Source organism: Arthrobacter sp. ERGS1:01 (assembly GCF_001281315.1).
Taxonomy (GTDB): domain Bacteria; phylum Actinomycetota; class Actinomycetes; order Actinomycetales; family Micrococcaceae; genus Specibacter.
The window spans coordinates 574,227-631,897 of sequence record NZ_CP012479.1 but is presented as its reverse complement, the minus strand read 5'-3'; the positions used below and the strand labels follow the sequence as shown (position 1 = coordinate 631,897).

Annotated in this window: 35 protein-coding genes and 1 pseudogene (1 of these 36 only partly in view); 6 read left to right on the top strand and 30 right to left on the bottom strand. The window is 68.4% G+C overall.

The genetic code is table 11. The features are described from left to right. Positions 1-80: 80 nt before the first annotated feature. Together AL755_RS06695 and AL755_RS06690 are read left to right on the top strand one after the other, a co-directional pair. Positions 81-1,028 (top strand): LysR family transcriptional regulator, encoded by a 948-nt coding sequence (locus tag AL755_RS06695; protein WP_054010342.1) that lies wholly within the window; start codon positions 81-83, stop codon positions 1,026-1,028. 61 nt (positions 1,029-1,089) lie between these two features. Beyond that, positions 1,090-2,439 (top strand): C1 family peptidase, encoded by a 1,350-nt coding sequence (locus tag AL755_RS06690; RefSeq protein WP_054010341.1) that lies wholly within the window; start codon positions 1,090-1,092, stop codon positions 2,437-2,439. A gap of 73 nt (positions 2,440-2,512) precedes the next feature. Here AL755_RS06690 and AL755_RS06685 read toward each other — a convergent pair whose 3' ends face one another. The 6 genes from AL755_RS06685 to AL755_RS06660 form a co-directional block, all read right to left on the bottom strand. Then, on the bottom strand, positions 2,513-4,789 hold the full coding sequence (locus AL755_RS06685) for a glycosyl hydrolase family 95 catalytic domain-containing protein (RefSeq protein WP_054010340.1): 2,277 nt from the start codon (positions 4,787-4,789) through the stop codon (positions 2,513-2,515). Positions 4,790-4,930: 141 nt separating this feature from the next. Further along, positions 4,931-6,106, bottom strand: coding sequence for a Gfo/Idh/MocA family protein (locus AL755_RS06680; protein WP_082369528.1), 1,176 nt, complete (start codon positions 6,104-6,106; stop codon positions 4,931-4,933). 66 nt (positions 6,107-6,172) lie between these two features. After that, positions 6,173-7,174 (bottom strand): LacI family DNA-binding transcriptional regulator, encoded by a 1,002-nt coding sequence (locus AL755_RS06675; protein ID WP_237762616.1) that lies wholly within the window; start codon positions 7,172-7,174, stop codon positions 6,173-6,175. 145 nt (positions 7,175-7,319) lie between these two features. Further along, positions 7,320-9,002, bottom strand: coding sequence for a sugar ABC transporter substrate-binding protein (locus AL755_RS06670; protein WP_054010338.1), 1,683 nt, complete (start codon positions 9,000-9,002; stop codon positions 7,320-7,322). Between the two features lie 56 nt (positions 9,003-9,058). Continuing rightward, entirely contained in the window at positions 9,059-9,997 is a 939-nt protein-coding gene (locus AL755_RS06665) for a carbohydrate ABC transporter permease (RefSeq protein WP_054010337.1), read from the bottom strand. A 40-nt stretch (positions 9,998-10,037) separates the two neighbouring features. After that, a complete protein-coding gene (locus tag AL755_RS06660) occupies positions 10,038-11,093 on the bottom strand; it encodes an ABC transporter permease (RefSeq protein WP_237762615.1) in 1,056 nt (351 codons plus the stop codon). Positions 11,094-11,410: 317 nt separating this feature from the next. Here AL755_RS06660 and AL755_RS06655 point away from each other — a divergent pair, with 317 nt between their 5' ends. Continuing rightward, the gene (locus AL755_RS06655; RefSeq protein ID WP_082368976.1) at positions 11,411-12,421 is read left to right on the top strand and encodes a formylglycine-generating enzyme family protein; all 1,011 of its coding nucleotides are present in this window, start codon (positions 11,411-11,413) and stop codon (positions 12,419-12,421) included. Positions 12,422-12,430: 9 nt separating this feature from the next. Here AL755_RS06655 and AL755_RS06650 read toward each other — a convergent pair whose 3' ends face one another. Further along, positions 12,431-13,213, bottom strand: a complete 783-nt coding sequence (locus tag AL755_RS06650) for a hypothetical protein (RefSeq protein ID WP_054010336.1) — start codon at positions 13,211-13,213, stop codon at positions 12,431-12,433. Between the two features lie 120 nt (positions 13,214-13,333). Here AL755_RS06650 and AL755_RS06645 point away from each other — a divergent pair, with 120 nt between their 5' ends. Beyond that, positions 13,334-15,694 (top strand): right-handed parallel beta-helix repeat-containing protein, encoded by a 2,361-nt coding sequence (locus AL755_RS06645; protein WP_054010335.1) that lies wholly within the window; start codon positions 13,334-13,336, stop codon positions 15,692-15,694. Between the two features lie 95 nt (positions 15,695-15,789). On the opposite strand, the gene AL755_RS06640 is transcribed toward AL755_RS06645, so the two are convergent. From AL755_RS06640 to AL755_RS06615, 6 genes are all read right to left on the bottom strand, one after another. Beyond that, on the bottom strand, positions 15,790-18,864 hold the full coding sequence (locus AL755_RS06640) for a glycoside hydrolase domain-containing protein (RefSeq protein WP_054010334.1): 3,075 nt from the start codon (positions 18,862-18,864) through the stop codon (positions 15,790-15,792). A 206-nt stretch (positions 18,865-19,070) separates the two neighbouring features. Next, positions 19,071-20,579 (bottom strand): Asp-tRNA(Asn)/Glu-tRNA(Gln) amidotransferase subunit GatB, encoded by a 1,509-nt coding sequence (gene gatB / locus AL755_RS06635; RefSeq protein ID WP_054010333.1) that lies wholly within the window; start codon positions 20,577-20,579, stop codon positions 19,071-19,073. After that, a complete protein-coding gene (gene gatA, locus AL755_RS06630) occupies positions 20,579-22,129 on the bottom strand; it encodes an Asp-tRNA(Asn)/Glu-tRNA(Gln) amidotransferase subunit GatA (RefSeq protein ID WP_054010332.1) in 1,551 nt (516 codons plus the stop codon). The genes gatB and gatA overlap by 1 nt, the downstream gene beginning before the upstream one ends. Positions 22,130-22,132: 3 nt before the next feature. Next, on the bottom strand, positions 22,133-22,429 hold the full coding sequence (gene gatC / locus AL755_RS06625) for an Asp-tRNA(Asn)/Glu-tRNA(Gln) amidotransferase subunit GatC (protein ID WP_054010331.1): 297 nt from the start codon (positions 22,427-22,429) through the stop codon (positions 22,133-22,135). 65 nt (positions 22,430-22,494) lie between these two features. Then, complete coding sequence (locus AL755_RS06620) at positions 22,495-23,829, bottom strand: LssY C-terminal domain-containing protein (protein ID WP_054010330.1); 1,335 nt, start codon at positions 23,827-23,829, stop codon at positions 22,495-22,497. Between the two features lie 105 nt (positions 23,830-23,934). Beyond that, positions 23,935-24,312 carry a RidA family protein gene (locus tag AL755_RS06615; RefSeq protein ID WP_054010329.1) on the bottom strand — a complete coding sequence of 126 codons (378 nt, stop codon included), beginning with the start codon at positions 24,310-24,312 and terminating at the stop codon, positions 23,935-23,937. A 227-nt stretch (positions 24,313-24,539) separates the two neighbouring features. Between AL755_RS06615 and AL755_RS06610 the strand changes: the two genes are divergently transcribed. Continuing rightward, a complete protein-coding gene (locus AL755_RS06610) occupies positions 24,540-26,081 on the top strand; it encodes a carboxylesterase/lipase family protein (protein WP_054010328.1) in 1,542 nt (513 codons plus the stop codon). A 21-nt stretch (positions 26,082-26,102) separates the two neighbouring features. Here AL755_RS06610 and AL755_RS06605 read toward each other — a convergent pair whose 3' ends face one another. The 17 genes and pseudogenes from AL755_RS06605 to AL755_RS06525 all read right to left on the bottom strand — a co-directional run bounded on the left by AL755_RS06605 (position 26,103) and on the right by AL755_RS06525 (position 57,171). Further along, positions 26,103-26,600, bottom strand: a complete 498-nt coding sequence (locus AL755_RS06605; protein WP_445290494.1) for a GNAT family N-acetyltransferase — start codon at positions 26,598-26,600, stop codon at positions 26,103-26,105. Positions 26,601-26,680: 80 nt separating this feature from the next. After that, the gene (locus AL755_RS06600) at positions 26,681-28,039 is read right to left on the bottom strand and encodes a CoA transferase (protein ID WP_082368975.1); all 1,359 of its coding nucleotides are present in this window, start codon (positions 28,037-28,039) and stop codon (positions 26,681-26,683) included. Between the two features lie 51 nt (positions 28,040-28,090). Further along, positions 28,091-29,059, bottom strand: a complete 969-nt coding sequence (locus AL755_RS06595; protein WP_082368974.1) for a DMT family transporter — start codon at positions 29,057-29,059, stop codon at positions 28,091-28,093. 145 nt (positions 29,060-29,204) lie between these two features. Then, positions 29,205-30,044: an inositol monophosphatase family protein gene (locus AL755_RS06590; protein ID WP_054010326.1), complete on the bottom strand. Its 840-nt coding sequence runs from the start codon at positions 30,042-30,044 to the stop codon at positions 29,205-29,207. Then, the gene (ligA, locus tag AL755_RS06585; protein WP_054010325.1) at positions 30,041-32,320 is read right to left on the bottom strand and encodes an NAD-dependent DNA ligase LigA; all 2,280 of its coding nucleotides are present in this window, start codon (positions 32,318-32,320) and stop codon (positions 30,041-30,043) included. Before ligA ends, AL755_RS06590 begins: the two co-directional genes overlap by 4 nt. A gap of 82 nt (positions 32,321-32,402) precedes the next feature. Further along, positions 32,403-36,839 carry an FtsK/SpoIIIE domain-containing protein gene (locus tag AL755_RS06580; protein ID WP_054010324.1) on the bottom strand — a complete coding sequence of 1,479 codons (4,437 nt, stop codon included), beginning with the start codon at positions 36,837-36,839 and terminating at the stop codon, positions 32,403-32,405. Further along, positions 36,836-37,540, bottom strand: coding sequence for a hypothetical protein (locus tag AL755_RS06575; RefSeq protein WP_054010323.1), 705 nt, complete (start codon positions 37,538-37,540; stop codon positions 36,836-36,838). The genes AL755_RS06580 and AL755_RS06575 overlap by 4 nt, the downstream gene beginning before the upstream one ends. A gap of 88 nt (positions 37,541-37,628) precedes the next feature. Continuing rightward, positions 37,629-39,416 carry a serine/threonine-protein kinase gene (locus tag AL755_RS06570; RefSeq protein ID WP_054010322.1) on the bottom strand — a complete coding sequence of 596 codons (1,788 nt, stop codon included), beginning with the start codon at positions 39,414-39,416 and terminating at the stop codon, positions 37,629-37,631. Then, on the bottom strand, positions 39,413-39,742 hold the full coding sequence (locus AL755_RS06565; RefSeq protein WP_160318871.1) for an FHA domain-containing protein: 330 nt from the start codon (positions 39,740-39,742) through the stop codon (positions 39,413-39,415). The genes AL755_RS06570 and AL755_RS06565 overlap by 4 nt, the downstream gene beginning before the upstream one ends. Continuing rightward, entirely contained in the window at positions 39,697-42,096 is a 2,400-nt protein-coding gene (locus tag AL755_RS23450; protein WP_054010320.1) for a hypothetical protein, read from the bottom strand. The genes AL755_RS06565 and AL755_RS23450 overlap by 46 nt, the downstream gene beginning before the upstream one ends. A 69-nt stretch (positions 42,097-42,165) precedes the next feature. Further along, a complete protein-coding gene (locus AL755_RS06555; RefSeq protein WP_054010319.1) occupies positions 42,166-43,074 on the bottom strand; it encodes a protein phosphatase 2C domain-containing protein in 909 nt (302 codons plus the stop codon). Further along, entirely contained in the window at positions 43,071-44,507 is a 1,437-nt protein-coding gene (locus AL755_RS06550) for an RDD family protein (protein WP_082368972.1), read from the bottom strand. The genes AL755_RS06555 and AL755_RS06550 overlap by 4 nt, the downstream gene beginning before the upstream one ends. After that, the gene (locus tag AL755_RS06545) at positions 44,508-46,907 is read right to left on the bottom strand and encodes a transglutaminase family protein (protein WP_237762614.1); all 2,400 of its coding nucleotides are present in this window, start codon (positions 46,905-46,907) and stop codon (positions 44,508-44,510) included. Continuing rightward, positions 46,904-48,235 carry a DUF58 domain-containing protein gene (locus AL755_RS06540; protein WP_054010317.1) on the bottom strand — a complete coding sequence of 444 codons (1,332 nt, stop codon included), beginning with the start codon at positions 48,233-48,235 and terminating at the stop codon, positions 46,904-46,906. The genes AL755_RS06545 and AL755_RS06540 overlap by 4 nt, the downstream gene beginning before the upstream one ends. 22 nt (positions 48,236-48,257) lie before the next feature. Next, positions 48,258-49,228 (bottom strand): annotated as a pseudogene (locus tag AL755_RS06535) (AAA family ATPase). Positions 49,229-49,345: 117 nt separating this feature from the next. Beyond that, positions 49,346-55,504: an Ig-like domain-containing protein gene (locus AL755_RS06530; RefSeq protein WP_054010316.1), complete on the bottom strand. Its 6,159-nt coding sequence runs from the start codon at positions 55,502-55,504 to the stop codon at positions 49,346-49,348. Positions 55,505-55,863: 359 nt separating this feature from the next. Beyond that, on the bottom strand, positions 55,864-57,171 hold the full coding sequence (locus AL755_RS06525; protein WP_237762613.1) for an ROK family protein: 1,308 nt from the start codon (positions 57,169-57,171) through the stop codon (positions 55,864-55,866). Positions 57,172-57,380: 209 nt separating this feature from the next. Here AL755_RS06525 and AL755_RS06520 point away from each other — a divergent pair, with 209 nt between their 5' ends. Further along, a protein-coding gene (locus AL755_RS06520; protein WP_082369525.1) for an ABC transporter substrate-binding protein crosses the window boundary here: on the top strand, positions 57,381-57,671 show its 5' end (the start). It continues 981 nt past the right edge of the window; only the first 291 of its 1,272 coding nucleotides appear in the window; it begins with the start codon at positions 57,381-57,383; the stop codon falls past the right edge of the window.

Here is a 57,671-nt window from a genome sequence, read left to right as displayed (position 1 = left end):
TAGAGCCTGCCAAACCGTTTAGCACAATCGAATTTTGCTCCATCAACGATTAAGCAAAAGCTAAATGGTAGGGTGGCGGCGTGGAACTTCATCAACTGCAAATGCTGCGCGAACTCGGCGAACTGGGCAGCGTCAAGGCCGTGGCCGAGACCCTGTCCGTCACGCCGTCGGCCGTCTCCCAGCAAATCTCGCTGCTCCAACGCCAGGTGGACACCCCCTTGACGCGCAAGGACGGGCGGAACCTGGTGCTGACGGAGGCCGGCCGTGTGCTGGCCGACGCCGGCGCGGACGTCATCAACGCGATGGCGACGGCCAAGGCCGCGATTGGCACCTACCAGCAGGAACGCAACGGCAGCGTCTCGGTGAGCGGCTTCCACAGCGCCGGGCAGGCCCTGTTCGCACCCCTGGTACGCCAGCTGGCGGCGATGCGCGAGTCCGGCGCGGCCGGCGACGGAGCGTCCAGCGGCGGCGGCGCACCGGCCGTGCGGCTCTCCGACGAGGACGTGGCCCAGCACGACTTTCCGGCGCTGACCGCCCGGTACGACCTGGTGCTGGCGCACAGGATGGACCACAGCCCGGCCTGGCCCGATTCAAAGATCCGGGTGATTCCGCTGGCGCACGAGCCCCTCGACATTGCCCTGTCCGTGGACCATCCGCTCGCGGCCAAGGCGGAGCTGTCCCCCGAGGACGTGGTGGCATACCCGTGGGTGGCCAGCCGCAGCGGCTACTCCCCCGCGGACGTGCTGACCGCCGTCGGCGCCGTGGCGAGCCGACCCGTGAACGTGGTGCACCGGATCAACGACTATTCAACGGTGGCCGCCCTGGTCTCCACGGGCGACGTCATTGGCCTGCTCCCCCGCTACACCTCCAGCCCGGCGCTGAATCCCGGCGTGACGCTGCGCCCCCTGACCGGCATCAGCACCCGGCGGCGGATCGACCTGTTGGTGCGCCCGGAAAACCTCAAGCGCTCCTCCGTGATGCTCGTTGCCGAGGCCCTGCAGCAGGTCATGGCGGACATGGTGCACTGATCCCCGAGACATTCCGAGGCTGCGTTTGCGGCCGGCGGCGAATCGCGATAGAACGGAATATATGACCGCCATCACCCATGTGACCGCCGCCGCCCTGACCCCGGGGCAGCTTGCGGAGCTGCACAAGTCCTTCGCCGCCGATTCCGTCCTCAAGCGCACGCAAAACGCGATCGCCCGGGTCAGCGTGGATGACATCGCCATCGACCACCAGCTCGCCACCGCCCTGTCCACGACCGTCTCGAACCGGATTGACGACTGGAAGGTCACCAACCAGAAGAAGTCCGGCCGGTGCTGGCTGTTCGCCGCGCTGAACCTGCTGCGCGCGGGCGCCAAGGAGGTGCTGGACGTCAAGGAGTTCGAGTTCTCGCAGAACTACGCCATGTACTTCGACAAGTTGGAGCGGGCCAACTACTTCCTCGAGTCCGTCCTGGAAACCACGGACCGCCCCGAGGACGACCGGCTGGTGTCGTACCTGCTGCAGTCCGTGATGGGCGACGGCGGGCAGTGGGACATGGCCGTGAACATCTTCAGCAAGTACGGGGCCGTGCCCAAGGCGGCCATGCCCGAGACCGAATCGTCGTCCAACACCGGGCGGATGAATGCCGTGCTGTGCCTGCTGCTGCGCCGCGGGGCCCGGGAACTGCGCGAGCTTCGCATCAACGGCGACGGGGCCGGGGAGGAACAAGCCCGCGACCGCATCATCACGGAGGTGCACCGGGTCCTCACGCTGCACCTGGGCACGCCGCCGACGCAATTCGAGTGGGAGTACACCGATGACAAGAAGGTCTTCCACCGCGAAGGCGTCCTCACACCGCAGGAGTTCCTGGCCAAATACACCACCATCAAGCTCGAGGACTACGTCTGCCTCGTCGACGACCCCCGGGCGGAGCACCCGAAGGGCGGCACACTGACGGTGGAGCACCTGGGCAACGTGGTCGGCGCCCCGCCGGTGCTCTACCTCAACGTGGACATCGAGTTGGCCAAGCGGCTGGCAAAAGAGGCCATCCTGGACGGCGAGCCGGTCTGGTTCGGCTGTGACGTTGGGCCGCAGATGGTCCGCAAGGACGGCATCTGGGACGCCCGCCTCTACGATTACGCGGGCCTTTACGGCGCCGAGCTGGCCATGGACAAGGAGGCCCGGGTCCGGTTCGGTGAATCGGCCATGACGCACGCCATGCTGCTGACCGGCGTCGACGTGCTCGACGGCGAAACGCGGCGCTGGCGGGTGGAGAACAGCTGGGGCGACGAGAACGGCGACCAGGGCTTCTACACGATGGCAGACAACTGGTTCGACGAGTACGTCTTCGAAGTTGTGGTCAACAAGGCGCGCCTCACCGCGGAACTGCGCCAGGCGCTGGCGGCCGATCCGATCATGCTGCCGGCCTGGGATCCCATGGGCGCCCTGGCGTAATTGGGTGCCGCCCCGCTGAACCCCGCCGCATCATCGCGGGATTCAGCGGGGTTCAGCAGGGTAGCCGAACCGCCTAGGGGCGTTCCAGGGTTGCCGTCACCGCCTCGCCGCGGCGCAGTGCCACGTGGAAGTCCCCGCCAACCTTCCGGACGCCGGCAACGGAGAATTGCGGTTTCCGGCCGCCAAAGTTGTCCCGGATCCGCACCGTGCCGTCCTTGCCCGCAACGACCATGAACCAGGTGGTGGCTCCGTCCGTCCGCACGGCCGAAACCCGGTGCCCGCCCTCGGCGCGAAGGTCGACGAAGCCGGCGTCGGCCCATTTCGCGGGGACCGCCGGGAAGATGCGCAGCACCTCCGAATCCACCACGCCCGGCGTGGGGCTCCAACTTTGCAGCAGCATCTCCTGCACCACCTGCATGGCGGCGAAGTTGCCCTCCAGGGTGAACGGCCGGTAGCTGAAGGACGAGTATCCCAGCCCCGATTGGTCGCCATTGACGTGGAAGCCGTTGCGGGAGATGAACGCCTTGGCGTAGACCTCCAGGTGCCGGGCCGCTTCCTCGCCGTCGCCCACGCGCGCCCGCAAGCATCCCATCCAGGCCCACGTATAGCCCGTCCATTGCTCGGTGCCGAGGCGCTCCCACGCCTCCAAAGAGGTCCGGATGCGCCGGCGGTCCGCCTCTCCGCCTTCCATGCTGATCAGGTTGAACGGATGGATGCCGATGAGGTTGGACAAATGCCGGTGGCTTTCGGCCAAGGGGGTCTCGGCGTCCAGGAGCAGCTCGCCGTCGTCGGCCGCGTGGAAGTCGCCAAGTGCAGCGGCCAGGGACAGCCACTTGAGGTGGTCGGCGCCCAGGGTTTGTGCCTTGGCCATTTCGGCGAGGGCCAGGAACAGCATCTTCAGGCACATGAGGTCATAGTTGCTGTTGGGTTTCAGCCAGGCTTGCGCCGCGTTGTCGAAGATTTCCGGCGAGGACGATCGTGGCAGGACCAGCGTGCCGTCGTCGTCCACCGTCAGCAGCTCCTCCAGGCACTGCCCCACGTCGGCGCACCAGGGGTAGGCGCGCGTGGCGAGGAACTCCGCGTCCTCGGTGTAGCGCCAGTGCAGGTAGAAAAGGTGCGCGTTCCAGGCGCTCATGGTGGGCGACATCGCGTAGTGGCTCCACCCGCCCAGCGGCTGGCCCCGCCGGGACATGACGCCCGGGGAGGCCAGGCCGGAGGTGCCGTAAAAGTCCCGGGCAAAGTCACGGAACACCGGGGTGAGTTCCCAGAGGAAGTCGAGGTAGGACTCCCCCGACTCAAAGTTCCCGGCCGCCGGGTAGGCGCCGTAACTCAGCTGGGTGTTCAGGTCGTTGTGGTAGTCGCCCTTCCACGGGGGCAGCCCGCCGTTGTCCGCGGTCCAGACGCCCTGCAGCGGCATGGGCGGGGCGCCTTTTCGGGACCCGGCGCCGTAAAGGTAGCGGTTGAACAGGTAGTTGCGCTGGATCGCCGGGTCGGGGATCTCCACCGACGACTGGGCCCAGAAGCGTTCCCACCAGGCAGTGTGGGGTTCCGCCATCGCGTCATAGCCGGCGTCCAGCGCCTCCCTGCAGCGTTCCTGTGCCAGGGCCAGGAGGTCCCGGCCGCCGGCGTCGTGGGAGGTGGTGATGGTGACTGCCGCGATGCTCTCAGAAGCCCCGCCCCGCACGGCAACGCACGCGCAATAGCGCAGGCCGTCGGCAGCCTCCTGCACATACCAACTCATAGAGTCGGCGCTGCCGCGCTCGGCGGGCGGGTAGCCCAGGGCGGCAACGGCGCCGCCGCTGTGCGTGTTGGCGAACTCCCGGGCCCCGGCACCGGCCGGCACCAGTTCGACTGCGCCGAGGGCGCTGCCGGCGACCCGGAGCATCATGACGTCTCCCGTGGCGGAGGCGAAGGCCTGGACGGTGGCGCCGGCGGTCGTGGTGGCCTTGCCCTGGGCGGTTGCAAGGTCCAGCTCGAAACCGGCCAGCCGCTGCCCGGCGTCAAGGCGGAATTCCACCCGTCCGGCCGGAAGCTTGGTGGGAGTCAGCCCGTCGTAGTACGTGCCCCAGGGATCGGGATCGTCCCCGGCCGTGGACCAGGGATGCTTTCGCCACCAGCCGGCTTCCCCGTGGGTGCGCTCATCCCACAGGTCCCCGCGGTCAAGGGAAAGCTTCAGGATGTTGCCTTCCCCCCACAGGAGGCCGCCCATCAGGCCGTTGCCCAGCGGAATGGCGTCCTCCCAGGAGGTGATGGGGGCATCGACGCACAGATTCTCCCGTGGCCCCGGCGGAGGGTTTGCCGCTTCCGGACGTGGATCTGCCGGTTGGGTGGCGGTCAGCGTTGCTTCCATGACGGACTCCTTGGGTGTGGGCCACACTTTAGTACTTCGCCGTGATTCCGGCGCGAGGTTAAACGCGAACTCTGCGCCACTGTGAAAGTGGCGCAGAGTTCGCGGCGAAGTCCTCGCAGGTCCCGCGGATCCCGCGCGGGTCTAGACGGCGGCGCGGGAGGGCTGGCCGGCGTTGAAGTACTCCACGAGGTCGGCCGGCAGTTCCGGGACTTCCAGGGATCCGCCGTCGGACCGCAGCGACTGCGTGGCCAGCACGCCGGCCGCGACCGAGGCGCGCGCGGCGATCGGGGACGTCTCCGTGGAGCCGCCGTCCCGGGCGAAGCGCAGGAACTCGGCGATCAGCAGCGGATCGGCGCCGCCGTGGCCGCCTTCGCCGTCGCGGATCTCGACTTCCTGGTCGGGCTCAACGAAGCCCTCCTGGGAACGGGTGGTCCAGACCTTGATCTTGTCGCCCGGGTTGTCGCCAAAGTTCTCGATCCGGCCCTTGGTACCGATGACCGTGTAGTTGCGCCAGTAGTCGGGGGTGAAGTGGCACTGCTGGTAGGAGGCCAGGGCCCCGTTGTCCAACACCATCTGCATCATCGAGATGTCCTCGACGTCGATGACGGGGTTCAGGTCGGTCTGCTCGGTGGGCGGCCAGTTGTCCAGCGAGAACCAGTCCCACATGCGGCGGTCGGTGTTGTCGCGGCGCGAGGTGACGTCGCCGTACACGGCCAGGTCGCCAACGGCGGAGACGCGCTTGGTGTAGCCGCCGGCCAGCCAGTGGATCACGTCGATGTCGTGGGCGCCCTTCTGCAACAACAGTGACGTGGTGTTGGCGCGCTCGGCGTGCCAGTCCTTGAAGTAGTAGTCGCCGCCGTTGCCCACGAAGTGGCGGCACCAAACTGCCTTGACCTCACCAATGGTGCCGGCCTGGATCAGTTCGCGCATCTGCACCACGACCGGCATGTGCCGCATGTTGTGGCCCACGTAAAGGCGCGTGCCCGTCTCGAAGGCCGTGGTCAGGATGGCGTCGGCCGCCTCCAGGGTCACGTCGAGGGGCTTCTCGCAGAAGGTGGGGATCCCGGCCTTGAGCGTCTCCACGGCAACCAGCGCGTGGCGGTTGTCCGGGGTGAGCACCAGTACGGCGTCGAGCCCGGCCGTCAGCAGGTCATCCAGCGAACCGGTGACAACCGCCGTCGGAATCTTCTCGGCGGCGTCGGCCCGGCCGCGTTCGGAGGTGTCACACACCATGACCACTTCGGAGCCCTGGCCGGGCTTGTGCACGTGCTTCCACAAGGAAGCCCGCAACCCAAAACCAACCAATCCAACACGCATGTCCGGCACGGTCTGAAGCAAATCAGTCACAACACAACTTCTCTCTTGTTCAAGAAAATACGAAAATTAGGGGGCGGCCGGCGCGGTATCGCGCACAAAAAGCCGCCAGGGAAATTCCAGGACCCGGTGTGGGGTGGAAGGATCTTGCGCCCGGGCCACCAGGAAATCGGCCAGGGTGGAGTAAAAGTCGACGGGCCCGATGGTGCTCAGCGACGGGGTCATCGCCTCGCCGGCCATGGTGTTGCCGACGCCGATCACCGCCACGTCGTCCGGGACTCCCATGCGAAGGCGCTCCGCGGCGTGAACGGCCGCGATGGCCACAAAGTCGGAGGTGGCGAAGATGGCCGTGGGCGGGTCCGGCTGTTGCAAAAGCGCGACGGCGGCCTGGTACGCGCTGACCTCGTCGCCGTCGAAGGTGGCCACATAGTCCTGCCGGAAGTCCAGTCCGGCCCGTTGCAGCCCCCGCAGGTAGGCGCCATACCTTGAGGTGTGCCCGCCCGCACCAAGGCTGCTCTGCGTGGTCAGGCAGGCAACCTTGGTATGTGTGCCTGTCAGGTGGTCCATGGCGGTATCCATGGAATGTCCGGCCACGGAGCGGATCACGTCGAAACCATTGGGTTCCAGGACGTCGCTGAAGACCACCAGGTTGTTGGTGCGCGCCATTTCGGCCAGCAGCTCGGCATCGCCCTCGCGTTCGGCGGCGTCGATGAAGATGACGTCGGCGCCCTGGCGCTTGATGGCGGTGCGCCAGTCAGTGTCGGCGAGGATCATGGGCGTGATCCCGGCGGGGGCCACGGCGGCCCCGACCGCCTTGCTGACGGACAACGACCACGGGTCCGAAAGCATGGTCAGCGAAAGCATCATCAGGTTTGACTTGCCGGTCCTGATGGTCCGGGCTGCCTGGTTGGGCCGGTACCCGAGCTTCAACGCCGCCGCGTGGACCCGTTGGGCCGTGGCGTCGGAGATTCCCGACCCCTTGCCCTTGGTGCGCCCGGCCAGGACGTAGGAGACGGTTGCCGTGGAGACGCCCGCCTGGGCTGCCACTGTCTTGATGGTGGGTCTGATCATGGTCCGACTCCCCTCGCTTCCGATTTCCGACGTCGGCCCTCCCCTTGTGGGACTGCCGGTGATACTGCTCATAGTGCCAAGCCCGGGACTCCCGCCGGGGATGGCGGCGCGTTTCGGCGTGCCGCCATCCCCGGTGGTGAACCGGCTACTTTGAAACGGGCTGCAACGTGAACACGGGTGCGTCCGGGTTCAGGTCTGCGTGGTATTCGTCCCGGATCTTGTTGCCGCCCTCGTTCTGCCAGCGCTTGAGCACGCCGGCGAAGTCGGAGATCGGGGCGCGGCCCGTGATGATGTCGATGGTCTTGTCGCGGATGATCTTTTGGATCTTCGGGCCCACCTTGGCGTTCGTGTCCGAGTAGGTGCCGTTCGTGGGGTTGCGCCACGCAAATTCGAGCAGCTTCTTCTCGGTTTCGTGGACGTACTTCGTGTCGTCGGGGAAACCGGGGTTGAAGTTGACCGATTCGGGGCTCGTCATAATGTTGAGGGCACTGACGACGCCGGGCAGGTTCTTCAGGCCGTCGGCGTTCAGGATCGGGTTGCCGTCCTTGTCGAAGTCGAAGTCCTTGCCTTCGGTGCCGTAGTTCTTCTGCAGGTACTCGGTGGTGCCGAACGGTGCCGAAAGCCAGTTGACGAGGGCGAGCTGTTCCTTGATGCGCTTCTCGTCGGTCTTCTTGAAGGCCGTGTAGCCCACCGTGCCGTACCCCATGTCGTAGGTGGGCTTGATCTTGCCGTCGAAGCTGAACGGCACCAGGATCTCGATCTGCTGGTTCGGGTCCATGGCGCGGTACCCGCCAATGTCGCGCGGTCCGGCGGTGACGACGGCGCCAAGGGTGCCGTTGAGGATCAGCGACTTGGTGTTGGTGACGTTGACATCGGGGTAGAAGGCACCGGCGGTAAACAGTTTGGCGGCGTACTCGATGCCGGCCAGGTACTGGTCGGTCTCGTAGAGGTGGGTCAGCGTGCGGTCCTTGTTGACGGCCCACGAGTTCGGCGCGCCGAGCCATTCGGTGATCATGTGCAGGATGTTGATGTAGGCCGGTTCCAGGGCGTACTGCTTCTTGGCCGGGTTGCTCAGTTCCTTGACCTTGTCCATGAACTCATTGGCATCCTTGGCATTCAGGCCGCCCACCTTGTCCCAGGTGTTCTTGCTGCCCACCATGACCTGGCCGAACGGGGTGCTGGGAATGGGTGCGCCCCAGATCTTGCCGTTGACCACGGCGGTGCGCCAGGAATCGGGCTTCAGCGCGGCGAGGTTGGGGTAGTCCAGGACGGCGTCGCCGGAGAGGTAGGGGGTCAGGTCCTGGAATTTGGCTTCGAGCATGGGGCCCACGTTCGGGATGCCCTGGTTCGGCGGGATCCACATGAGGTCCGGCAGGGTGTCGGAGGCCAGGATGGTGGCGAACTTGGCCGGGTAGCCGTCTCCGATGTCCTCGGTGATCTGCATGTTGAAGGTGCCGCCGAGCGCGGTGTTCAGGCGCTGCCAGAAGGGGTTGTCGGGCATGGCCGGGGCCATGACTTCAAAGGTTTCGGAGAGCACGCTGACGGGGCCGGTGAGGGGCTTGGCCGTCGTGGAGGCAATGGGCTTGGGCATCTTCAGGAAGCCAGCTTCCAGGCCCTGGGCGTTGCCGGGCAGGTCGGCGGTGACGCCCGCGAATTCCTTGTAGGTGGGGAGTTTGACGTGGGCGGAGGCGGCTGCCCCGCCGTCCTTGGCGGCGCCGGTGCCGCAGCTGGAGAGGGTGCCGGTGAGGGCGATTGCGGCAACGGACATGCCGGCAAGGCCAAGGAAGTTCCGTCGTGAGACTCCAACGGCGCTGGTAGAGCGGTTCATGCTAAACCTCTTTCATTTACGTTTTGACAGATCTTGTTCAGGACGGGTGCGGGTTCTTAGCCCTTGATGGCGCCGGTGATGACGCCCTTGTTGAAGTGCTTTTGCAGGAACGGGTAGACGAGCAGGATCGGCAGCAGCGCCACGACCACGATCGCCATCTGCAGCGACTGCGGGGGCGGTGTGGTGGCCACGCCGAGCGCATCGGCCATGGGGCTGCCCTGGACCACGAAGTTGCGCAGGATCAGCTGCACGGGATACAGGGTTTGGTCGTTGATGTAGAGCATGGCGTTGAAGAATGAATTCCAGAACCCCACGGCGTAGAACAGGCCGACGACGGCGATCACGGCCTTGGACAGCGGCAAGACGATCTTGCGCAGGATCATGAAGTCGCTGGCCCCGTCGATCCGCGCCGCCTCGATCAGTTCGGTGGGGATGTTCATGAAGAACGAACGCATGACCACGAAGTTGAAGGCGGCAAAAGTGCCGGGCAGGATCAGTGACCACACCGTGTTGAGCAGGCCCAACTGCTTGATCATCAGGAACATCGGGATCAGGCCGGGGGCGAACAGCAGGGTGAACAGCACCAGCAGCAGCACAGGCCGGCCGAACATGACGGGCCGGGACGTGGCGTACGCCATGGTGATCGTGATGAACAACGCCAGGAAGGTGCCCACGGCGGTGATGAAGGCGCTGACGCCCAGGGCCCGGAACATGAACGGGCTGCTGAAGATGGTCTGGTAGGCGTCAAAGGTGGGGTGGGTGGGCCACAGGACGTAGCCGCCGGCGGCGACCAGCTGCTTGTCATCGGCCAGGGAGGTCGAGATTACCAGCAGGATCGGCAGCACGATCGACAGTGAGATGCCGCCGATGATGAGGGCCTTGATGGAGTTGTAGAACGGCGATGCCGGTTCTTTCCAGACGGGCCGGTTCGGGTTGTAGGTCAGCCCTTTGCTCCGGCGCTTGGCCGAGCGCCGCTCGTGAAGTGTTGTAGCCATGGTTGTCTCCTTATTCGGCTAGTCCTGGCCGGGGCCGGGTCTAGCCGACCTTCTTCTGAAAGATTCCGGGTTCGCCCATCTTGTGGGCCACCTTGTTCGCGGCGAAGATCAGCAGTGCGCCGACCACGCCCTTGGCCAGTCCGGCCGCGGCACCCATGCTCCAGCCGCCGCCCACGACGCCGGCAAAGTAGGTGAACGTGTCCAGGACCTCCGCGGCGCCCGGACCAACGGCGTCGTGCTGGAGCAGGAACTGCTCGAACCCGACACTGAGGATGTCGCCGATGCGCAGGATCAGCAGCAACACGATGATCGAGCGCAGGCCCGGCAGCGTGACGTGCCACATGCGCCGCCAGCGCCCGGCGCCGTCGGCCGCGGCGGCCTCGTACAGTGAGCCGTCGATGGCGGCAAGCGAAGCCAGGAAGATGATCATGGCCCAGCCGGCGTCCTTCCAGACAAGCTGGACGGTGGCCAGCAGCGGGAACGTGTCCGGGTTGGTCATGAACGGAATGGCGCCCATGCCCATGTCGCGCAGCGTGTTGTTGACGAGGCCGGCACCGCCGAGGACCTGCTGGAACAATGCGATGACCAGGACCCAGGACAGGAAGTGCGGCAGGTACACCAGCGATTGGAACCAGCGGCGGACCTTGGTGCTGATCAGGGAGTCCACGATCAAGGCCAGGCCCAGGGGCACCGGGAAGAACAGCACCAGCTGCCAGACGGCGAGGACAATCGTGTTCTTGAAAGCCCCCCAGAAATCCGGGTCGAAGTAGAGGTCCACGAAGTTTTGCAGGCCCACCCAGTCGCTGCCCGTGATGCCCAGGAACGGCTGGTAGTCCTGGAATGCGATCACATTGCCCAGGATCGGGATGTAGAAGAACAACGCCAGGAACAGGACTCCCGGAATCATCATCAGGAGCATCTGCCGGTCGCGGCGGAGCCGGGTCTTCCAGGACAGCTTGCGCACCTGGTGGCCGTCGGCGGTGACGGCGGCCTTGGCCGGCTTCTTCCGGCGTGGCCCCTTCGATGCGGCGCCCGCCATGGGACGGTCAGCGGCGGCAACCAGCTGCCCTGCCGACTCCTGTTGGGTCTGGCTCATTGATACTCCTCGTTCGTCTAAGACGGTTAGCTCCGGCCTGAAGGCCGTTTCGTGGTGAACTGCACCCCAGGCGGTTAACCGTTTAACAAAGATAAGTGACAGGTGTCACTTATGCAACATAGTGTTGGGTAATTTCTTAAATACGTCAGTTTCAATCATTGATGCGTCACGTTTCCGATCATCACAAAACCCCGGAATTTCGCGGCTTTTGCGGCTTTTTGGTGGCGATGGCGCACACTTGGAACTGGCAAAAGATTTTTTGATCATCTTTTCCGGCACCGCCAGCGCGGCGGCCGGAACACCTCGAAGGAGAGCCCGTGTCAACGTGCTGCAGCCCCGGCGCCCGGCCCGAATCGGAGGCGCCCGGATCGGACCAAGGCCCCCACGGCATCGCCGCCCCGGCGTCGTTCGGCTTGTCCGTCCCGCCCCGGCGCGCCGCTTCCCTGCACGATGACGTCGCCATCCCCGCGGGATCCTTTGCCATGGGCGACCCCTTCGATGAGGGATATCAGGCCGACGGCGAAACCCCCGTGCACGAGGTGGCCCTGGCGGGCTTCCGGATCGACACCACGGCCGTGACCACCACACAATTTGCCGCGTTCGTGGACGCCACCGGCTACCGCACCGAGTCCGAGGTCTACGGCACCTCGGCCGTCTTCCATCTGGCCGTCCAGGCGTCACCGGCCGACGTCCTGGGCACGGCCGCCGGCACGCCCTGGTGGTTGAACGTGCGCGGCGCGGACTGGGCGCATCCGGCGGGGCCGCTCTCGGCCTGGCAGGACATCCCCGACCACCCGGCCACGCAGCTCTCGCACGCCGATGCCCTGGCCTACTGCGCCTGGGCCGGGCGGGCACTGCCCACCGAGGCGCAATGGGAGTACGCGGCCCGCGGCGGCCTGGCGCAGGCCCGGTACCCGTGGGGCAACGAGCTCCACGGCGTTTCCGGGGACGGCGGCACCGAACACCATTGCAACATTTGGCAGGGCACCTTCCCCACCGTCAACACGTGCGAGGACGGCTTCCTCACGACGGCGCCGGTGCGCAGCTTCGAGCCCAACGGCTACGGGCTGTACCAAACCAGCGGAAACGTGTGGGAATGGTGCGCGGACTGGTTCCTGCCCAAGTACTACAAATCATGCCTGGCGCAGGGCACCGTGACGGATCCGGCCGGCCCCACGATCGGGCGCGGACGGGTCATGCGCGGCGGGTCCTACCTGTGCCACGATTCGTATTGCAACCGCTACCGGCTGGCCGCGCGAAGCTCCAACACGCCGGATTCGGCCAGCGGAAACCTCGGCTTCCGGACGGTCACCCTCCCCGAACGCTGAGGGGCCAGATCACCCGCGGGGCGCCAGGGTGAGCACCGTGGCGTCGTCGGCGACTTCGCCAATCTCACCCTGCCTGCGGCGCAGCTCGGTCATCAGTTCCAGGGCGCCAAGCGTCGAGGAGGTGCGTTCCAGGAATTCCTCCGGGCCGCCGACCAGGCCAAGGTCGACGGCGCGCCAGGCGCCGTCGCTTGCCATCACCATGAGTGCGGGCCGGCCCAGTTGCACCACGCGGGCGTGGTCGGCGGCCTCGGGTTCGCGCCGCGCCACCCACAGATTTCCCTCGGTGTTGCGCAATTCGCGGTCCCGGACCAGGAGGCGCAGCCGTTCCGCCGGGTCCACCGTGCGCCGGGACGCCTCAAGGTCCACCCGGGAATCGGCCAATTCTGCCCGCACCACATGGGTGGCGCCGTCGCCGGTGCGCACCACGACGGTGCAATCGGCCAGCGACGCGACCTCGACGCCGTCGTCGTTCAGGTGGGCCACGGAAATGGCGGCACTGGGAAAACGGACCGTTTCGGCACCCACGAGCTTCGCCGCTTCGGCATTCACGGCGGCCAGTGCGGCGGCGAGCCGGGAGCGCACATCGTCCCCGCCGCCACGTGCCAGCTCGACGCTCAATACCTGGGCCAGCCACTGGGGGTCGCTGGCGGCCGGCAGGCCCAGCGGTTCGAGCAGGCTGGTGGCTCCGTCGATGATCCAGGCGTGCGGGCCGATGAATCCGCAGCTGTCCTCGATGACATGGGCGTCACCCTCAAATTGAACACGGGCCAGGGTTTCCCAACTAAAGGTCATGGCTTCATCCTGCCAGAGACCGGGTAGCTGCCGCCGACTACGCGCTAGACTGGACAAAGCGATCATTTCTGATCATAAACCGCACAAAGTTTGCATGAGCCGTCACCCGTGGAGACCACTATGGACACAATCACCGCCTCCAAATCCATCACTTCCCCGTGGACCAGCCACGAGCGCCTGTCCGCCGGCGAGCTGGGCCCGGATACCGTGGGCTATCACGCCGCGACCAGGACCGCGCAGGACCCCGCCCCGCTGCCCGTGCACGCCACGGACCGTACGGTGGTGCGCGTCACTGACTTTGGCGCGGATCCGTCCGGCGCCGCGGATTCCGCTTACGCCGTTTACGACGCGATCGTCCATGCCCGGGGGCTGGGAACACCGGCCACCATCGAGTTCCCGCACGGGCGTTACACGCTGTACCCGGAGGACGCTCCCAAACGGGAACTGTACGTCTCCAACACCGTGGGCCGGTTCGAGGAATTCAAGGTCAAGAACATCGGGATCCTGCTTGAGGACATGCACGACGTCATTGTCGAAGGCAACGGTTCGGAGCTGACCTTCCACGGCCGGGCCACCCAGTTCGCGGCCATCCGTTCCAGCGACGTCACCATCCGGAACTTCAGCACGGACTGGCACGCGCCGCTGGTGCTGGACCTGACCGTGCTGGCCAGCGGGGTGGAGGACGGTTTCGGCTTCCGCGACATCAAGCTGCTCGCCGGAGTGGGGCACGTGATCGACGGCGCCACCGCCACGTTCACCGGTGAGCCCAGCCCGGCCACGGGCGTCCCCTCTTGGTCCCACGGGCCCGAGGTGGCCACCGAATGGCAGAACCAGATCCGCGAGCTCGCCAGCGGCCTGACGCTGCGTTCACCCCTGCCCCTGTGGATCGGCTCCCGCTCCGTGACGGACCTCGGGAACAACGTGCTGCGCGTGCGCTACGACTCCGCCGGGGATCCGGGCGATGCCGGCAAGGTCTACGAGTTGCGCCAGCGCCCGCGCGACACCCCGGGCGGGTTTGTCTGGGAGTCCGAACGCGTGGAACTGAAGAACCTTGCGTTGGGCTACCTGCACGGCTTCGGGATCGTGGGCCAGCTCAGCCGGGACCTGTCCCTGGACGGGATCACGCTGCGCGCCAAGCCCGGCACATGGCGCCAGACGGCCGGCCTGGCCGACTTCATCCAGCTCTCGGGCGTTGCCGGCAAGGCGCAGATCACCAACTGCCTCTTCGACAACCCGCACGATGACCCGATCAACATCCACGGCACCTACGTGCAGGTCGAGGCGATCGACCGCGACACCCGCACCGTCACGCTGAAATACATGGAACGGGACACCGCCGGATTCCCGCAGTTCTACCCGGGCGACGAACTGCGCTTCGTCAGGCGCGCCACGATGCTTTCCGACGGCGCGGAGGACTACCGGGTGGTGGCCGTGACCGGGCCCAACGGCAGGGACACCGCCCACGACCTGGAACGGATGACCGCCACGGTGGACAAGGAACTGCCGGCCGATCTGGCGGTGGGCAGCTACGTCGCCGAGAACATGACGTACACGCCCGAGGTCTACATTGCCGGCAACACGTTCAAATCCACGCCAACCCGCGGCATCCTCGTCACGACGCCCAAGCCCGTGCTCATTGAACGGAACCACTTCGATCAAATGGGCATGGCCAGCATCTACATTTCCGCGGATGCCGACTATTGGTACGAATCAAGCGGCGTCACGAACGCGACCATCCGCAACAACGTCTTCGACCGCCCCGCGAGCGGCTGGGCCGCCATCTGGTTCGACCCCACGAACGCCGAATCGGAGCCGGCCCGGACCGTCCACGGCAACATCCGCATCGATGCCAACCGCTTCATGCTGCCGGCGGGCGGATCCCTGGTCAGGGGCAAGTCCGTGGCCGGGCTGTCCTTCACCAACAACCACGTGGGGCACTACGCCCCGACCGTCGAAACGCCCGCCCACCCGACCCCGGAGTTGTTCGACTTCGCCGCCAGCCGCGGTCTGGTCTTCTCGGGAAATCGCTATGCCCCGGGCTTCAACGTTGCCGTGGCCATCTCCGAGATGGCCGCCGGCGAGGTCGACGGTGCGGCGGACGGTGTCGAAACCCGGACGGTCAGCGTCGCCGCCGATGCGGACCAGTCCGTGGTCGGAACCCCTGACGGGCACCGCCGCGGCACCCTGCTGGCACCGCTGGGTGACCCCGTGTGGACCGGCGTCGACTTTGGCGAGCCCGCCTCTCCCTTGGCGTGGCTCACGCACGCGCCCACGGGAACCACGCAGGTGTCCGTTGCACTGGCCGCGGCGGAGCCGGGCACGTCGCTGCACCTCAACTACAACGACAGGAAGGTCGCCACCACGGCGGACGGGAACTACGTCCTGGACCTGTTGGCCGGGCCCAACATCCTGGAAGTCCGGACGCTGGGTGCCGACCGGAGTGCCGGCCAGTGCTATCGCTGGGTGATGATCGCCGACTAACCACCGGCCCACCAGGCAACACAGCCAGGAAATACACAGGAGGGCCGACACGGATACTCGTGCCGGCCCTCCTTCGCGTTATGCCTTCCGCAACGCTATGCCCCGTCGATGACCAGCACGATCCCGCGGCGCGGCTCCACCGCAATGGTGTCCCCGGGCGCGAAGGCCGCGGCGTCCTGGAAGCCGTCAATGCAGGGCGCCACCCGGGACGCCTGGGCAAGGCGCGCGAACTCGGGCGCGAACTCCAGCGTCACGGAGACCGTTTCCGGCGCCCAGCTGGCCAGCGCCGTCACGAGTCCGGACGGCGTAATCCAGGACGTGGCCAGCACCTCGGGGTGGCTGCTGCGCACGGGCACGTTCAGGGCCCAGTGCCCCAGCATGGGCGCCTCGGCCAAACCATGCGCGGCCCACAGTTCCCACAGGGCCCGGTTGTCCACGCGCGGCGCCCGGCCGGTCATGCCGAAGACCAGCCCGCGCCACGGGTTGCCGCCACCCTCCAGCATCTCCCCCATCAACCCAAAGGGAATGCCGGAAACTTCCACGAGCCAGTACGCGGGGTCCGTGTTGTCGTAGTCGAAGTATTCGCCCAGCCACAGCCTGTCCGTGTACGGCAGCTGTTCCATGTACATGTTCGCGGAGGACGCGAACCCGTCCTTGTCGTTGAACTGGTTGGCCGAGTGGATGTCGATTTCCGGGTCGGCGCAGCGGGCCGCCAGGACCTTGCGGACACGCTTCATGGCCTGGCGGTCGTAGGCGATGTCGTCGAGGTAGATCCCGTCCAGGCCGGTCTTGCGCACCAGCTCGTCGAGGCCGCGGATGTACCAGTTTTGCAGGCGCGACTCCCCCGCCGTCACCACGGCAATGTCGTCCACATTGGGCGCATGCCAGGCCGAAACGTAGTTGGCGCCCGCGTGCTCCTGCGGCCAAATGTGCCCCTTGCCGGGTCCGTCGCTGAAGATTTCGTGCCCCAGGGACAGCATGGGCAGCAGGTCCGGGCTGTGCCCCGTCAGCTCCCGCACGGTGTCGTAGACCTTGACCTTGAGCCCCGCCGCATGGGCCTCCGTGGTGTACTCCGCCAGCGCATCGGCGTGCAGCAGGGGGTCGTTGATGAACGGGGCCAGGGCTGTGGCGTGGTGGATGTTGATGACGCTGGCGCCGGTCGCGGCAATGTCCGCAACGCTGCCCTGGTCGTGGAAGTAGCGGTTGCGCAGCTGCCGGGCCGGGTCGATGGGCTTGAACGGGGTCAGGAGCAGCCGGAAGCCGTAGTTCAGGCTCTCCCCCGGCTCCATGGTGCGGCCGCCGCTGAACGCCTGGAGCACGACGGCGCCGCTTCCGTTGGCGCTGCCGGCCTCCCTGAGCGTGATGCCGGGAACCCGGGCCGTGTCCGCCCCGGGGTTGGCCCAGGAGTCGGGTGCGATGAGCGGCTTTTCGCGGTAGAAGTTGGTGTTCAGCGGACGTTCGTAGTTGTCGTCGCGAAGCGCCAGCTGGACGCCGATGTTGCTGTCGCCAAGCCACAGCGAGTCCTGGTTCCTGGTGGCGACCTCCCACGTCCAGTCGATGCCGGCCGGGCGGGTGCCGCCGGGCACGCCGAGCCCCATGGCATACGGGACCGCGGCGGGGTCGAGGGCAAGGTTGAGGGATACATCGTTCAACTCCACGGCCCCGGCACCGTGCGGGACGGTGAGGCGGACGGCGAAGTCGGCGGCGCCGTCGGCCTCCAACCGGCCCTCCACGGTGACCTGCAAGGCGGTGTCCGGGCTGGTCCACGTGCACGTCCAGCCCACGCGGGCCGGGCCGTAGGTGGTGATGGCCAGCGGCGAGTACGCCCATGCCACGGCGCCCTGCGCCAGCTCCGGCACCAGGTTCAGCGGTTCCAGGAGCAGCGCACGGGCGGGGCCGTCAACGGCCGTCACGGCCGAGGTGAACGTCGATTCCAGCTGCGCCGGCAGGCCGTTGGGGGCCAGCTGAACCGTGCGGCCCAGGATGGCCAGCGTGCGGGCGGCCTCGTCGATCTCCACGGCAGTGTAGGGTGCCACGAGCTCGTCATCCTGGGCGAGGGTGGAGTCCAGCCACGCCAGGCGACGCAGTTCGCGGGGGTCGCCAAAGCCGCCGGCGGCAATGTCGGGCTCGGCTTCGTCGGCCACCTCAAGGCGGACCGGCAGCTCGGCGCTCCCGGCGGACGTGGACACCGTGATGACGGCCTCCACGGTTGATCCGGCGGACGCGGCGGGAACCGGGACCACCACGTACAGCGCCTGCACGGCGCCGTCGGCCACGGCCAGGGTCTTGCTGAACGGTCGGCCCAGGCGGTCGACGCCGGCCGTGTTGATGCAGCGGGCCGCGACCTCGCCGCCGTCGGCCCGGGCGGCCACGTCTACGGACACTCCCGTCAGTTCCGCCTGCGCGTAAAGGCCCAGCTGGATGACGTAGTCCTCCCCCGGCTGGGCCGACAGGCACAACAGCCCGGCAGCGGTGCCCGGCACGGCGGCCGGCCCCGCGATGGCCCAGTGCGCCGGGATGGCGTCCTTCATCGAGATCGCGTGGCGGCGGTCCTGGGCAAAGAGCAGGAACGCCGCGCCGGCGTGGGCCTCGTGCAGGGCGGCCAGTTCGGGCTCCGTTGCGGTGAAGTTCATGGGGGCAAAGTTGTCCCACTTGCTCGCGGCCTCATAGCGGACGGCGGTGGCGGCGGGGTGGGCGGTGTGGAAGCCCAACTCGAACGACCACACACTGGCGGCAACGGAGTTCACCCAGGCAGGGTCCGCCGTGGGACGGGCGGGCAGGTACTCGGCCTGGGGGTAGTAGGAGTGGCCCATCATGGCATAGGGCAGGTAGTGGAAGAAGTAGTCGCCCGCGCCGTCGACCGGCTCGAACGTGAACATTCCGGCGGCCCGGTCCCGTTCCCCGGCCACGACGTTGCGCACGCGGGTTCCGGTGGCCGCGGAGACCACGACGACGTCGACGTCGGCCGGTGCGGCGTCGTGGCGGCGCCACGGCAGGGTAACCGTGGCGGCACGGCCGCCCTGCGGGAGCTCGGGTACGGACACCACGATCCTGTGGTTGCCGTACAGCAGTTTGTCCCACTGGCCGATGCCGCAGTCAAGTTCGGGGTGCAGGCGTTCGGGTGCGCTCAGGCGGGACGGGACGGACGTGGCAAGTGCCGGGGTGGGCATGGGAAAGACTCCAAGAGGTATCGACGGTGATACCCAATCATTTCCTGAATGTTCATGATTGCAAAGTGCTATTACGATTCACAATTACTCATATTGGCGCCCGGCGCGGCACGTGGACTCGCGGCCCACGTAAAAATGCGCCCGTTTCCGCATTCGGCGCCCGTCGGAACGGGTGCGGAACGCGGAAACGGGCGCAGTTGTGGAAACTAGCCCTCGACGCCGAGCGTCTTGAGGATCAGTTCCCGGACGCGGGCCGCGTCGGCCTGGCCCTTGGTGGCCTTCATGACGCCGCCAACGATGGCACCCACGGCCTGGACCTTGCCGGCACGGATCTTGTCCGCAACGCCGGGCTGGGCGGCCAGGGCCTCGTCGATGGCGGCCTGCAGGGCGCCGTCGTCGGAGACCACGGCCAGGCCGCGCTTGGCGACGACCTCGGCGGGCGTTCCTTCGCCCTCGAGGACGCCGTCGAGCACCTGGCGGGCCAGCTTGTCGTTGATGCTGCCTGCGGCGATGAGCTTCTCGATCTCCACCACGACGGCGGGGCTGACGCCCAGCGCGGCGGGGTCGACATCGGCCAGCTTGGCGCGGCGGGCGATCTCGCCCATCCACCACTTGCGGGCGGACGCGGCGGAGGCGCCGGCGGCGACGGTCTCCTCGATCTCGTCCATGAGGCCGGCATTGACCACGTCACGGAACTCGAGGTCCGTGTAGCCCCACTCGGCCTGCAGGCGCTTGCGGCGCACGGCCGGCGGCTCGGGCAGGCGGGAGCGCAGCTCCTCGACCCACTCGGCCGTGGTGACGATGGGCACCAGGTCCGGTTCCGGGAAGTAGCGGTAATCGTCGGCGTCGGACTTGGGGCGTCCGGACGTCGTGGACTTGGTGTCCTCGTGCCAGTGGCGGGTTTCCTGGATGATCTTCACCCCGGAGTCGAGCACGGCGGCGTGGCGCTGGATCTCGAACTTCACGGCGTTCTCGACGGCGCGCAGCGAGTTCACGTTCTTGGTTTCCGTACGGGTGCCGAACTTCTCCTGGCCGTAGGGGCGCAGGGAGACGTTGGCGTCGCAACGGACGTTGCCGCGTTCCATCTTGGCGTCGGAAACGCCCAGGTTCTTCACGATTTCCCGGATGGCCGCAACATACGCCTTGGCCAGTTCGGGGGCGCGGGAGCCGGCACCCTCGATGGGCTTGGTGACGATTTCCACCAGCGGCACGCCGGAACGGTTGTAGTCGACCAGGGAGAAGTCGGCGCCCTGGATGCGGCCGGTGGCCCCGCCCATGTGGGTCAGCTTGCCGGCGTCCTCCTCCATGTGGGCGCGCTCGATCTCGACGCGGAAGACGGTGCCGTCCTCCAGCTCGATGTCGATCCAGCCGTCGTAGCAGATCGGGTCCTCGTACTGGGAGGTCTGGAAGTTCTTGGGTGTGTCCGGGTAGAAGTACTGCTTGCGTGCGAACGTGCAGTGCTCGGCGATCTTGCAGTTCAGCGCCAGGCCGATCAGGATCGAGGACTCAACGGCCTTCTTGTTCACCACGGGCAGCACGCCGGGCAGGCCCAGGCACACCTCGTTGACGTTCGTGTTGGGCTCGTCGCCAAACTCGTTCGGGGCGGAGGAGAACATCTTGGTCTTGGTGTTCAGCTCCACGTGGACCTCGAAGCCCAGGACGGGATCGTACTTTTCCATGGCTTCTTCGAAGCTCAAGATGGTGTCAACGCTCATTAGTTAGCCTCCTTGGCTGCAAGGGTCTCGACAAGCTCGACCAACGACGGCGCCTGGTCCAGGATGGGGCCGCCCCACTGTGCCTCGAGCAGGGATTCCAGCACGGCGCCCACGCGGTACAGGCGGGCGTCCTCGCGGGCCGGGGCCAGCAGCTGGATGCCGACGGGCAGGCCGTCTTCATCGGCCAGGCCGCCGGGCAGGGTCAGGCCGGGGACGCCGGCCATGTTGGCCGGGATCGTGGCGATGTCGTTCAGGTACATGGCCAGCGGGTCATCGAGCTTTTCGCCCAGCTTGAACGCCGTGACGGGCGACGTCGGGGAGATCAGCACGTCGACCTGTTCGAACGCGGCGGCGAAGTCGCGCTGGATCAGGGTGCGCACCTTCTGGGCCGAGCCGTAGTAGGCGTCGTAGTAGCCGGCGGACAGCGCATAGGTGCCCAGGATGATGCGGCGCTTGACCTCGTCGCCGAAACCGGCGGCGCGGGTGGCGCCCATGACGCGCTCAATCGTGAGCGGGCCTTCGGTGGGCAGCGTGCGCAGGCCGAAGCGGACGCCGTCGAACTTGGCCAGGTTGGAGGAGGCCTCGCTGGGCATGATCAGGTAGTAGGCGCCCAGTGCGTAGCCGAAGTTGGGGCAGGAGACCTCGACGATTTCGGCGCCGGCGCCGCGCAGCAGCTCCAGGGATTCGTTGAAGCGGTTCTCGACGCCGGGCTGGAAGCCTTCGCCGTGCAGCTCCTTGATGATGCCGATCTTCATGCCGGCAACGTTGCCCAGGCGGGCGGCCTCGACGAGGCCCGTGGAGGCGTCCGTCAGCGAGGTGGAGTCCTGGGGGTCGTGCCCGCCGATGACTTCCTGCAGCAGTGCGGAGTCCAGCACGGTCCGCGAAACAGGGCCGATCTGGTCCAGCGAGGAGGCCATGGCGATGGCGCCGTAGCGGGACACCGCACCGTAGGTGGGCTTCACGCCGACGGTGCCGGTGAGGGCGCCGGGCTGGCGGATGGAGCCACCCGTGTCGGTGCCCAAGGCCAGGGGGGCCTCGAAGGCGGCGACGGCGGCCGCGGAGCCACCGCCGGAGCCTCCGGGGATCCGGTCCAGGTCCCACGGGTTGCGGGTGGGGCCGTAGGCGGAGTGCTCGGTGGAGGAGCCCATGGCGAATTCGTCAAGGTTGGTCTTGCCCAGCATGGGCATGCGCGCGGCCCGGATCTTCTTGATCACGGTGGCGTCGTAGGGGCTCATCCAGCCCTCGAGGATCTTGGAGCCGGCCGTGGTGGGCTGGCCCTTCGTGACGATCAGGTCCTTGATGGCGATCGGCACGCCGGCGAGCTCGTGGAGCTCCTCACCGGCGGCGCGGCGGGCATCGACGTCGGCGGCGACGGCGAGCGCCTCCTCGGCGTTGACGTGCAGGAACGCGTTGACGCCGCGTTCCCCGCCGTCGACGGCGGCAATGCGGTCAAGGTGCGCCTGGACCAGTTCCACGGAGGTGATCTCGCCCGCGACAAGCTTGGCGGCCATGGCGGACGCGCTGGAACGAATGAGTTCGTTGGCAGTCATGGCTTAGCTCTCTTCCAAAATTGCGGGGACCTTGAAGCGGCCGTCGGCGGAATCCGGGGCGCCGGAGAGCGCCTCCTCGGCGGACAGTACGTGGCCCACCACGTCCTCGCGCATGACGTTGGTCAGCGGAATCGGGTGCGAGGTGGCGGGAACGTCGGCTCCCGCAGCCTCGCTGACGCTCTTGACCGAATCCACAATCACTGCCAGTTCATTGGCCATGCGGTCCAGTTCGTCGTCGCTCATCTCGATGTGAGCGAGTTGCGCCAGGTGCGCCACGTCCTCACGGTTGATCGCAGCCATGGATCTCCCCTGCAAAAAGAATAGAAGTTGTCCCCACTAGCTTATCCGCCATGGCAGGCGTGAAATCACGAAATGCTGTGAGTTTCCCGTTTCCGCGCCCAGAGCCGGGAGTGCCGCGCGGACAGGGCCAGCAGGACCAGGATGTCCAGGGGCAGGCCGAAGACGTCGTTGTGCAGGGTGAACCGTTCGCCGTTGACGAAGTCGATGGCCGCGAGCACTATCAGCAGGCCGCTGAAGGTCATGGCGGCAATCCTGGCCCAGTTGCTGCCCCGGAAGACGAGGACGGCCAGGAGCAGGTATGCCAGGATGCCCACGGCGGCCAGCACGATGATGACGTTGACCGAGAGGTCCAGGTCCGCGGCCTGTGCCGTGGTGAGGGTGGAGGCGGCATCGGCGATGATGGTGCGCCGCTCCCCCACGATCCGGGCCACGGTCACGGCGCCGACCACGACGCGGATGGCCATCAGGAGGACGCCGAGCAGGGTGGAGACGGGCCGGCGCCGTGCCCGGGCGGCCCGTCGGGCGGCCAGGTCTGCGCCGAGAGGTATGCCGTCGGGCGGCACGGGCACCTTGCTGACGTCGACGACCGGCAGGTTCCCGTCCGTTTCGATCGTGTCGCCGCCGCCGTTGCGGGAGTGGTAGCCGGTGGAGAAGTCGGCCAGGACCCGCACCTCGACGTCGGTGTTGTCCTCCGTGAGCGTTGCCACGATGTGGTCCCGCTCAATGTCGGTATCGGCGTCGATCTTGTGCGTGATCTGCAGGGTGAACAGCGAAAACCCGACGGCGCGGTCGAAGGTGCCGGCGGCCAGCCAGTCCGTCTTGTGCCCGCCCGGGAGCAGCCAGTCCTCCGGGCAGCGCCAAAACCGCACGTGGTGGCGCTTGGCGGGGTTGCCCGCCACCTCCTGCTGGTAGGCGAGGTCCTGTTGCCGGCCGAACAGCATCAGCGGGCTCACGGGCGCCTCGTCGTAGCTGCGCCGGAAGATCGTGGAGGTGACGATCCGGCGGCTGGAGGCGAGGGTGACGTCGTCGGCGCGGATCCAGCCGGCCCGGGTCATGGCCTCGTTCAGCTGGTCCTCGGCGCCCACCACGGCGACGTTGATCGGGTCCCCGAGCAGCCCGTCGCTGGTGCGGGCCCGGCCGATGAAGTAGTCGGGGACATAGATGCTGGTCAGGATCCGGTGCAGGCGCGGCAGCACAAGGTAGGCCAACACCAGCCAGAACAACACGAAGTACGGCACCAGGTACCAGCCCCAGGACTGGCTGTCCGAGAGCACCAGCCACGCCAGCCACAGCGCCGCGACCCCGCTGAAGACAAAGACCACGTTGTCCAGGAGCGCGTTGACGGAACGCCGCCGGGTGCCGCGGCGCAGGCTCCGCGGCGAGCCCGGGAGCTTGCTCATTGGCTTCGGCCCGGACGCTGGGCTTGGACACATGGCCTCATCCTAACCTTGCGCCCCGGTTTTTGGCCCGGGTCCCCGCAATCCCCTGCGCCCGGGGCGTGTCCGTCAGCGCTGGGCGACGAGTTCGATCTCGACCTTCATGGCGGGGTCGAGGAACGGCAGCACATGGACGAGGGCCAGGGTGGGGCGGATCTCGCCAAAGACCTCACCGTGGGCCCGGCCGGCCTCTTCCCAAGCGGCAATGTCGGTCAGGTAGATCTTGGACTGTACGACGTCGGCAAAGGAGAAGCCGGCTTCGGCCAGCACGGCGTCGAGCTTCGTCAGGATGTAGGCGCTCTGCTCGTAGAAGCCGTCGCCGACAACCGTGCCGTCCGGACCCGCTGCCGAGGTCGCGGAAATGTACAGGGTGTCGTTGACCTGTACGGCCCGGGAATAACCGAGGGTCTTTTCCCAGCTGGAGCCGGAACCGAAGATTTTGCGCACGCGGATGTCCTTTGCGTCGTGGGGCTTCGCGCCCCGTCAGTGGAGCCACCACTCTAAGGGCGGACCCTCCGGCGGGCGGACTTCATTGCGTTTTTCTACGACGCCCGTCCAGGTCCGTGGCCCCGCGCTCTTGCATTTCCGTGAATTCCCCCGTTGGGTAATAAGGGGGAGATGGATCCGTCCCCGGCCCGCGTCGCAGTCAAGCCAGCCCCGAGTGAGGACAGTCCATGGAACAGCAATCCGAGTTCGCCACCCTGACCGGCCCGGTGGTCAGGACGGCCTCGGGTCCCGTCCGCGGTGTCTGGCGCGAGTGCAGCGGCACCGGGCAGTATCGGCGTTCCGCTGCGTTCAAGGGGATCCCCTTCGCCCAGGCGCCCGTGGGAGCGCTCCGTTTCGCTGCGCCCGTTCCGCCCGGGCCGTGGGAGGACGTGCTGGACGCCGTGGCCGACGCCCCCACCCCGCAACGCGAAACGTTGAGTGAAGTCACGCTGATCCCCGCGCCGTCCATCCCGGGCGATTCCACCTTGAATGTTAACGTTTTCACCCCGGATCCGTCCGGCGCCGCCGCCCTGCCCGTCCTGGTGTACATCCACGGCGGCGGGTTCACGGCGGGCTCCCCCGCCAGCCCCTGGTTCGACGGCACCGCGTTCAACCGCGACGGCGTCGTGACGGTCTCGGTGTCGTACCGGCTTGGTTTTGACGGATTTGGCTGGATCGACGGGGCGCCGCACAACCGCGGCGTGCTGGACTGGCTGGCCGCGCTTGAGTGGGTGCAGGAGAACATTGCGGCGTTCGGCGGCGATCCCCGGCAGGTCACCATTATGGGGCAGTCGGCCGGCGGCGGCGCCGTGCTGACACTATTGGGCATGCCGAGGGCGCAGCACCTCTTCAACCGGGTCCACTGCGTTTCCGGTGCCTTGGCCGACATTGCCCCGGAACGGGCAAAAACCATCGCCGGCCGGCTGGCCGCACTGGCCGGCGTCGCAAGCACCTGGGACGGTTTTGCCGGCATCGACGAACTGACCATCCTGGAACTGCAGATAAAGGCCCAACACCCGGAGGGCGGGCCGCGCAAGTCCGCCGCCATGCTCAAGGCGCTGTTGGCGGGCGGGCTGTCGTACGGCCCCCTGGTGGACGGCGAGCTGATTGCGCGGCCCACCCTTGATTCGCTGCGTGCGGGTGTGGGCGCGGACAAGGGCCTGGTGATGGGCACGGCCGACGACGAATTCTCCATGGCGCTCGACACCGCCCCCAAGGCCATGCGGCTTGTCCCGGCGCGGTTCCTGCTGGGCGCGGCTGGGCTGAAGGGGGCCCCGAGATCGGCCTACCTGGCGGCGAACAAGGAGGTGGCCGGGAAGGGATCGGTGGCCGTGCTGGGCCGTTACATCACGGATGTGGCGTTCCGAAAGACCGTGTTGGAGGTTTGTGCCGCGCGCCTGGCGGGAGGCACGGCCGTGGCGCGGCCCACCCAGACCTGGCTGTACAGGTTCTCCTGGCCCAGCGGCGTGTTTGGCCGGGCCGTGCACTGCCTGGATGTGCCGTTCATCTTTGATTGCCTGGACTCCGTCAAGGTCGACGCCCTGGCCGGCCCAAACCCGCCCCAGGGCCTCGCCAACGCGGTCCATGCCTCCGCGGTGGGGTTCGCGGTCCGTGGCGAACCGGGCTGGCCGGCCTGCGAGCCGGGCAGCGAAGTGACCATGGTCTACGACGTACCGTCCTCGACCATCCGGGACGGCTACGCCTCGACCCGCCCGCTCCTTGCAATTTAGGCCCGCGACGTAAGCCCGGCCCTACAACTCCATGCGGTAGACGCGGAGCATCTTGCCGTTTTCGGGGATGGGCCAGTCGCGTTCCGGGACCCTGGTGAAGCCAAGCTTGCGGTACAGGGCGTGCGCACCGTGCCAGTCGTCGCCCGTGGTGAGGCTGACGGCGCGGATCCCGGGGGTTTCCCGGGCCTGGGCCAGGATGGCGTTGACCATGGCCCTGCCGGCGCCGCTGCGCTGCACGGCCGGGTCCACCACCAGGAGCCGGAATTCCAGCTCGTCCGGCAGGGCGATGTCGGCCCATTCGTCACCGTTCACCGCCAAGGTGGCCGAGCCGATCACCACGCCGTTGCGTTCGACGACGATGATGGGCGCCACCGCGGCCCGCTCCCCCACGCGCATGATCTTTTGCATGTACGGGTATTCGGCGCTGTCAAAGTACCCCGCGCCCAGGTAGGCGTCGGCGGTGATGCGGGCGACGGCGTCGTAGTCGGCGGGGGTGATGGGGCGGACGGTCAAGCTCATGGGTGGGGGCATTCCTTGCGGCGTGGGTGGCGGGGCTCAACAATTCTATGCGGCGGCCGGTTCCGTTCCTGCTGCCGGTCCTAGCTGCCGGCCGGCCAGGCTGCAGGGGCCGAACCATAGCCCCGCGCCTCGACGCCGGTGTGTGCCGGCACGCCGTCGATCTGGATGGCCGGGGGCAGCCGGAGCCCCTGGCCCCAGGCGGTGTGTTCGGGGAGCATGGCCGAATCGGCCACGTGGGGCAGGGTGCCCGACGTCGGGGAGGTGCGCATCAGCTCCACGGCCGTGCGCGCCAGCGACAGCCTCGCGTTCCGGGCCGTGCCGTCGAGGCGTTCGCGCCAGGCATCGACGGCGGCGGCCGCAACCAGGTAGCCGGTGGCATGGTCGAGCGCCTGGACGGGCAGCGGGACGGGTTTGTCGGCGGCAAAGTGGGCCATGCCCGCCTGCGCGATGCCGCAGCTCATCTGCACGAGTGAGTCAAAGCCGCGCCGGTTGGCCCAGGGCCCGCTCCAGCCATATGCGTCGAGGGCGATGTTGACCAGGCCGGGGTGGCGCTCGGCCAGGGCATCGTCGGAGAGGCCCAGCCGGGCCAGGGCGTCGGGGCGGTAGCCGTGGATGAAGATGTCGGCGCCGGCCAGCAGCTCATGCAGCGCCGCCAGGCCGCCGGGCGTTTTCGCGTCCAGCCGGGCGCAGTGCTTGCCGCTCGTCATCTCGGGTTCCAGCGCGGGTTCCTGCCAGTCGGGCGGATCGATGCGCAGCACTTGTGCCCCGTAGTGTGCCAGGAAGCGGGTGGCCACCGGCCCGGCGATGACCCGGGTCAAATCCAGCACGCGCACCCCGTCCAGCGGTCGGCGCCCGGTGGCGGGCCGACCGCGGCCGTGGGCACCGGCGTCGGGCGTCCCCACCGCGCGGGCCCTACCCCAGGCGGTCAAGGGTTCGGCGGCCACCGCGGCACCCTGCGGATGAGCCGTCCACTGGGCAGGCGAGCGCATGAGGGCCGCACAGCCGTTCGCGGCCACCACGGCGTCCTCGAGTTCCTGCCCGGCCCAGGCGGGGACGACGGCGGCAACCCGCGCCCGGTCCGCATCCGCGGGCAGGCCGAGCACCGCGAGGGCGGCGGCCCGGTGGTGCGGGGCGTTGGTGTGGAGGCGGATCCAGCCGTCCGCACAGGCGTAGTCGCCGGCGATCGGATCCCAGGGTGAGGGCAGCTCCCAGCCGGAGGGCTTGAAGGACATGCCGAACCACAGCGCCGCCAGGTCCCGGTCGAGGTGCAGCTGCGGGTCCGCGGCCCCCAGTCGGCGGGCCAGCCGGGCCATGGCGGTGCCGGCCTCCGCGATGGATGCCACGGCGAGGCCGGACACATCGAAGGCCGAGTCCAGGGTGCCGGTGCCCGTGAGTTGCAGGTTGCGCGGGGGAAGGAAGATTCCGTCTCGTAGCTCCATGCCAATACGGTACTCCGGAACCTGCGCGGGAGTTCGGGCCAGGGGCCGGGGTTACTCGGCGTCTGCCGTGCCGGGGCCCGCGGCGGCGCTGCCGCGCCGGGACCGCCGGCCGCGCAGGCCCTGCGTGAGGCCGGCCAGCCTGCCCTGGCTGATGGCGATGCCGGCCACCACGACGAGTGCCCCGAGGGGCTGATTCCAGGTCACCGGCTCGGACAGGACCAGTACGCCGAGGCTGACCCCGACCACGGGCGTCAGGTAGGTCACGGTCGACGCGTTGGCGGCGCCCCAGGCGGCCACCAGGTTGGTGTTCCACACGTAGGCCAGGCCCGTGCCGGCCACGCCCAGGACCAGGATTGCGGCGACGATCCGCGGCGTGAGGTGGACGGGGGTGGTGGCGATCCATGGCGCCATGGCAAGCATGATCACCGCGCCCAACCCCACCTGCACCGTGGCGACGGCGAGCGAGGACAAGCCCCGCGGGGAAACGAAGCGGCGAAGGTACACGAATCCCATGCCGTAGCAGGCCGTGGCGAGCAGGCAGGCAAGCTGGCCGGCAACGGATCCCCCGCCCACCAGGCGCCACGGGCCCAGGACCAGCAGCACGCCCGCGAAACCGGCGATCAGACCCAGCAGGCGGGCCCTGGTGGGCCTTTCCTGGGGCAAGGCCACAAGGGCCACGAGCGTCGTCATGAGCGGCGTCGTGGCGTTGTAGATGCTGGCCAGTCCCGAGGCGATGCTTTGCTCCGCCCAGGAAAACAGCAGGAACGGGGCCACGCACAGTAGCACGGAGACGACTGCCAAATGCGCCCAGACAACCGGTTCGGAGGGCAGCTTCCTGCGGGTCACGAGGCAGACGACGGCGAGGGCCGCGGCGCCGGCACACAGCCGGCCCAGCACCACCTGTGCCGGCGACATTCCCTCCAGCCCGATCGCGATGAACAGGAAGCTGGCACCCCAGACGAAGGCCAGGATCACGAACTGCAGCAACGGCCAGTTGCCGGCCATTTTGGGGGTGGGCATGCGCAAAGTCCGTTTCCGTCGGTCAAATCCCGTTGCGGTGTTCCGCAGGGGCCAATCTTATAGACGAAAGAACCGGCCAAAACGTGAGGTCGAAGGTGCCGCGGTGATCGAGCCGGCCGAAATCAAACGGTCTCCATCGCACCGGTCACTCGGCCGGGGCGAAGCCGCCTTCCAGGCCGGGCACGCAGGCGCCGGTCCAGACGGAGAGGACCTCCTCACGGGTGGGCAGGCCGTTCATGGCCGAGCTCAAAACGGGCCGGTGGACCCAGGCTCCGGCCTCCTCGGCGATGAGCCCGCCGGCGGCAAAGTCATGTTCAAAGAGCCCGTACTCCAGGTACGCGTCCACGCCGCCCTCGGCCACGGCGCACAGTTCAAGGGCTGCCGAACCGAGCCGGCGGAAGTCGCCAAAGTGGTCCATGCGGGCATCCAGCTCCGACACCAGCCGGCGCCGCACGGCAGGCTCGTACGTCAATGCCGTCGACAGCAGGGTGCCGCCGCGGGCGTCCCTGGGGCCGGTGAGCTGCCGCACGGACTGCACGCCGTCGGCGCGGGTCTCGTCCAGCCAGGCGCCGCCGCCGCGGGAGGCAAAATAGGTGCGCCGCAGGGCCGGTGCGTCGACGACGCCGGCCAGCCAGTCGCCGTCGGGCCCCATCACGGCCACGGAGGTGCCGTAGTAGGCGATGTTGCGGATGAAGTTCATGGTGCCGTCCAGCGGGTCAAGGCTCCACCGGTACCCGGAGGGTTCGGCCGGGAGCGCCGGCGCCAGTTCCTCGCCCGTGATGACGTCGTGCGGGCGGGCGTCCTCGATCACGGCCCGGACGGCGCGCTCGGCGGCCACGTCGAACGCGGTGACCCAGTCGGCGTCGGAGGACTTCTCCGTGGCACCAAAGGCTGATGCGTCGCGGGCTGCCAGCACGGAGGCCCCGGCAGCGGCCGCGCGCAGCGCCACCTCCAACAATTCGTCCACGGTCACGTTCTGGCTCATGCGGGCTCCCCTTCGTCGATCGTTTCAATATCCGTTTCCGCGGCCGGGCCGTCCGCCAGCAGGCGCACGAACCCTTCCTCGTCCAGGACCTTCAAGCCCAGCGATTCGGCCTTGTCCAGCTTGGTGCCGGCGTTCTCCCCCGCCACCACGTAGGAGGTGTTCTTGGAGACCGAGCCCGAGGCCTTGCCGCCGCGGGTGATGATGGCCTCCTTGGCCTCGTCGCGGCTGAAGTTCGGCAGCGTGCCGGTCACCACGATCGTCAGGCCCTCCAGGGTGCGCGGGGTGGATTCGTCCACCTCGTCGGCCATGCGCACGCCGGCGGCCGCCCAGGCGTCCACGATGTCCCGGTGCCAGTCGACGCCGAACCATTCAATCAGGGCCTCGGCGATGATGGGGCCGACGCCGTCCACGCCGGCCAGCGCTTCTTCCGAGGCGGCCCGGATACCGTCCATGGACCCGAACGCCGTGGCCAGGGCCCGCGACGCCGTGGGGCCCACGTGCCGGATACTCAGTGCGACGAGGACGCGCCAGAGCGGCTGCGCCTTGGCTTTTTCGAGCTCCTCGTAAAGCTTTTCGGTGGTCTTGGTGGGCACCGAGGGTTTCTTGGCCGTGGCCTTCGTGTAAAAGTACGGCACCTGTTGGAAGCGGCCAGTGCCTTCACCCTTGCTGCGGATCTCGCGCCAGACCACCACCTCGGACAGGTCCAGTTCGGCGATGGTGAAGACGTCAGCCTCGCTGGTGAGCGGTCCGGGTCCGGCCGGGGCGATGACGCCGCCGTTCTCGGTAGGGTCGGGTCCAGGACCGGAGGTCAGGGCCGCCGCGGCCTCGTAGCCGAGCGCCTCGATGTCGAAGCCGCCGCGGCCGGCCAGGTGCGCCACGCGCTCGGTCAGCTGGATGGGGCAGGACTTGGCGTTGGGGCAGCGGATGTCAATGTCGCCCTCCTTGGCGGGCGCCAGTGTGGTGCCGCAGGACGGGCATTCGGCGGGCATGACGAATTCGCGCAGCTCAGCCTCCCGGCCCTCGCGCAGGGCCATGACGGGGCCCACGATTTCCGGGATGACGTCGCCGGCCTTGCGCAGCACCACGATGTCGCCGATCAGCACGCCCTTGGCCTTGACGACGTCCTGGTTGTGGAGGGTGGCCCGTTCCACGGTGGAGCCGGCCACCTTGACCGGTTCCATGATGCCGAATGGGGTCACCCGGCCCGTGCGTCCCACCTGGACCTTGATGTCCAGCAGTTTCGTGTGGACTTCCTCGGGCGGGTACTTGTAGGCGACCGCCCAGCGGGGCACGCGGGAGGTGTTGCCCAGGGCCCGCTGCGTGGCGAAGTCGTCCACCTTGACCACGATGCCGTCGATCTCGTGGATGAGGTCGTGGCGGTGCTCGCCGTAGTGGGCGATGAAGTCGAGCACCTCTTCGAGTGTGTCCAGGACCTTGTAGTACGGGCTGGTGGGCATGCCCCATTCGTGCAGCAGGGCGTAGGTCTCGGACTGGCTGGTGGTTTCAAGCCCCTCGCGGGCGCCGATGCCGTGCACGTACATACTCAGGGGGCGCTTGGCGGTCTCGGCCGGGTCCTTTTGGCGCAGCGAGCCGGCCGCCGAGTTGCGGGGGTTGGCGAACGGGGCCTTGCCGGCGGCCACCATTTTCTCGTTCAGGGCCGCGAAGTCCGCCGAGGCGATGAACACCTCTCCGCGGATCTCCACCTCGGCCGGGAAGTTGCTGCCATGCAGGCGCTGCGGGATGTCCTTGATGGTGGCCACGTTGTGCGTGATGTCCTCGCCCGTGGTGCCGTCGCCGCGCGTGGCCGCCCGCACCAGCACGCCGTCGCGGTAGAGCAGGTTCACGGCCAGGCCGTCGATCTTCAGCTCGGTGAGCCACTTCGGGGCCAGGCCGTGCTGCTTCTCCACCGACCCTTCGGCCTTGCGCAGCCAGGCCTCGAGTTCCTCGAGGGAGAACACGTCCTCCAGCGAGTACATGCGGCTCAAGTGGTCGACGGCGGCAAACGCCACCGACACGTCCCCGCCCACCACCTGGGTGGGTGAATCGTTCGTGACGAGCTCCGGGTGCAGCGCCTCGAGCTTCTCCAGATCGCTGTAGAGCGCGTCGAATTCGGCGTCGGAGGCCAGCGGGGCGTCGTCGTTGTAATAGGCGGCCCGGTATTTTTGGACCAGCTCCACCACTTCGGCGTACCGTTCGCGGTCGGCGTCCGCCGGGACGGGGCCCTCCGGAATGATGGTGTCGGGGTCGGGCTCGTTGGCATCTTGCTGGCTAGTCACGGTTCCATCTTGCCTTAAATGTCCCCGCGGCGCTCCCAAAAAGAAGGCGCGCCGCGGGTCTCGACAAGCTCGACCAGCGTGGTCAGCGTTCGTGGTCCATCGTGGTGGCGACCTGGAGCTTGAACGCCTTGCCGCGGCCCACGACGTAGCCGCGCCCGGGGATGAACTTGTTGTGGTGGATCCGGCCCAGCGGGGTGTTCATGAGGGTGTCGCCCTCGAGGTCGCCGGGGTTCATGAGGACGCCGCGGCGGCCGGCCTTGAACAGCCCCGAAAGGTTCCAGGCCCCGGCCCAGGTGGAGGATTCGGCCTCGCCCACCACGAAGTGCCCGCCCTTGACGGCGGACTTGATCAGCGTGACCAGGTCCATTTCCACCTCGGTGTCGGAGAATTCGGTGACGCCTTCGATGAAGATCGCGAGTTGGCCGCCGTCGGCCTCGGCCTCGCCGATGAGCCGGCGCAGTTCCGGCTCCACCTGCTGGTTGGTGGCGAACGATTCGTCCCAGACGGGCATGCCGGCCACGGCGGATTTCCGTGAGCCAAGGTAGATGCGCCGGGTGGCCGGCGTCGACCGTTTCAGCGCCTCGGCGAGGGTGACCAGGGCGGTGGTGCGGCCGGATCCCGGCGGGCCCGTGAGCATGAGCGCCCCGTGCGCGGCCAGGCCGGCGGGTTCGAGGTTGAAGTCGTCCACGCCGATCATGACGTGGCCGGGGGCTGCGGCGGGCAGCACGTTCAAGTCCAGCGACTCGGGCAGTGCGTCGATGCCGGGCGCGGTGGGCACGCCCTGGCGGAGCATGGCGTCGGCCAGTTTTTCCACGGCGCGCGCCTGCAGGGCCAGGTTCGCGTTGCCGCCGAAGATGGCCAGCTGGACCTCGCCGCCGTCGATCATGCCGCGGCCGGGCGGGGACGCGGCGTCAAGCACGTCGCGGGGCAGGCCGAGGTTGGAGTAGTCGTCCGTCACCGCCATGCGCAGCACCAGGGTCCGCTGCACGGAGGCGGCCAACGACGCCGGCAGCGACTTGGGGCTGTCCCCGGCAAGGACAAGGTGCACGCCCATGGGACGGCCGTCGGTGGCGATTTGCTGCAGCGTTTCGAACTGCGTCACGCCCACCCGGAACTCGTACAGCTCCCGGAAGGCGGACAGCCCGTCCACCATGAGCAGGATGCGCGGCTCGTCGGGCTTGTTGGCCAGGCGCCGGTATTCGGCGAGGGTGCCGGCCTTGACGGCGGCGAAGGCCTCGGCGCGTGCGTCTATGGTGGCGCGCAGGTGGCGCAGCAGCCGGCCCACGCGTTCGTTGTCCTCGGCGTTGATGATGGCGCCCACGTGAGGCAGGGCGGCCAGCATGGCCAGGCCGTTGGAGGCGGCGTCGATCCCGTACACCTGCACGGGCCCGCCGCGCGGGGTGATGGCCGCGGCGATGGCCAGGGTGCGCAGGGCTGCGGACTTGCCGGAACCGCCGGCGCCCAGGATGGCCATGTTGCCGTCCCGGTCCGGTTCGAAGAACACCGTGGGCTGGGCCTGGCGTTCCGGATCGTCCAGGACGCCGAGCAGCAGTTTCTCGTCCGTGCGCGGATTGGGCAGCTTGGAGAAATCGTAGGTGTCCGCGAGCTCGCCCAGCCACGGTTTGCGGGGCGCCCTCACGCCCAGTTCCGCCGCGGTGCGGGAAATGGTCGCCACCACGCGGGCAATGTCGTTGGGGCCGGCGGACTCCTCCACGGGCGCCTCCTCCAGCTCCCGTTCCCAGGCGGCACCCGCGCCGAAGTCCATCTCCACGATGTCGATCCGTGGGCGTTGCGGGGTCCTGGTGGTCCAGCCCCCGGCGTAGCCGGTCTGGAAGCCCTGGATGCGGCCGGGGCCGGTCTTGGCGGCGCCCCGGCCGGGAATCGTGGGACTGAAGTAGGCGGCCGTGGGCTCGCCCAGGATGTCCCGGGAGTCGTCCTCGTCGGCCATGCGCAGGGCGATGCGCATATTCGTGTTGGCGCGCAGGTTGTCCTTGATGACCCCGGACGGGCGCTGCGTGGCCAGGATCAGGTGCAGCCCCAGGGAGCGGCCGCGGGCGGCAATGTCGACCACGCCGTCCACGAACTCGGGGACCTCCTTGGCCAGGGCGGCGAACTCATCGACCACGATGACCAGCGACGGCGGCGCCTCCGGGTCGGCTTCGCGCTCCAGGGCCAGCAGGTCCTTGGCCTTCTTGCGGTTGAGCAGGTGTTCGCGGTGGTGCAGTTCGGCGCGGAGGCTGGTCAGGGCCCGGCGCACCAGGTGCGGGGACAAGTCCGTGACAAGCCCCACGGTGTGCGGCAGCTTTACGGCGTCGGCAAAGGCCGCCCCGCCCTTGTAGTCCACGAACAGGAAGGATAGCCGGTCGGGGCTGTAGGCGGCCGCCATGCCCAGCACCCAGGCCTGCAGGAACTCGGACTTTCCGGCTCCCGTGGTGCCGCCCACCAGGGCGTGCGGTCCCTCGGTCTTCAGGTCCAGGTACATGGGCTCCACGCCCTTGGACCCCACCAGGGCACGCAGCGAGCCCTGGTATTTGCGGTTCTTCACGGCCCGGGACGCCACGGAGTTGTTCTCCAGCCAGCGGTCGGCAACGCCCGCGGTTTCCTCGACCAGGTCATGGCCGGCCAGCGCCACATAGGAGACGCTGCGCGGCAGGTCGGAGTCGTCGTCGACCGGTTTGCCGGTATCCACCACGGGGGCCAGCATGCGTGCCAGCGTCGAGGCCAGGCCCGCGTCAACGCTTTCGCAGCTCACGGGGTAGGTCAATTCGCCGAGCCGCACCTGGCCCGTGGTGGCGGTTTCGGCGACGTGGATGAAGTCGCGGCACGACGCCGGCAGCGACTCCACCGCCCCGGCCACCCACACCACGTGGACGCCGACGTCGGCCCCGGATTCGCTGAGCCGGGTCAGCCGGCCACGGTCCACCTTGACGTCGTCCTCGACGACCACGAGCAGTGCGGGCAGCACGGGCGCCGGAATCTCGCGCTTGGCCGGATCCACCCGGCCGCGGTGCGGTGCCGAGTGCGCGGCCAGCGTGGCGCCGCGGGTGAGGATGAGTTCCTCCAGGGACGCCAGCAGCACGCCGGCGGCGCCCGTGCCCGCGGCAAGGTGGTCGGCGGCGAGGGGCGAATGTACCGAGCCGACGTGCGGGAGCCATTGCAGCCATTCCCAGCGGTCCTTGGATTCCATGGACGTCATGGCGGCCACGGCCAGTTCGGCCGGCGAGTGCAGGCCCACGGCCTGGAGCACCAGGGCCCGGGCGACGTCGTCGACCACGCCGCGGGGACCGGCCACCCCCACTGCTCCGGAGTGCCGCAGCTGCGCCACGACGGGCACGGCGTCGATGGCGGAAAACTCGGTGGTCAGGTCCAAGATCTCGGCCATGAACTCGGGCAGCGTGTTGCTGTCGGTGGGCGCCTTGACGGGGGTGCGGGACGGTTGCCGGCCCACACCGAGCCGCAGCGAGAGGAACGCGGCGTGTTCGGGGCGGTGGGTCCACAGCAGCGGGCCCAGCTTGTAGATGGCGTCGGCGGTTTCCGCGGCGGACGGGCATTCGGCGAGCCGCACGGCCCGTTCCACCTGCTGGCGTTCGGTCATTTGGCGGCGGAATTCCGCCGCGGCGCCACGGAAATGCGCAATGTTTTCGCGGGTGTCCCGTTTCACCTGGAACTTTTGGTCATAGTAGCTGCCCATCAGCATGAGCGGCATCATGGCGATGAAGATCAGGCTGTACGGGCTCCTCGTCACGGCGAACATGATGGCACCCATGATGACGGGGGCCACCAGCATCACGAGCGGAAAGCGTTCCCTTTTGGGCCGTTGCGGGCCGCTGGGCACGGTTTGTTCCTCCGCCGTGAAGGAGGGTACCACGCGGGGCGAGCGGTTGAATTCCACGAGCGGGCTGGCGGGTCCGGACTGCGTGCCCCGGCCCAGTCCGACGACGGAGATCCGACTCTCCCCCAGCGTCACCTCGTCGGAGGAGCCCAGGACGGCCCGGGAGATGGCGACGCCGTCCATGAGGATGCCGTTGGCGGAGCCGGTGTCCACGATTTCCACGCTCTCGCCCACCGTGATGCGGGCGTGCCGTTTGGACGTCATGGGGTCGCTGAGGCGTACGTCGGCACCAAAGTCGCGGCCCACGTAGCTGGTGCCCTGCGGCAGGGCGAATTCCTTGCCCGTGTCCGGGCCGGCCAGCACGCGCAGGGTGGCCGCGGCCGGGCCGCGTTCGTGGGAGGGCAGGTGGAACTGTTCGCTGACCTGGGTCAGGGATACCGTGGCGCCGGGCCGGAGTCCGGATTCCTGGAGGTTGGCGTCTGGGGCCAAGGTGCGCCCGCGCAGGGCGCCCACCATGGATTCCTCCACCAGCAGGGACAAGTTCTTTGGCGGTGCGGCACCCCTGCGGGCGGGGTCGGCCAGGTACAGTTCGGTGGCGATGTCGCCCACCGTGGCGAGGCCGTCCACCGTGACGGCAAGGTTCGCGTCCTCGGCGGGCGATCGCCGCAGGGTCAGCCTGATCCTCATGCGTCATCCGCATCGCGCTGCGCGTCGAGCAGGGGCAGGTCGTCGGGGGTCACCAAGTGCGAGGTGACGGCGTGCTCCACGAGCCGGGCGCGCCGGTTGGTGGCTAGCCTGCCGCTGCCGCCGCGCAGCCCGACGACGCCCACCCGGTCCAGCTTGTCGCATACATTGTCGAGTTTGCGGTTGAAGCGGGTCAGCGCCCAGCCCAGGCGGGCCGCGGCCTGCGCCGAGGACGGGATGGAGCTGAATCCGGTGCCGCCGCGCCGGAGCATGGGTTCGGCCAGGGCCACGATCAGGGCCTTCTGCGACTCCGTGAAGATGACCGGACCAATGGTGGTGGACCCGGCGGAGTCATCTTCGCGGCTGTGCGCGGTGAACGACGGCGTCTTCAGGTGGACGGAGAATTCGTAGGTGGTGGGCCCGGCCGTGAAGATCACGTTGGTGTGCGCGAAGACCAGCGGAATCCGGGCCCCGGGCGCCATCCAGGCCTGCATGCCGCCGGCCGCGTCGGCCACGGTGGCTGAAAGCATGGTGCCGGCGTTGCTCAGCCACCAGATGCCGTCGTAGCGGCTGATTTCCAGGAATTTGCGGTGCAGATAGGGGTTGTCGTCGACCTCCAGATCGCCCTCCCGGCCGATGCTGAAAACCGTATCGGGTGCGGGTTCGTACCATTCACCACAAAAATCGATGGCGAGTTCCCCCATGACGGACCCTGCTTTCCCTTGCTGACTTATGGTTCTGTTCACTGCTGCTTCGTGCTGCATGGCCGCGCTGTGCGTGCCGCACTTCGCCCTAGGGGAAGCACTTCTTGGTCTCGGCGGAGGTGGTGCCGTCCTTGCGGACAAGCTTCACCGAGATGCACGACTGGTCGTTCGGGTTGTTGATGACGAACACCGTGGCCGCCTTGACGGGCTTGAAGTCGCCGGCGTCGACGGCGCTGACGGCCGCCCACAGGTACATGTCCCCCGGCTTGGGGTCGGGGTTGACCCAGCTCCACACGGCTCCGCCATTGCCGGCCTTGGCGGCCAGCTTGGTCACGGCCGGCACCTCGGCGCCAACTATCAACGCCGGCGGCGGCGTGGCCACCACGGTGTCCTTGGCCTCGGGCGACGGCGTCCCCCCGTTGCTCGTGGCAAGGACAATGCCAACGACGACGGCGGCCGCCAGCACTGCGCCGGCGCCCAGGCCCAGCCACTTGCGTTTCGTGGACGGCGGGGTGGCCGGACCGCCGTGGGCGGGACTGGCGGGTGCGGAACTGTCGGGGCCCGGGCATCCCGGCAGGGCGGGCGCGTTGGGAGGCGGCGCGACCTGGCTGCGGTGCACCGTGGAGGCCAGGAGTTCATCGGCCGGGTTCGGGAGGCTGCCCGGCTGGGACCCGGCCGGTTGGGGCACGGTCGGTTGCGACACTGTCGGCTGGGACACGGCTTTTGCATCCGATGGCACCGTCACCCCGTTTTGGGTCAGGCCCGAGGTGGACCCGTGGGTGGCACCCGTTACGCCGGGAACGCTGTTGATCCGGGGGCTTTGGGTGAAGGAACCGGTGGCGCCCTGTTTGCCGGCAGCCGTGCGGCCGTCGTCGGGCTCGGTGGTGCGGAAGATGGACGGGAAGGTTCGCCCGGACGGTGTCGCGTCGGGATCGATCGAGACGACGCGGCGGACCCGGGTGGCCTCAAAGGCGGCGTCCGGATCGGGTGCCTCCGCCACGGCGTCGTCCTGGACCTCGAACGGCGTCACGGATAGGTTCAGGTCCGCCTGGATGCGCATGAGTGCGCGGGCCAGGGCCTTCGCGGAGCTGTAGCGGGACGCCGGCGATTTGGACATGCAGGTGGCCAGCACCAGGTCCAGGGCCTCGGGGACGTCGGCGCGGCCCAGTCGCGGCAGCGGCGTTGTGTTGATGCGGGAGATCAGCTCACGCTGCGAGTTCTCTGCTCCCGGGATCACGAACGGCGAATGGCCGGCCAGCAAGGTGTAGAGCGTGGCGCCCAGAGCCCAGATGTCCACCTTGACGCCGTCGGCGGCCCCCGAGGTGAAGGATTCCGGCGGCGACCACGGAATGGACATGCCGGCGTCGTCGTCGGCCACGGCGTCCATGGTGCCGGAGATGCCGAAGTCGGTCAGGGCGGGCCGGTTGTAGTCGGTGACGAGGATGTTGGCGGGCTTGATGTCGCGGTGGGCGATTCCGGCGCGGTGGGCGGTTTCCACGGCGGAGGCCACCTGGATGCCGATCCCCAGGACCTCGTCGACGCTGAACCGGGCGCGCCGGTACCGCACGTCCAGGCTGGGCCGGGAGCAGTACTCCATGGCCAGGTAGGAGTGTCCGGCCGCGGTGACGTTGGCCTCGTAGATCGTCACGATGTACGGGTGGGAGGACAGCTGCGCCATCAGGTTGGCCTCGGACTCAAAGCGACGGCGGGCGCCGTCGGTCTTCAGGTCCGCGACCAGCACCTTGACGGCCACGTTCCGGCGGGGCCTGTCCTGTTCGTACAGGTACACGTCGGAGAACCCCCCGGAACCCAGCACGGAGCGATAGGCGAAGCCGGGAAGATCCGGGGGTGTTGCAGGGGGGCGCCTGCTGCTCACAGAAGTCCTTCAAAAAGCAGCGAGACGCCGTCGCCCAGTTCGGCAACGTCACCGTCCAGCAGCATGGCCTCCTCGCCCTGGCCCAGGCGGCGCGGAGCCTGGCCCGCACGGACCAGGACCGTGCCGTTGGTGGCCTTCAGGTCAACGAGCAGCACGTCCCAGCCATCCAGCCTGACCTCCACGTGCGAGCGGGAGATATCGCCGCTGGCGCTGTGCACCTGCACGAGGCGCGGCATCACGGCACCCAGGACGCGGGACACAGACGGTTGGCGGCCAATGATCAGGGAGTGGTCGAGGTCCACCACCTCGCCCGTGGAAATGTGCATGCGGCCCAGCCGCGGCCGGCCCACCTCCAGGGGCTCGGAGCTGATGGCCGCACCGCAATCGGCGCATTGCGAACGGCTCGGCGGGTTGGCGTGGCCGTTGGGGCACAACCGTGCCAAAACCATGGGACCGGTGGCCGGACGGCCCTCCACGCCGGCCGGCTGCCCGGCATCGGGGTTTGCGATTGCAGGTCCCCTCGCAGGATCGTCTGGCCGTCGTGGTCGGAGTCCGTCCCGGCAGGGGCCTGCCACTGGGGCTGATCCGGGAGCTGCGCATCCTCGAGGCCGGCACTTTCGGGTGTTTCGGCGGCTGCGGTCTCCCCGTCGGGGGTTTCGCCCGTGTGCCACGGCACGGACTCGATCAGGACGCCTGCCGGCGGTTCCCACGCCGGCTCCGCCTCGGCGTCCGCGAGCGGCACCGGGTTGGCTGGCTCGGCCGGCTCGTCGATGAAGACCGGCGCGTCGGGGGTATCGGTGTTCGACGGGTAGCCGGGGCTATCCGCAGCGTCCGTGTCCTGATCCGCGTCGCCGCGATAGCCCGCTGCGGGGGGCCTGGCCGGCAGCGGCGGCACGTGGACGGGGAGCGGCGCCGGGCCATCGCCGCCGGACTCATGGCCTTCCTCGTCAAAGCGGACGGCCGCACCTTCCACGCTGCGCATCTCGGTGGCACCAAAGAGGTGGTCGTAGCTGCCGGTCAGCTCGGCGTCCTCATCGGTTTCGGTGTCCTCGGCTTCGGTGTCGTCAGTGTCGGTGCCGTCAGTGGCGGCGTCGTCAATGGCCGCGACATGGGTTAGTGCGTCGTGGGTTTCCGCCTCGTCGAGGGGTGCGTTCTCCTCCGTGGTTGCGGGCTCTTCTGCGGCGTCAGCAACGGTTCCGTAGTCCCCCGGCTCCGCGTCATCGAGGCCCTCGTGGGCGAAGATGGTCCGGCCCAGGTCAGGGTCGCCAAGGTACGCATCGGGGAGCATGGTGGCCGGATCGGCCAGCTGCGCGCTCCATTCGGCGTCGGCGGCCCGGGCAAAGCCCTCGTAGTCGTCTTCCTCAAGGGCGCCGTCGTCGAGCGAACCGTTTTCCGGAGTGCCGTCGTCGAGCGTGACCTCTTCCAGTGGGCCGTATTCCGGGATGCCGCCGTCCCCAGAACCGTCGACGACGGCGTCCTGCGGGGAATCGTCTCGACCGGCAAGGCCATCGGTGCCGCCGTCTTCCGGGAAACCGGATCCGTGAAGACCGGCTTCGTGGAGACTATCGACGTCGGGGCTTTCGGCCAATTCATGGGCATCGGCCGCTTCGTAGTCCGCGCCGTCCGCCGGGAGGATAACCGTCTCCGCGTCGACCTCCGGGCCTGTGCCGTCGTCGTCGTTGATTTCGCCGGTTTCCACTAAACCAGCGTCCGCAATATCCGGGCTCTCAAAGGCTTGGCTCTCAAAGGCAGTGTCCGCCGACTCCGCCGCCTCGATCCCGGAGTCGTCTTCTCCGGTGTCCACACGGGGAAAAGCGGTTTCGACGTCAAAAGGTGCGTCGGCGTCGTAACCGGTGTCGAAGGCTGCAACGGAATCCGGCTCGGCGTCGCCCGTTTGGACGTTGCCGGCCTGGCTGCCGTCATCCTCGGCGTCATCAGGATGGTTGCCGTCCGATGCCGCATGGCCGTTGTTGCGCCCCGAGGGCCACAATCCGCGCACCCAGCGCGGTGCCCCGATCAGCGGCGCCGAAGAGTGCTGCTCGGAACTGTGCGGCTCGGGACTGTGCGGTGCCGAACTATCGCTTGCGTCCTCGTCCGGTGCCGCGCCAAGCGCCTCCACGATGGCCGGCGCCGGCGTTTCGGCGGGAGCCGCCGCGTGTTCGTCGGCCACGACGGCGGGCACGGTGTCCTGTTCCACCGAAGCCGCCGGCGTCGAATCGCTTTGGCGCAGCTGTGACAGCCGCACCACGGCCTCACCCAAGGGCAATACCGCTCCCTCGAGGACGCCCGAGCCGGCGGCGGGGCCGGCGTCGGCGGGACCGTCAAGGGTGAGCAGCAGGGTTTCGGGCAACGGCAGGGACCGCTCGCTCCAGGTGGTGACGTCGCGCCCGGACACCACTTCGCCCTGGCCGCCGCTGGTCACGGCAAGGGTCATGCCGCCGCGCAGGATCGCATGCAGCCGGTCGGCCTTCACGAGGATGGCGAACTGCGGCATGCCCGTCAGTTCCGTGCCGAACTTGCCGGTGACGGCGTTGAGCACGCCGTGGATGGAGGGGGGCTGCGCCAGGTAGTCCCACAACTCGGCCACCGTGGCCGGGTCCGTTGTCTCCTCCACCACGATGACGGCGCCGGATCGCACAATGGCGAGCCAGGATCCGGGGCGGTAGGCGGTGCTAACCATGGTTCTCCTCATGCGGGAATGATGCGGGGCCGTCGGCCTCCGTGTTTGCGGCAACAGTCGTGGCCGTGTCTACAGCCGGATTTGTGGCTGCGCCAGTCTCGGTTTCGGGCACGCGCGGCAGCGTGACCTCGTCCACGGGGGCTTCCCGGGGGTGGTCTGTGTTTCGGCATTGGCGGCGGCGTGCACATTGCCGGCATCCACCACCACCACCGTGATGTTGTCCCGGCCGCCGGAGCGCAGGGCCGATTGGATCAGCGAGTCCACGGCGTCCTGCGGCTCGGTGAGGGTGCTCATGGCATGGTGGATTTGTTCGTCGGCCAGCTCTGCCGTGAGCCCGTCGGAGCAGACAAGGATCCGGTCGCCGTCCTCCACGGGAACAAGCCAGAAGTCCGCCTCGGAGTCCGAACCCGTGCCCAGGGCGCGCGTCACCACGTGGCGTCGCGGGTGGACGAGTGCCTCGGCCGGGGTGATGTAGCCGCCGTCGACCAGTTCCTGGACTTCGGAGTGGTCCACCGTGACCTGGCCGAACGCGCCCTGGCTGAGCCGGTAGGTCCGCGAATCGCCCACGTTGAACACCAGCCAGTACGGCACGCCGCGTTCCTCCACGAGCACCACGCCCGTCACGGTGGTTCCGGCGCGGGCATTGGCCACCTCGCGGATCCGCTGGTCCGCCTGGCGCAGGGCCAGCTGGAGGTCGGCGGCCGTGGCGTTGCGGGAGCCGGAGGCGAGGATGGCCTGCCGGCTCAACACGCTGATGCACTCCCGGCTGGCCACCTCGCCGGCCTCGTGTCCGCCCATGCCGTCGGCCACGGCAAAGATGGGGTCGGAGGCCAGGAACGAGTCCTCGTTCAGTTCACGGCGCAGGCCGCGGTCGGTACCGAAGCCGAAGCTCAGCCGGATCCCGCCCGCCGGGTTCGACGCCGTGTCCCCGCCGTCGTGGGCTGCTTGCGTGCCGTCGGCCGCGGCTGCGGAACTCATGCGCCGCCCACCAGGAACGAGCGGTCGCCAAAGTGGACCCGCGAGCCCGGGGCTGCGAGCGCCGCGGTGCCGCCCGCCAGTGGCATTCTCCGTCCGGCGGCGTCGGTGATGGCGCTGCCGTTGGTGGAATTCCTGTCCGTCACCCACAATCCCTCGGCGGAGGCCCGCACATGCAGGTGGGTCTTGGAGACGGATCTGCCGGAATCCTGGACAGAGACGAGTCGAGCAATCATCTCCCCATCGTATCCGGCCGGGTTGCGGCCAACGAGGGCCACTGTGTCGATGTCTTCCGTGCGGCCGTCGTCAAAGACAATCCGGAGGCCCGCAGCGGCCGCGACGGGCCGGACCCGCGTTGGCCCAAAATCGTCGTCCGCAAAGGGTTGCGGCGCAATAGCCTCGGCAACGGGAGGGGCGAAGGACGAAACCAGCGGCGCGGCATTTTCCGACGACTCCCCTTGCGGCATCCCAGCAGGTGGTACGGCCGCGGCCCGCGCAAACGGCACTGCGGTGATGATGCCGGCCGGAGCGGAACTCGAATCCGGAGCGGGAACCGCAAGCGGAGCAGGAGCGGCCGGAAGCGGTGAGCCGACGGGCGAGATGGCCGGCATGGGAGCCGGTACATAGGATTCCCGGCCGGCAATGCCGCCGGTCTCCAGCGGGTTGCGGCCGGCGCCGACGTTGAACACGAGGGTGTGCGCCACTTTGTCGTGCCAGCCTTGGCGCTTGCCATGGGGATCCCAGGCATTGGAAACGGTGACCACGAGGGGGCCCACGACGGGCACCACGGAGCCCAGCCCAATCATCAGTTTGCGCAGGAACACGGCCAGCAACCCTGCCGGGTGCCCGTCCATGCCCGTGGTCCGCAGCCCGAGCAGGGCATTTCCGGGAGTCTTGCCGGCCCTGGCCTCCCACAACCACAGCCAGATCCAGTAACCGAGGGACGCGAGGGAGGCGATCGAGGTCAGGATTGCCAGCCAGCTGAAGTCGATGGTCCGGTAGCCGGCGTCGTCCCTGACGCTCATCAGGGACAGGCCGCCAACCATGGCCGCGGCAAGCACCACTGCCGGGATGACGCCGTCCAGCAATTGCGCGGCAAGCCTGCGCCCGGCGCCTCCCGGCACGAGTGCCGCGGCGGCCGCCAGCCGGGGGTCAACGCCCACGGTGCGTGGTTCCACGAGGGGGGCCGGCAGTTGGGTGCCCACGGCGATGATGCCGGGCACCGCCGTGACGGAGCCGACGGCGTTCCCCCGCCCGTCCAGCGGCGCTCCGGCAGACGGCGCTCCGCCTACAGGGACTCCACTCAAGGGAACCGTGGCGGGGGCGGGCGCGGCGGCACGATTGGCCACTGCAGCCCCGCACAGCACGCAAAAGGCCGCGCCGGGTGCCAGTTCCACCCCGCAGTTCCGGCACGGATCCCCCGTGTGTCGTGCCATCTACCGTGCCCTCTTCCTCAACGTGTCCAAAAACTTTCCCTTCCGGGCTGCCCCGGTGGTGGGGCGTCCCGCTCCGGTCCGGAGGTCCTGCAGGAGCGACCGCGGCGAGAACCGTGCCCGCTGCCGCTTCCAGAACCCTACCGAGCCTCTCATGCCGTCGACGGACTTTTCCACGTGCCGCCAATATGTTGCAACGTCGTCCTCGCTGGGCTGGCCGGGACCAAAGATGGCGGCGTCGGCGCGTTCGGCGAGCACCGCCGTCGTTCCGTGGCTGGCGGGGAACGCGCCGGCGAGGGCTGCGGCCGACTCCCGGCGGGTGCCGTTGGCGTCCAGACCGGCACCGAGGTCCGTGGCCACGCTCATCACCTCGGACCAGCCGCCGCCCACGCGGTCGGTGGGCAGTCCGGAGGTGAGGCGGCGCTTTCGGCGCCGGGACTTCAGCGCCACGATCAGCCCCAGCGGGATCGCAATGACCAGGACCGGAATGGCCGCGACGCCCACCACGGTCAAAATGGCGGCGAGCACGCTAGCGGCGTGGTCCTTCTTCCCGTCGGTGTCCAGGGCATCGGGGGCGCTGTCGGCGGGAAGGTCGGCGGGCTCCTGCGGCGGGGGCGGGGGCTGGAGCACCTGCGGCTTGGGCTTGGACGCGTTTTGCGGCTCCGGCGGGTTGGGAATGTGATCCTTGTCGGGGGTGGGGTTGAACGGCACCCAGCCGGCACCGGCAAAGTTCACCTCCACCCAGGCGTGGACGTCCGAGCCCTTGATCTTCGCCTCACGCGCCCCGTTGGCGGGGTCCTTCTCGTCGAGGTAAAAGCCCATGACCACGCGGGCCGGGATGCCCAGCGACCGGGCCATCAGGGTCATGGCGGCGGCGTATTGTTCGTCGTCGCCCACCATCTGCTTGCCGGTGAGAAGCTTGGTGATCCGGGCTGCGCTGTGCCCCGAAGTGCTGGGGGTTTGGCCGTCGAGGCCGTTGCTGAACTTGCCCTCGCGCTGCAAGGCCCCTTCCAGCGCCTGGACCTTCTTCAACGGGGTGTCCGCCTCGCCCACCATGTCGTTGGCCTTGGCGATGACGATCTGCGGGACGTTTTCGAGCTTGGGCAGCTGGACCTGGCCAAAGTTGGAACCGGCCAGCGTGTTAACGTCCACGGCGGGGACGTCGACATCCATGGTGTAGTCGTCGCCCTTGTTCACGCCGGCCAAATCAAGGGCGGTGCCGGAATCCTTGTTCAGGTACAGGGTCGGGGCGGGGCCGGCCGCGCTGTGGTAGCTGAGGCTGTGGGCCACGGCGACGCTGGGAATCCAGTCCCCCGTGTACCCCCCAATAACGACGCCGACTCCGGTGCCGCCGCCTGCCTGGTTCAGTGCCTTGGGGTCGCCGATCGGGGCAAAGGAGGCGGAGCTGTTGGGGTCGACGTTGAAGACGACGCCGTCATAGTTGTCCAGGGCGGCGAGGCGGACCCGGCCGTTCTTGGGCAAGCCGTCCACCGTGAACAGGACGGTGTCCTTTTCATTCTTGACGTAGTCGCGGAAGCTGGCCAGCGGTGACGGCAGCTGGTGCAGGTCCGGCGGGGGGACCACGGAATCGCGGAGCACGTTGCGGGTGGCGCTGGTGGTCAGGGCCGGGGCGGCGGCGAAGGTCAGCGCACCGGCCACGGCGATCACGCCGGCGGCCAGGCCCAGGCGGCGCAGCAGGGCGGTCTTTGCGGCCGAGCGATCCTGCACGGGCTGCTGGGCCGAGACGGCGCCGGCCGATTCGCGGCGGCTGCGTTCGTGCCGCCAGGCCAGCCAGGCGACGGCGATCGCGGCCAGGAGCGTTCCGCGCAGCGCGGGCAGCTGGGCCTGGCCCGTGCCAAAGAGGATGGCCGTGATGAACAGGGCCAGCACGGGCAGCATCGACCAGCCGGCGCGGCGCACGCGCCAGGCCAGGCTGCCGGCCACCACGGCGGCGACGAAGGCGGAAAGGTACGGGACCACCATGACCTCGACGCCGGTGCCCACGGGCGGGGCAAGCGTCAACAGCTGCTTCCAGGACAGCATGATCCCCAACAGCAGTCCGCGCAGGGAGGCCGCCGTGGGCAGGAAGCCCAGCAGCGCCTCGTCACGGGCCGCGAGGGCACTGCCAAACAGCAGGTAGGCGACGAACGCGATGCCCGCCACCGTCAGCGAACCAAGGCGCCAGCGCGCACCGGCGGCGGCAACGCCCAGGCCCAAGATTGTGGCGCCCAAACCTGCCAGCAGGTAGCGGGGGTCCTGGCCAAAAGTGGGCCCAAAACCAAGGACGCCCACGGCCAGCAGCAGGAACAGTGCACCCGCATCGAGGCCGGGTTGCCACCACGGGCGGGAGCCCGGGAAGGTGTTCGGCCCGGCGTTCATCCGGGCGCTCATGCGGGTACTCATGCGATGGCCTTGCGCAGCAGCACGGGCAGGTCGGCAAGGTCGCCGAGGGTCAGGACGGTGAGGTCGGCAATGCCGGCCCGGGCCGGCTCCGCGCCGGCATGGCAGCGGATGGCGAAGGCCCGCACGCCCGGCGGCACCGCGGCGGCCGCGCTGCGCAGCTGTGCCGGGGTGACCTTGGAGCCCACCACGAGGAACACCACGGAGGCGTTGGGCACCGAGTCGGACAGCGAACGGGCCAGGTCGACGGCCGTGCCGCGCCGGGCGTGGCCGGCCAGCCGCGTCATGTCGTCGAGCAGGTTCTTGCCGGTTTCGCAGCGGATGGGGCCGCGCTGGGTGACGACGCTGAGCTCACGGTATTCCTTGATGGCGGCCCGTCCCAGGGATGCGGCGGCGGAGATCGCCAGTTCAAGATCGTCGTCGTGGACGTATTCCTCGGTGTTGACGGACAAGGCCACGGCCAGGTGGGCGCGGCGGGTCTCCTCAAATTGGCGCACCATCAGCTTGCCGGTGCGGGCGGTGGTTTTCCAGTGGATGTGGCGGCGGTCATCGCCCGGCACGTAGTCCCGCAGAGCATGGAAGGAGACGTCGGCGCTGGAAAGTTCGGTGGTGGGAAGCCCCTCAAGGTCCTTCAGGAAGCCGGCGGCGGGACCGTCCAGCGCCGTCGTCCGCGGGTGGACGTACAGCAGGGTGGGGTCGGTCCATACCAGTTGGCGGCGCAGCAGGCGCAAGGGGTCGGCCCGCACCGAACGGACCGGGCCCACGGTGATGACGGCGCGGCGGGCGGTGGGAATCGTGAAGAGGTCCTCGTGGACGTCGGCCGGTTTCATCCGGGGCAGGTGGAAGAGTGCCGTGGCCTGGCCCACCGGCAGTTCCAGCGCTGCAGGCAGGATGGCGCGCGGGGACGCATTTGCCACGGAGATGCTGCCCACGGCGTTGTCCCCCACCGCCACCCGGGTCCGGGCCAGGTCGAGCGTGACGGCGTACCGGGTGGTGCCCAGGATGAACGCGACAGCCAGGACAAGGAGCAGCGTGGCCATCAGCGCGGCCACCTTGGCCTCCTGCCACCCGTAGGCCGCCCCCACGATCCAGAGCAGCACCGCAGCACCCAGCACCGTGGCGCCCAGTGCGCTGAACGTACCCACCACGGGCAGGGCGAGGCGCCCAAGCCGGCCGCGGACCGCGGCCCAGACGGGTGCTGCGTAGAGCCCCGCCACCTTGTCAACCTCGGCCCACAGCGAGGTGGGGTGCAGACGGGTGGGGGTTCCGTCGCGATGGAACGGGCGCGCCAGGGCGGCCCGGGCCTTCCCCATGCCGGATGTGATGGTCATGCTCTCCCTCAAGATGCCCCGCTCAGGCCGTAGCGCGCTGCTGCGGCGCGGCCACCTCGGCCAGGACCCGGCCGAGCACCATCTCGGGGTGGCGCCGGCAAATTCGGCCTCCGGGTCCATGACGAAACGGTGCGTCCACACGTAGGGGGCCAGCTCCTTCACGTCGTCGGGCAGGACGTAGTTGCGGCCCTTGGCGGCGGCCCACACCTTGGCCATGCGGACCATGGCGATGGCGCCGCGCACCGAGACGCCAAGGCGGGTCTCGGGCGCATTGCGGGTTTCCTCGCACAGGCGCGAAATGTATTCAAGCACCGAGCCGTCGGTGTGCGTGGTCGCGGCAAGGTCCGCCATTTCCGCCACGGCCGACGGCGTGATGATGGCTTGCAGGGAGGAGGTGCGGTCCCGCTGGCCGGCGCCGGAGAGCAGCTGCACCGTGGACGCGTGGTCCGGGTAGCCGATCGAGGTCTTGATCAGGAAGCGGTCCAGCTGGGCCTCGGGCAGCCGGTAGGTGCCGGCCTGCTCAATGGGGTTCTGCGTGGCCAGGACCATGAACGGCCGGCCCGTCTCGTAGCTGGTGCCGTCCACCGTGACGCGGGATTCCTCCATGACCTCCAAAAGCGCCGACTGCGTCTTCGGGGAGGCCCTGTTGATCTCATCGGCCAGCACGATCGTGGCGAAGATGGGTCCCTTGTGGAATTCGAAGACCTGCGTTTTTTGGTCATAGATGGTGACACCCGTGACGTCGGAGGGCAGCAAATCAGGGGTGAACTGGATCCGCGAATGGGAGCCCTTGACCGTGGCCGACAGCGCCCTCGCCAGCATGGTCTTGCCCGTGCCGGGGGCGTCCTCGAACAGGACGTGGCCCTCGGCCAGCATGGCGGACAGCGTCAGGCTGACCACGTGCGTCTTGCCCAGCACAGCCTGGCCCACATTGGCCACCAGCTTCTCGAAGGTTCCGGCGAACCAGGTGGCCTGTTCCGGAGTCATGGACATGGAGGTGGCTCCTCTTTCATTGGTGCTCATGTTGGTCTTGTGTTGCGTTCGGCCTGCCCGGGCAATGGCAGGCCTGGTTTGTTCACCTTTTGGCGTTGCCCGTGAGGCGGTACGTCCCTACCAGCCATGCGGCTGCGGACATTCGGGGATCGGCTGGCTGCGCTGGCCGGCACTGAAGGAGTCGTACCGGGCAAACAATCCGTTATTTCCGGCATTGGGACCGCTTTGCTGGCGGTACCATTTTCCCGGTGTCGAGCCGCTGCGGTTGACGTAACAGTTGGTTTGGATGGTGTCGCCCGGGTCCAGCCAGTAACTGGAGCTGCTGCACGTGTTGTTAACCCAGTGGGTGCTGCCCAGCGCATCCATGCACGTTCGGTTGCCCACATTGTGGGTCATGGACCATTCCGTGACGGGCGGCGGGGGCGCCGAGCCGGCGCGGGACGTGACGGCCGGCGAACCGGCACCGCAACCGCCCGCGTTGCAGGCCCGCACGCTCAGCGTGGCCGCGTCCCCGTAGCCGGAGGTGCCATGGGAGTAGCTGCGCGCCTTGTCCACGGAAGACCATCCGCCGCCATTGAGGCTGACGTCGTAGCGGGTCACCGCGCTGCCGTTGGCGTTGGCCGCACCCCAGCTCCAGCTCACGGTTTTTTGCTGTGCCGGCGCCGTGGAGCCGTCCACGGAAGGTTGCAGCGGAACGCCGTACGGCGTTACCTGCGCCGAGGCCGCCGAAGCGTCGCCGCGCTGGGCCGCGCCGCTGTTGGGTGCCGCATAGACATTCGCATAGACGGCCGCGCCGTTGGGCGTGGACAGTACGGCTCCGGACGCCACCCCGCAGGTCTCGCCGGTCGTGGAGAGCCGCACGCAATAGCTGACCTCGCTGCCTGCGTAGCCGTTGAGCTGGTTGCCGGACAGCGCCGCATAGGTGACCCTGACCTGGCCGCCGGAGCCGCCGGTCCCCACCAGGGCCAGGGACGGTGGCTGCATTTGGGCGATCTTGCCCAGGGCACGCTGCGGCGCGGACTTGGCGCCGTACGCCGTGGTGCCGGCCTTGTTGGCGGCCTTGACCCGGTATTGGTAGCCCTCGGTGGAGGTGTTGACCGAGAAAGTGGCCTCCGGCGAGGTGACCTTCTGCGTCACGGCCGCCTGCCCGCCGCCCGAGCGTTCCACCTCGTACGAGGTGATGGGGGCGCCGTTGAGGAACGGTTCGGGCCAGGACACGCTGACCTGGCTGTTGGAGCCCACGGCCGGCTGTGTCGCCACGGTGGGCGCCACGGGCACGTCGGGCAGTCCCGCCGGGACCACCGATTCCGAGTACGGGCTCCATTCGGAGGGCTTGGGCGCACGGTTGATGGCCTGGACCCGGAACTGGTACTCGGTGCCGTTCTCCAGCCCCGTCCACGGCAGCGAATTGCCGGTCACCGCGGTCTTTTGACCGTTCTGGCCGGCCGGGACGGGGGAAATTTGCACGTTGAACTTGGTGACCGGCGAGAACTCGCCCACCGGCGTCACCCAGTGCACGTCCACCTGTCCGTCGCCAAACGTGGTGGTCGGGGCCGCGGGAGTGTCCGGAATCGTGTCCGGCGTGGCACTGGCCGAAGCCGGCGACGCCGGGGAGGTGCCGACGTCGTTCGTGGCCGTGACGGTGAACTTGTACGGCCGGGCGTTCTTCAGGCCCGTGATGGTGCAGGTGTTGGTGGCGCAGTCCTGGCTGCCGCCGCTCCAGGCCACCGTGTATTTGGTGATGGCCTCGCCGTTGTCCGCCGGCGGATCCCAGGTCAGCAGCACCGCCTTGTCCTTTTCCTCCAGCACCACGGGCTTGACGGGCGCGTCCGGGCGGCCCTTGACGGTGATGCGGATTCGCCCGTTGGCGTACCTGTCCGGGTCGGCGGTCTTGTCCGCGACGATGTAGCGGACCACCACCGTGCCCTTGTAGCTGTCGGAGGTGTTCACGGACACGGAATCGCCGGTATTGGTGACGGTGATGCCGGCACTGCCGGTCTCGACGGACGTCCCCACCACCTTCAACGGGGTATCCGGGAACGGGTTTACATCGTTCTTCAGGACCTGGACCACCTCCGGGCGGCCGGCATGGGCGTTGGGGACCACGTCGTCGTTGGCGACGGCCAGCGGCCGGGACGACGACGTCGCCCGCAGCAGGATGTCCGCGCCAACGGGGGCGTTGCTGCCATCGCTGACCTGCACGTGCGCGGTGCCCGTGACGCCAACCCGGGTGCCGTCGGCCTGCGAGACGGTCAGGACGCTGCCCTTCAGGGACACCTTGAACCCCGCGGGGGCGGCCCCGGCCAGCGAGAATGCGAACTTGTCCTTGTCCCCCGGGTCGACGTCAAAGGCCAGCGGGCCGACGTCGAGGGTTGCGGTCTCCTGCTGCGGCACCTCAAGCGTCGAACCGGTAAAGGTGGGCGGCGTGTTCTTCTTCTCGGACTTCTTGGGATCCTTCTTCGCCGACGGGGCCGGATCCACCAGGGTCATGACCGTCAGCGTCGCCTTCAGCCCGTTGGGATCGTCCGGGCCGGTGCCGTCGGTGACCTCGAAGGTGATGGATCCGGGGCCGTAGAACGACGGGCTCGCGGCATAGTTGATGCCCGCACCGTCGCCGACGATCGCGTTGGTGTTCGCGGCGCCCAGCAGCGAAATCTTGGACGCCTCGGTCAGGCGCGGCTTGCGGCCCTCACGGACCTTGACGTAGTCGGCAAGTTTCAAGACGGCGCTCTGGCCGGCCGTCACCCGGATGACGTCGGTCTTGCCCAGCACGGGGTACTGCTTGGCCAGGCCCGGCACCCAGATCACGGCCGTGGCCTTGAGTCCGTCCTGGTCGGTGATCGTGTACGGGATCATCTGATCGGCCGGTCCCAGCACCACGCGGACGGCGCCTTCGGAGGTGACGGTGGCTTGTGCCGGGGGCTTGCCGGGCACGGACGTCAGGGAGACCTTCAGCGCCTCCGTCACTCCGTCGGGATCGGAGTCGTTTTCCAACACGGGTACGTCCACCGTGTTCCGGCCCAGCATCGCCTTGACGGTGACCCTGTCGTCGCGGGCAATGGGTGCCTTCAGCGGGGCGTCGGGCGTGACGGTCATGCGGATGTTGCCGGTGGCTTTTGCGCCAAATTTGTCGGCCACGGTGTACATCATGGTTGCGGTGCCGGGTTCGCGCGGGCTTGTCACCACCACGAGGCCCTTGGCGTTGACGGTGGGCGCCATTTCCTGCGGTCCCTTGAAGCCGTTCTTGACCACGCCGAGCCGGCCGCCGTCGGGATCGGAGTCATTGAGCGCCACATCGAGGGCCACCTTGCGCCCGGGGCGGATCGTGATGAAGTCGTCCTCCGTGACGGGCGGGTGGTTGATGTCCAGGGGCGGGGCCACGCCCACCTCGACGCGGCCCGTGGCCTCGGCGCCGAGCCTGTCCCGCACCCGGTAGGTGAAGGAGTCGGTGCCCGTGGAGCTGCCGCCGGCCGTGTAGAAGATGTAGCCGTTGCCGGTCTCTGCCGTGCCAAGGGTGGGCGCCTTGTCGATCCCCACGAGTTCCACGGAATCGCCCTCGGGGTCGATCCCGTTCAGCGGCACCGGAATCTTGACCTGGTCGCCGGCGATGACCCGGCCGGTCAGGCTCTTCGGTGCGGGCGGCAGGTTGTGTTCGGGGTCGGCCGCGACGATGGTGACGGTGACCTGCGCGGAGGCAAACTGGCCCGAACTGTTGGCCACCTTGTAGACGCCCTCGACGGTCTTGGGCGTGGTCCCGGCGATGAAGCGCAGCTGGTTCTGGTCGGTGAACAACTTCCCGAACGCCGGGTTTCCGGCCTCCGCCACGACGGGTGACTTAAGCACCTCACCGTTGGGGTCGACGTCGTTCTCCAGCACGGGGATGCTGACGATGTCGCCCACCCGCACCGTGGCGGTGTCGGGCTCCACCCGCGGGGGCAGCAGCTTGTCCGCTGCGGGGATGCGGATGACGGCGATCTCCCCCACCGCACTGCCCGTGCCGTTGGAGATGGTGTACTTCACGCTGAGGGTGCCGCTGAGGCCGCGGACATCGCTGAGCTTGATGATGTCCCGGTCGATGATGGTGGCCGAGACGGGCGCACCGTCCGGGACATCCACCGACTGGACCACCAGCACGCCGCCGGCGGGGTCGGTGTCATTGCCCAGCACGTCCACCAGGACCGAGCCGCCCGACGGCAGCATGGCCAAGTCCTTCACGGCCACGGGCAGGCCGGCGTTGCTGGCACTCACGACGTCGACCCGGATCAGTCCGGTGGCGCTCATGGGCCCGTTGGTGACCTGGTAGTCGAGATAATATTGGCCGGCCGACGGCGCCGTGAATGTGACGGTGCCGTTGTCGGCGATCTTGGACACCGTGGCATTGGAGGGTTTTGAGACGCTGGCCAGGCGCAGGGTGCCGCCGGCCGGGTCCAGATCGTTCTTGAGCGGGGCCAGCACGATGGGCTGGCCGGCCACGGCGCGGAAGAAGTCGGCGTTGGCCACGGGCGGGACGGTGCCGCCGGGCAGCACCCGGACCTTGACCTTGCGTTCGGTGATGGCCTGGCCGTCGGAGACGGAGATAGTCATGGTTTTCTGGCCGGTTTTTTCACCGTCGTCGGTGTATTTCAGCACGCCGTCGGGGCTGGTCTTGATGCTCGCGGAGCCGTCGTCGGAGACGGCGCCGGTCAGGAAGATGTCGTCCCCGTCGGGGTCGATCCAGTCCGAGAGCACGTTCAGGCTGGCGGTTTGGCCCTGCTCCACCACGAGGGTCGAGTCCCGCATGCTGCGCGGGGCGGAGTTTTCCCCCGGAGGCACCACACGCACGGTGACGTCGGCGCGGTCCCTGCCGCCGCGGCCGTCGTTGGCCAGGTAGCCGAACGTGCCGGATCCGCGCTTGCCGTCGGGGACGGAAATTTGCAGGCCTGTGCCGCCATAGATGGACTGCACCGCGCCCACGGACGGATTGACGGCCGGCGCCTCGACGGTCAGGACGTCGCCGTCGGGATCGGAGTCGTTGAAGAGTACCGGCAGGATGGTGGTCTTGCCGGCCCTGACGCCGAATTCATCCGGTGTGGCGATGGGCGGGCGGTTGGGTTTGGTCCTGTCCGGCAGGGTGTTGACAACGGTGGGGTCGGCGGAGTCCTTGTCGGCGTTGTCGGCCTTTTTCAAATCCGCCTTGAGGTCATCCCAGTTATTGACGAGCATCAGGTTTTGATTGACGAGCCACACATTGCCGCTGTTCACGTCGTTGAGCACGACGACGTCGCGGTTCTTGCGGAATACGAACGCGGACTGGCCGCCGGCCTTGGGAATGTCCGTCAGCTGCCCTGCTCCGTCGCAGGAACGGACGTATTTGTTGGCCCCGGACCAGGCGGCGTGGACGCAGGCGCCCTGCACCACAGGGGCCACGGCCTTGCCCGTGGTGCCGAGCTTGAGGAGCTTGCCGGCCGATCCGTCGAGCGGCTGGGTCAGCAGTCCGGTGGCGGTTTCCAACGCCACGAAGCTTGCGTCGGCCGACGGTTGCTGGAGCAGGGCGCCGTCGGCGTCGGGCACCGGGACCTCCTTCTCCCCCGGCAGGAAGAGCTTTCCGGCCTCGGCGGAGAACGCTACGGGCTTGCCGCCGGCGACGGTGAGCTGAACGTCCTTCAAGCCGGCCAGCCCGTTGACCTTGGCCCGGTCCTGCGAGGCGATCTTGCCGGCGTCGTTCAATACGGTGCTGATCAGCTCACCGGTCCCGGCATCGAGCGTGTAGATGGTGTCGTCGGGGGCCGTGACGGAGACGGCGTTTTCCAGGCCCTTGAGGATCGGGGCGCTCGTCTTGTCGCTGAAGCCGGGGACGTCGGCGTTGGACATGGCCCACACCTTGCCCTGCCCGGCGTCGGTGAGCGCGACGATCCCGGTGCCCTGGGACGTCGCCTTGCCGCCGCCGAGGTTGGTCTCCGAGGACATGGCCATCATGGGGACGTTGACGGGGTTGAGCAGGTTGCCGCCGTCGCCGCCCATGAAGACGTTGTCGGCGTTCTGGATGACGTCAAAAGTGGACGTGGTTGCGGTGAATCCGCCGTCAAGGACCTTCGACTGGTCGTTGAGGTGCCCCACGAGACCGGCGGAACGGTTGGTCACCCACACACTGCCGTCATTGAGGTCGACGTCGGCGGTGGTGAAACCCGGGTAAATGATGGCTCCCGTCACCACTGCGGCCGTCACCACCGCGGCCAGGGACGCCGAAAAGACCTGCTTCCTGCCGGCGGACTTGGTGAATAACGCGTTCAATGCCATGAAAAACCCTTGCTAATCCGACCCCCAGGACCGGCCGTGAACCTGCTGTGTACCGCCGCGCGGTGCCGCTGCGGTGGCGCTGCGGGGCCAGCACTGCAACTGCGCTGCGACTGCGGCGAGGCCCGCGCCCCCATCGTTTAGTCTGTCCGGGTCATCCGGCCGGCGGCAATGGGGACTTCTCCCCCTACGATCTCGGCGGGGTGCGCCCCCATCCTAGCCGATTGATCCACTTGATGGGTTAATTCTTAGAGGCCGTTCGGGGCCCGACGGATTCGGCGGTGCAGCTATTGCGGGCCGGCGTGACCCCGGCCCGCAATAGCTGCACCGCGGATCGTACGCGGGAGCCCCGGCCATGCCGGCTAACTGCGGGGCAGCAGGTCCAGCGCGTTCTTCTCCACGTAATCAAGGGCAAGCCGCACGGCGCCCAGCGTCACGATCGCGTCGCCGAGGGTGGAGACCGCCACCCTGGGCGGGGTGGTCATGAACGCGGCCAACTCCTGGCGCAGGGGTTCCAGGAGCACGGCCGACGACGCCGATACGGCTCCCCCGATCACCACCAGCTCCGGGTCGAGGAAGGTTCCCATGAGCGCGATGACGCGGCCCATCCGGCGGGCAATCCGGTCAAGGACCCGCCGGGCCACGGCATCCCCGGCCTGCGCGGCCGCAAAGACGTCCTCGGCACCGATGGCGTCCGCCGGCAGGGCCGCCAGCAGCGACGGCTTTGCGGGATGCGGTGCTAAATGCGGTGCTGATTCCCGGACGGGCGCCGAAGACGACGCCGCGCCGGGCGCCGCCACGGTAAATTCAGCCGAGGCAAGCCCATCCGCGGCGACCTTCGCGGCGGCAAGTTCCTCCACGGCAAGCTCGCGGGCAAGCGCCGCGATGCCGTCCGGCGTCCCCACGCCCTTGACCAGGCCCAGCAGGCCCACCTCTCCCGAGCGGCCGGAGGCGCCGTGCAGCAGCCGCCCGGATTCCATCAGGCCAAAGCCGATGCGTTCCCCGGCGAGCATGACGGCCAGGTCGTCCACCCCGGTGCCGGCGCCCTGCCAGCGTTCGGCCATGGCGGCCAGGTTGGCGTCATTGCCCAGCAGTACGGGCCAGCCGTAGTGGTCGCGCAGTTTTTCCTGGATGCCAATGTCGAAGTTTTCCCAAAAGGCCTGGCCGTGGGAGATTTCCCCCGAACGGGCCACGGGCGCCGCGATTCCCACGCCGGCCACCAGCACTGCCTCGGGCGCCACGCCGGCAGCTGCGAGCGCCGCCCTCAGCGCCCTGTCGATCGTGGCCAGCCGGCCCTCCACGGATTCGGCGGTGTCGCCGAAGATTTCCGTTGACTTGGCGAGCGTCCGGCCCTTGAGGTCGGCCACGAGCGCCGTGGTCTTGGTGACGCCAAAGTCGATGCCAAGCACCACCCCGGCTCCGGCGTCGAACTCAAACACCCTGGCGGGGCGCCCCTTTTGCACGCCGGATACCGGTCGTTGGGCGGGAAGTTCGCGGACCCAGCCGGCGTGGATCAGGTCGTCACACACGGCGATGACCGTGGCGCGGGCCAGTCCCGTGGCCTCGATGAGGTCGGTGCCGGTGACGGCGGCGGAGCGGCGCATGACGGCCAGCACCGCGCTCATGTTGGTGTGGCGCAGCTGTTGGGGGGTGTTTGCGGTCAGTTCCAAAAGGTCCCCTTGACTAGCGCTCGTGTGATGTCCATAATACTAACAGCGCATAAATTTATAGTCTAAATAAAAGACTAAAATTATCTTCGCAGCCGGCGCATGCAAGGCCGCTGCACCCGGAAGAACAAGGGAGTTTTTTTGATGAAGGCAGTACCATCCACAGCAGCGGTCCGTTCCGCCGTGCCCGCACCCGCCCTGTGGCCGGCGTCGTGAGCGTCCCGGGCCTGAGCCGCCGCAACGTGCTCGCACTGGCCGGGGCGGCGGCTGCCGGACTGGCCCTGCAAGGCTGCTCCCCCGCAAAAGCCGGCGCCGTCACCACCATCCGCCTCCAGCAGGGCAAGCCCGAGGTGGTGGAGTACTTCAACGGCCTGATCAAGGCGTTCGAGGCGAAGAACCCCGACATCCGCGTGGTCCAGGACTTCAACGGCGGCAACTGGGTGCCGGGGCTGATCCGTGACAACCCGGCCGACGTCGTGACCAACGCCTACTCGGTGACCACC

What these genes read in the sequence shown, in the direction of transcription:
- AL755_RS06690 (WP_054010341.1), top strand. Translation starts at nt 1,090, where the DNA reads ATGACCGCCATCACCCATGTGACCGCCGCCGCCCTGACCCCGGGGCAG.
- AL755_RS06685 (WP_054010340.1), bottom strand. Translation starts at nt 4,789, where the DNA reads ATGGAAGCAACGCTGACCGCCACCCAACCGGCAGATCCACGTCCGGAA.
- AL755_RS06680 (WP_082369528.1), bottom strand. Translation starts at nt 6,106, where the DNA reads ATGCGTGTTGGATTGGTTGGTTTTGGGTTGCGGGCTTCCTTGTGGAAG.
- AL755_RS06675 (WP_237762616.1), bottom strand. Translation starts at nt 7,174, where the DNA reads ATGATCAGACCCACCATCAAGACAGTGGCAGCCCAGGCGGGCGTCTCC.
- AL755_RS06670 (WP_054010338.1), bottom strand. Translation starts at nt 9,002, where the DNA reads ATGAACCGCTCTACCAGCGCCGTTGGAGTCTCACGACGGAACTTCCTT.
- AL755_RS06665 (WP_054010337.1), bottom strand. Translation starts at nt 9,997, where the DNA reads ATGGCTACAACACTTCACGAGCGGCGCTCGGCCAAGCGCCGGAGCAAA.
- AL755_RS06660 (WP_237762615.1), bottom strand. Translation starts at nt 11,093, where the DNA reads ATGAGCCAGACCCAACAGGAGTCGGCAGGGCAGCTGGTTGCCGCCGCT.
- AL755_RS06650 (WP_054010336.1), bottom strand. Translation starts at nt 13,213, where the DNA reads ATGACCTTTAGTTGGGAAACCCTGGCCCGTGTTCAATTTGAGGGTGAC.
- AL755_RS06645 (WP_054010335.1), top strand. Translation starts at nt 13,334, where the DNA reads ATGGACACAATCACCGCCTCCAAATCCATCACTTCCCCGTGGACCAGC.
- AL755_RS06640 (WP_054010334.1), bottom strand. Translation starts at nt 18,864, where the DNA reads ATGCCCACCCCGGCACTTGCCACGTCCGTCCCGTCCCGCCTGAGCGCA.
- gatB (WP_054010333.1), bottom strand. Translation starts at nt 20,579, where the DNA reads ATGAGCGTTGACACCATCTTGAGCTTCGAAGAAGCCATGGAAAAGTAC.
- gatA (WP_054010332.1), bottom strand. Translation starts at nt 22,129, where the DNA reads ATGACTGCCAACGAACTCATTCGTTCCAGCGCGTCCGCCATGGCCGCC.
- gatC (WP_054010331.1), bottom strand. Translation starts at nt 22,429, where the DNA reads ATGGCTGCGATCAACCGTGAGGACGTGGCGCACCTGGCGCAACTCGCT.
- AL755_RS06620 (WP_054010330.1), bottom strand. Translation starts at nt 23,829, where the DNA reads ATGAGCAAGCTCCCGGGCTCGCCGCGGAGCCTGCGCCGCGGCACCCGG.
- AL755_RS06610 (WP_054010328.1), top strand. Translation starts at nt 24,540, where the DNA reads ATGGAACAGCAATCCGAGTTCGCCACCCTGACCGGCCCGGTGGTCAGG.
- AL755_RS06605 (WP_445290494.1), bottom strand. Translation starts at nt 26,600, where the DNA reads ATGAGCTTGACCGTCCGCCCCATCACCCCCGCCGACTACGACGCCGTC.
- AL755_RS06600 (WP_082368975.1), bottom strand. Translation starts at nt 28,039, where the DNA reads ATGGAGCTACGAGACGGAATCTTCCTTCCCCCGCGCAACCTGCAACTC.
- AL755_RS06595 (WP_082368974.1), bottom strand. Translation starts at nt 29,059, where the DNA reads ATGCCCACCCCCAAAATGGCCGGCAACTGGCCGTTGCTGCAGTTCGTG.
- AL755_RS06590 (WP_054010326.1), bottom strand. Translation starts at nt 30,044, where the DNA reads ATGAGCCAGAACGTGACCGTGGACGAATTGTTGGAGGTGGCGCTGCGC.
- AL755_RS06580 (WP_054010324.1), bottom strand. Translation starts at nt 36,839, where the DNA reads ATGAGGATCAGGCTGACCCTGCGGCGATCGCCCGCCGAGGACGCGAAC.
- AL755_RS06575 (WP_054010323.1), bottom strand. Translation starts at nt 37,540, where the DNA reads ATGGGGGAACTCGCCATCGATTTTTGTGGTGAATGGTACGAACCCGCA.
- AL755_RS06565 (WP_160318871.1), bottom strand. Translation starts at nt 39,742, where the DNA reads ATGCACATTTCCACGGGCGAGGTGGTGGACCTCGACCACTCCCTGATC.
- AL755_RS23450 (WP_054010320.1), bottom strand. Translation starts at nt 42,096, where the DNA reads ATGGTTAGCACCGCCTACCGCCCCGGATCCTGGCTCGCCATTGTGCGA.
- AL755_RS06555 (WP_054010319.1), bottom strand. Translation starts at nt 43,074, where the DNA reads ATGAGTTCCGCAGCCGCGGCCGACGGCACGCAAGCAGCCCACGACGGC.
- AL755_RS06550 (WP_082368972.1), bottom strand. Translation starts at nt 44,507, where the DNA reads ATGGCACGACACACGGGGGATCCGTGCCGGAACTGCGGGGTGGAACTG.
- AL755_RS06545 (WP_237762614.1), bottom strand. Translation starts at nt 46,907, where the DNA reads ATGAGTACCCGCATGAGCGCCCGGATGAACGCCGGGCCGAACACCTTC.
- AL755_RS06540 (WP_054010317.1), bottom strand. Translation starts at nt 48,235, where the DNA reads ATGACCATCACATCCGGCATGGGGAAGGCCCGGGCCGCCCTGGCGCGC.
- AL755_RS06530 (WP_054010316.1), bottom strand. Translation starts at nt 55,504, where the DNA reads ATGGCATTGAACGCGTTATTCACCAAGTCCGCCGGCAGGAAGCAGGTC.